Below are 57,671 nucleotides of genomic sequence, written 5' to 3'. Positions count from 1 at the left end.
ATGGGGAAGGAGCGGCCGCACTGACGCTCGGTGACCGTGCAACGATTTCCAATATGGCACCGGAGTATGGCGCGACCGCAGCGATGTTTTCCATTGACCAGCAAACCATCGATTATCTGAAATTGACTGGTCGTGAAGATGAGCAAGTCAAGTTGGTAGAGACGTATGCTAAGCACACGGGCTTGTGGGCAGACAGTTTAAAGACCGCTGAGTATGAGCGTGTACTGAAATTTGATTTGTCTTCCGTAGTGCGTAATATGGCTGGCCCCTCCAATCCGCATGCACGCGTTGCTACGACGGATTTAGCCAGCAAAGGTATCGCAGGCAAATGGGATGATGTGCCGGGTCAGATGCCGGACGGCGCAGTCATCATCGCCGCGATTACCAGTTGCACCAACACCAGCAATCCGCGCAACGTGATCGCGGCTGCTTTGTTGGCACGCAATGCCAACAAACTTGGATTGACGCGTAAGCCGTGGGTCAAATCCTCGCTTGCGCCTGGGTCTAAAGCAGTGACTTTGTATCTGGAAGAAGCAGGCTTGATGGGTGATTTAGAGAAGCTCGGTTTTGGCGTTGTTGCCTATGCTTGTACCTCCTGCAACGGTATGTCCGGTGCACTTGATCCTGTCATTCAGCAAGAGATTATTGACCGCGATTTGTATGCGACTGCAGTGTTGTCGGGTAACCGCAACTTCGATGGACGTATTCATCCTTATGCGAAGCAAGCTTTCCTTGCCTCACCACCTTTAGTCGTCGCTTACGCGATTGCCGGCACGGTGCGTTTTGATATTGAAAAAGATGTGTTGACTGTCGTCGATGGTAAAGAAATTCGCCTGAAAGATATCTGGCCAAGCGATGAAGAAATTGACGCTATCGTTAAATCCAGCGTTAAGCCTGAGCAATTCCGTAAGGTCTACGATCCAATGTTTGCGATCCAGCTCGATGACGGTGAGAAGGTCAGTCCGCTTTATGACTGGCGTCCACAAACCACTTATATCCGTCGTCCGCCTTATTGGGAGGGCGCACTTGCGGCACCGCGCACCATGACAGCGATGCGTGCATTAGCTGTGTTAGGCGACAACATTACGACCGATCACTTATCACCATCGAACGCCATTATGCTCGACAGCGCCGCCGGTGCTTATCTCGCAAAAATGGGTTTGCCAGAAGAGGACTTCAACTCTTACGCAACCCATCGCGGAGATCATCTGACGGCACAGCGAGCTACCTTTGCTAACCCGACATTGAAAAATGAAATGGTGCTAGAGGACGGCAAGGTCAAAGCCGGCTCACTGGCACGTATCGAACCAGAGGGCAAGGTCACCCGTATGTGGGAAGCGATAGAGACTTATATGGAGCGCAAACAGCCACTAATCATCGTCGCTGGAGCGGATTATGGACAAGGTTCTTCGCGTGACTGGGCAGCCAAAGGCGTACGTCTGGCCGGTGTAGAAGCAATTGCAGCAGAAGGTTTCGAGCGTATTCATCGCACCAATCTTGTCGGCATGGGTGTGTTACCAATGGAATTTAAACCGGGCGTCAATCGCTTGACTTTACAAATTGATGGTACAGAAACTTTCGATGTTATTGGACAGCGCACACCTCGTGCAACCTTGACGCTGGTGATCAACCGTAACAATGGCGAACGTATCGAAGTACCGATGACTTGTCGCCTGGATACAGCGGAAGAAGTGTCGATTTACGAAGCAGGCGGCGTGTTACAGCGTTTTGCTCAGGATTTTCTTGAATCAACAAAAGCCATATAAGAAGGGCAGGGTGTGCCATGCGCATCCTGCTGTATTAAATGCCGCAAAGATCAATAGGAATCAGCATGACCTACGTCCCACAAATCAAAATTCCCGCGACGTATATGCGTGGTGGCACCAGCAAGGGTGTATTTTTTCGCTTGCAGGATTTGCCCGCAGTAGCGCAAGTTCCTGGTACCGCGCGTGATGCTTTGCTCTTACGCGTGATCGGTAGTCCTGATCCTTACGGGAAACAGATTGACGGCATGGGTGCTGCGACCTCCAGTACCAGCAAGACAGTCATCCTTTCTAAAAGTAGCAAGGCCGATCACGATGTAGATTATTTGTTCGGTCAGGTTGCTATTGATAAAGCCTTTGTTGACTGGAGTGGCAACTGCGGCAATCTGTCTGCAGCCGTTGGCTCTTTTGCGATCAGTGCAGGATTGGTGGATACAAGTCGTGTTCCACAAAACGGTGTTGCCGTCATTCGCATCTGGCAAGCGAATATCGCCAAGACTATCATTGCGCATGTACCGATTACCAATGGTGAAGTACAAGAGACTGGTGATTTTGAACTTGACGGCGTGACCTTTCCGGCAGCGGAAGTGCAGCTAGAATTTATCGATCCGGCAGCCGATGAAGACGGCGCTGGTGGTTCTATGTTCCCAACCGGGAACCTGGTCGATGATCTGGAGGTGCCGGGGGTTGGCACACTCAAAGCGACGATGATCAACGCCGGTATTCCGACCATTTTTGTGAATGCAGACGCTATCGGCTACAAAGGAACCGAGTTACAAGATGCGATTAATAGCGATGCCGCCGCATTGACTAAATTTGAAACCATCCGTGCCTACGGCGCAGTTCGTATGGGGCTGATTAAACATATTGATGAGGCAGCGAATCGTCAGCACACACCGAAGGTCGCCTTCGTCGCTAAGCCGGCTGATTATGCGTCATCCAGCGGAAAACAAGTAGCCGCTGCCGATATCGATTTGTTAGTACGAGCGATGTCGATGGGCAAATTACATCATGCCATGATGGGTACCGCAGCAGTGGCGATCGGCACTGCCGCTGCGATACCTGGCACACTGGTCAACCTTGCCGCAGGCGGTGGCGACCGGACGGCAGTGCGTTTCGGCCATCCTTCCGGTACTTTGCGCGTTGGCGCAGAGGCTACGCAAGTCAATGGAGAATGGGCTGTGAAGAAGGCCATCATGAGCCGCAGTGCACGTATTTTGATGGAAGGTTGGGTGCGTGTGCCGGGCGACGTATTTTGATGTGACATGGCCGGTATGACGGTTTATAAAAACAGAACAAGTCTCTGAACTGTTGACCGTCTTATGGATGCTCTTGGCCAATAATGGCAATACGACATAACAGACGCCAGCTTTTTTAATTCGTTCTGAACGATGCAGAATTTGATACACCGCAATGTGAGTGCAATGTGGTGAGGGAACTGCTGTGCCTTGAATTTTGTTTACCCTACACTGCAGGTAGCTGATGGCAGCGATGATTGAAGATTTTCTTTGCTGAGATCGTTCATTTTTTTGAAATTAAAAAATAAAGCCTTAGCAGCCGAGGGGCGAAAAAAATAAGAAATAAAGTCGTTTCAATTTTTGGCATCAATTTGGATCTTAATTTGGCAATCCCAGTTTTGACGCACATTTGACGTACACATCCTCAGTTGGAGACACTATGAATTTCGCAGACTTCTATAAAAAATCGATCAACAATCCCCAGACCTTTTGGGATCAAGAAGCGCAATTGATTGACTGGGCGGAGCCGTACACGCAAGTCCTTGATTACACTCGTCCACCTTTCGCAAAATGGTTTGTCGGCGGCAAAACCAACCTCTGTCACAATGCAGTTGATCGCTGGGTTGTAACGCAAGCCGATAAGCCAGCATTGATTGCCATTTCCACAGAAACGAATTCCGAGAAAGTATTTAGCTTCGCTGAATTACAAGCAGAAGTACAGCGCATGGCCGCGATGATGTTGTCGTTAGGTGTCAAGCAGGGCGACCGTGTCTTGATCTATATGCCGATGATTGCGGAGGCCGCATTTGCCATGCTGGCCTGTGCCAGAATTGGCGCTGTACATTCCGTTGTGTTTGGCGGTTTTGCAGCGAAAAGCCTGGCAACTCGTATCGATGATGCGCAACCCGTTCTGATCGTGTCGGCAGATGCCGGTATGCGAGGCGGCAAGGCCGTGCCATATAAGCCTTTACTGGACGAGGCGATTGCGGCTGCAGCGCATCAGCCACAACATGTCTTGCTCGTGAACCGTGGTTTGGATCCGATGACTCTGGTGGCCGGGCGGGACGTTGATTACGCGAGTTTGCGCGAGCAGTATTTGCATGCGACGGTGCCGGTTACTTGGCTGGAATCAAATGCGATTTCGTATATCTTGTATACCTCGGGCACAACCGGCAAACAAAAAGGGGTGCAGCGAGATGTCGGAGGCTATGCGGTTGCTTTGGCATCGTCAATGAAGCATATTTATTGTGGTAATCCAGGAGAAACCTATTTCGCTACCTCTGATATCGGATGGGTTGTCGGCCACTCCTACATTGTGTACGGGCCTTTGATCGCTGGTATGGCGACGATCATGTATGAAGGAACACCGGTTCGTCCTGACGCAGGAATTTGGTGGAGCATCGTCGAGAAATATCAAGTCACACGGATGTTTTCTGCACCGACGGCGATTCGCGTTCTAAAAAAACACCCGCCAGAGTTGATGAAAAAATATGATTTATCTTCGCTGAAGGCCTTATATCTTGCGGGTGAGCCCTTGGATGAGACAACGTCCAGCTGGATTGCGACTGAGCTTGGCGTGCCGGTTATTGATAATTACTGGCAGACAGAAACAGGCTGGCCAATTTTATCCATCGCCCGTGGTATTGAGAATAGAGCTACCCGCTTAGGTAGCCCGGGGGTGGCGATGTACGGCTATGACGTCCAGATTATCAATGAATCGACAGGCGAAGAATGTGCTGCTAATGAAAAAGGTGTCGTCGCGATCAAAGGACCGCTACCGCCTGGATGCATGCAAACAGTCTATGGTGATGATCAGCGCTTTGTGCAAACCTACTGGAGCAATTTCTCGCATGCACAGTTGTATTCGACATTTGACTGGGGTATTAAAGATGCCGACGGTTACTATTTTATTCTTGGACGTACCGATGACGTGATTAATGTCGCTGGTCACCGACTTGGCACTCGCGAGATCGAAGAAAGCATCTCAAGTCATCCACACGTGTCTGAGGTGGCGGTGGTCGGTGTTGAGGATAAACTCAAGGGGCAGGTTGCGGTTGCTTTTGCGATTTTGAGGTATCCTGATATGGTGATTAATGAAGAGGCAAAACGCGCACTGGAAGCTGAAATCATGGCCGTCGTGGATAAACAATTAGGCGCAGTAGCGCGTCCGTCACGCGTTCACTTTGTGAGCACTTTGCCTAAAACCCGTTCTGGTAAATTGTTGCGCCGTTCGATTCAGGCGATTTGCGAAGGGCGTGATGCAGGTGACTTGACCACGATTGAAGATCCAGTTTCTTTACAGCAAATTAAGCTGGCATTGCAATGTTGACTAGCCGTACCCGGATATTTTGTGCGTTGCAAAAATATTGCTGAATATGAGGAAATATGTTTGCAAATTGACAGAATTTAACATTAGTTCTCTTGATTACTAGCAACTGAAAGTCAATACTTAAATACCATTCATATCCTAAGGGAGTAGACATGAAAATTTTGTCTAAAGTAGCCGCATGCATTGCACTTAATGTCTTGCTCGCCAGTTCGGTTATGGGAGCAGATCGCGGCTCTGAACCCGAAGCTGAGGCGATGGTAAAAAAGGCCGTGGCATTGATTAAGTCTGCGGGAGCAGAGAAAGCTTATGCGACTTTTACAGAACATCCGGGTGGTGCATTTAAAGACAGAGATCTGTATATTTTTGTCTATGATTTCAAAGGGAATTGTTTAGCTCAGGGAGCCAATCCCAAGATGGTTGGAAAAAATCTCGTTGGTTTGAAAGATGTTGACGGTAACGCCTTTATCCAAGGGATGATCAACGTGGTAAAGGACAAACAAAAGGGTTGGTATGGGCCTTACAAATTCACCAATCCCAATACCACTGAATACGAATTGAAAAAATCGTATTGTGAAAAAGGCGAAGGCGAGACTATGGTCTGTGTCGGAACTTATCTGGTTAAATAAGCTGATCGAGTAACCCGGTCAAACAACCTGATTAAATCGTCGTATAGGATAAAAAAACCTCCAGGCTCTGGAGGTTTTTTTTCGAGAAAGTGTAAACAATATCGGTCATTGCCAGTAAAAATGCTAGGCTAACAAGGCAGCAGTCAAGGATCTGACCTCTTCTTCCGATTCCTCGAGAATGCTGTTTAATGTGCCATCGCCGACGACGAAATCGATTTCTGACGCATATTGATTTGGCTCAGTTTCAAAGCGCATTTCGAGTGGTGAGCGGATGGAGGCGAGTTCGTTTGCCAGCAACAGGGTATCACCGAGTGTTTCTGGCGGCATAGCGCGTAAGCCGAACCAGAGCGCTTCTACGGCATCCAATACCGGTTGTGGCAACATCAGGTTCTTTAAAACGACTCGACCGATGATGGTCTCAGGCGTTTCTTCTGTCGACTCAATAATCGTATCTGAAAAGGCAGGCAGGTCGCTAGCCAAAGGGTCTGGTTTGTTATCGAGCAAGCAGGGGAATTCTTCGACTCTTGATAACAAATAAAAGCCACCAACCTCATGCACAATACCGGCGAACATGGCGGTATCCGGATCGAGTTTGGTAATACGGCGGGCGATTACTTGTGAGAGAGCAGCGACCTGAGCAGTATGCTCCCAAAGCTGATTGGCCTTGGCGCGGGTTTCAGGGTTCTTACTGGCACCGGCGAGCTGGCGTACAACCAGGGTAGCGACAATTGAGCGCAACGTGCGGAAACCAAGCCTGGCAATTGCCGATTTGACATTAGTGACGTCGTTGCCGCGGTTGTAGGCAACAGAATTGGCAATGGCGACAACACGGGCAGACAGCAAAGGCTCATTCATGACCAGCTTGGCTGCGGTATCTGCGCTGCAATCAGGCGCATCTAATGCTTGTTGAATTTTAAGGGATGCCGTCACATTGGTAGAGAACACCAACTCTCCCCGATTGGCCTCGGCAACGATACTATTGAGAGCTTCCGTTTTATCCATGGCAGAATTCATATTGGCATTGATAGACATATACACCGGCATGGCCGGACCTGTTATTTCACTGAGAATTCAAACACGCATTTATGACATCTTGCGTTGTTTCATCAATAAAATTACGCCATCACATTTCGAGCTAACTGACCAGCTACTAGGCTATCAGGCGCGTAGTTGATTGCTCAACTGATTGCACAACTGATTAATCACCATCTCATTCTGAGCGACTTGTAGTTGCAGGTCAATGAGTATGGTGATTATTGCTATTTGTTGTAACTTATTGCAAAACATTCTACAACTTCTGCTGTTCTGTGATCCATTTGTCGATTTTGGCTTCTAGTAAATCAAGTGGTAGCGTTCCATCACTTAAAATCGCGTCATGAAACTGGCGCAAATTGAATTTTGTTCCCAACTTGCTCATGGCACGTTGCCTGAGCTCCATTATTTTCAGTGAACCTATCTTATATCCCAATGCCTGGCCAGGCCAGGCCATATAACGTTCAGTCGCGTTGCGTGCAGTTGCTTCATCATACCCCAATGTTGCCTGAAGGTATTTAATGGTTTCCTCACGTGTCCAGCCTTTCCCATGGAGGCCTGTATCCACTACCAGTCTGGAGGCGCGTAGCAGCTCATCTGTCAAATGGCCGAGATACGCGTTCGGATCGTCAAATACCCCCATTTCTTTACCCAATGTTTCTGCGTAGAGAGCCCAGCCTTCGGTATAGGCGTTATTGCCACCAAATTTACGAAACTTGGGAATATCGAGCTCTTGTAAAAACGCCAGATGGAAATGATGTCCAGGTTGTCCTTCATGCAGGAATAATGTTGTCATCCCAGTCGTTGCGTATTGCGCAGGATCATTGATGACAGCCCAGAATACACCGGGACGCGAGCCATCAATCGCAGGTGCCGAGTAATGATCCGAGGCAGTCTGCCTGCTGATTTCGGGTTCGGGACGTATATCTAGTGGTGCCTTGGGAATTTTGCCGAAGAGCTCTGGTAATTTGCCGCGAATCACAGTGTCGATGCGACGGTATTCCGACAGTATTTCCGCCTCGGTTTTAAACGGGCGATATTGGGTTTGTGTATCGATCCATGCAGGTAAACCTTTCGGATCGCCGCTATAGCCTAATTTTGGTCCAAGCGAAACAAATTCATTTTGAATACGGGCGACTTCTTTAAGTCCTATTGCGTGAATGGTCTCGGGATCAAGCGAGGTTGTCGTCTGATCGCGTACCAGCGCCTGATACCATTTTGCACCATTTGGCAAAACTCCTAGTCCAGAGCTATTGCGGCTGGCGGCAAGGTAGTCTTTTTGCATAAAGGTATTGAGCTGGCGCAAAGCAGGCAAAGCTTTTTGTGTAATCGTGTCACGATATGCTGCTGTTAAACGAGTTTTATCTGCCTCACTAAAGTCAGCCGGGAAATTTTTGACAGGAGCGTAATATGCATGATCCTCAGCATGCGCGGTGACCAGCGCATTTAACTGAGGTAAGGTCGACAGGACTAGCGACCGCGGCAACACAATCCCTTGTCGTATTCCTTCGCGCATATTGATGATGGCCTGATTTATCCAGGCCGGTAATTGAGCGACTCGTTTCAGATAGATATCGTATTGCGCGGGTGTTCGTAATGCCTGAGAGCTTTGTCCACTCGCAAAATTAGCCAAGATGACTGGCACACTATCCATCTGATTCAGTGGCATCAACCGCTCATTAAAAGCGAACATCGCTAACGCCGACTGAACGTCGTAATTGAGGCAGTCGTACGTAACCTGATCTGCGGTGCTGAGTGCAGTGCGATCAATGTGACGGAGTTCTTTGGCGACTTTGTTGTACATCGCTATTTCACGCGCTCTGACGGCAGGTGCCAGCGTCATCGGCAACTGATCGTCAAAGCGGTTATCGCCATTCCCGGTTGCCATCAGCGGCTCAAAACGAGCGACTTGATTGTAATAATTTTCGGCCAGAATGCTGAGTCGTTTGCTTGCTACTTTAACGCTGACTGAACTACTGCCCACCTCTTTTACAGCAGCGAAAACAAGGGGTGTTATTGCAAATGAACTACTAAATAAACCCAGTGAAAAAACGAGTGTCGTCAGTGATACAGACTTGCGCATGAAATACATCCTGGTAAAAAATATGAGTAAAAATGGGAACAAAAATTGAAGAGCAATGATTGAGGAAATAGGCGAAGAGAGTAAGGTGAAAAAATGGATCTACTCGCAGTTAACCATCCATGGTGTACCGAACTGATCGACCACCATTCCAAACCGCTGAGCCCAGAAGGTTTTTTCAAGTGGCATGATGATCTTTATAGCCTGCTCTGATAATGCGGCAAACAGCCGTTCCGCTTCCGCTACATCCTTGGTATTCAGTGACAAAGAAAATCCTTTCATACCTTCATAAGGATGGCCTGGCATATTGTCGGAGCCCATCAGAGTCCGGCCATTGATCAACATGCTGACATGCATGATCAGTTGTGCTGCCTCAGGCGGACATTGGTCTGCCATAGGCGAGTCACCAAAACGATGGAATGCCTCGATTTTTCCCCCAAGACGTTGTTCATAAAAACGAAATGCAGCTTCACAATTGTTGTTAAAAGTCAGATAGGCATTGAGTTCCATCTTGGTCTCCTTAGTTTGTATGAGGGGAGTTGCCGTCACGCTTGAAAGGTTTCAGATGACAGCATTTCATCATATCATCAGCCCATGCAAAGGTGACCGCACGGCTTGTAATTTGGGAAGATTCCAACAAGTAGCTCATGCTCAGCGAGGCGCTGGAATTACTCGTCCTGCAAAGCAATAATGAGCCAGGAAGCTTATAAATAGTGCGTTTTAACAAGAGAGAACTACCGGGAGTTTCTAAAAACTAGATTAAGTTTTTTTAAAAATTGGTCGATATAGAGATGTTCTGTATTTCTTCTGGCATGGGAGTTCACCATGATCATTGCATCGTCCGATATCTTGCTGGCGTCCAGCTCTGCGAGTTCCTCTCAACTGGATATTCATGAGAGCACCCGTGCCTGGATTGGGCGCCAGCGCCCCAATTTTGACAATCCAAGAACTCCCTTAGACTTCAATGAGTCAGATAGCACCGTACAACTCTCTGATGCTGGCCGCACGGCGCTGGCGAGAGACCTGACGTCCTCTTCCGTTATCCATCGCGATGCTACCAGCGAGGCGCAAGCAATTGAACAAGCAAATGCCGCCGCAGAAAATGATCCAAAATTACGATTGATCATTAGTCTGATTGAGCGTTTAACGGGCCGAAAAATTAATTTCTTCCACAATTCGGATCTGACGTCTTCAGAGGCGACAGGTAAGCTTTCGTCGAATGCTTCTGATAACTCTACTGATAGCGACTCTGGCAGCGCTACGGTCCCGTCGGCGCCATCACCACGGAAAGCAGGCTGGGGGCTGGAGTACCAGCGTCAGAGTTCTTACACTGAGACAGAACAAACCTCGTTTCAAGCCACAGGTCTTATTCATACTACGGATAATCAGGATATTAAATTTAATCTCAGCATTCAATTGCAACGTAGTTATCACGAAGAAAGTAGTCTCAGCGTACAGGCTGGAGATGGTAAGAAGATTGATCCGCTTGTGATCAATTTTTCTGCTAATTCTGCACAACTGACTTCGCAGAAATTTTTGTTTGATTTAAATGCAGACGGCACCAAGGAGTCGGTCTCGTTTGTCCAGGGGGCTGGTTTTCTGGCGCTGGATAAAAACGGTGATGGCAAAATTAACGATGGCAGGGAGTTGTTTGGCCCTGCGACCGGGAATGGATTCAATGAGCTTAAGGCTTTAGATAGCGACGGCAATGGCTGGATTGATGAAGCAGATCCCGCATTTCAGCAACTACGTGTATGGACTAAAGACGCCATTGGCAAGGATAAGCTGAGCACGCTCAAGCAGGCGGATGTCGGGGCACTGTTTCTTGGTAATGCCAGCACACCGTTTTCGATTAAAAATGCACAAAATCAGTCTCAGGGACAATTGGTGTCATCTGGACTATGGCTCTCGGAAGAAGGTAAGGCCGGTAGTCTTCAGCAGATTGATCTGATCGCCTGAATTTCGCAATTTTCAATATTCCCAATTCTCTTAATATTCAGATATCTTCTGATAAGGACATCGGTGCGGGCGATTCATGTCGTGTATGGGGCGACGTGACATAGTTTGGCAGTGAGTCACGTGAAGGTGATTGTCTTGGTCTGTCCTGGCGCGCTCGTGCAGACGGGCGAGGCTTGCGCTCTATTGGTTGCAGTGGATTATTCACCATATGAGGTAATTGATTTACTGCCTGGAAAATTTCCAGTTCTGACGGCTTAGCCCGAGATTGCCAGCGCAAGGTAGATACTCCCGCGCTGCGCGTCAGTTGATCCCGCTCCTTATCTTTTTCCACATTATGCATACGATCATCCAGCTCAATAATGCAGATCAATTCCATCGTTTTGCTATAGATTGCATAATCCACCCGTTTTTCATTGATTTTCCAATACGCGTAGCGGTTTTCCTGAAAGCTGTCTACCGGTGCGATCAGTGCCGCCATGGCGACTTGAGGGAACACGTGCACACCAGGTAGCGAGCGGCAAAGACGGCCAAAAAATTCCACTTCGTTCGGCGTCATCAGTGCAACGGGTTTATAGTGCGAACGTCTTCTTTTCGGCTTGGATTTCGTCGCTTTGAATGCAATGCTGATAAGCAACAGAGCAACAACAAAAAGTACGAAAACCTTGCCTGGAACGTCGAAAAATTGGTTAATCATGTGAAGCACAAAAGTGTTTTTAGATAGATGCTTAAATGCTAACACGTCTTTGCATGAAAAACGCGGATAATGTTAGTAAATTCACAGCAATCATTTATTTTTCAATAATTATTCATTTATCAATTATCTGTAACAATCTGGAGCACTCTTGAAAACCGCACTCATTCCTGGCAAAGCCGTCGCGAAAATCGACAAGCAAATTATTGGCAACCTCTTACTCACGCAAGTCAGTGTCGATATTGTGAAAGAAGAGAAAATGATTATTGGTATCCGCAATGAAGCGGGTGATATCTATCGCTTGATAGGGGCGACTCGGGTCAATAGTTATATGAATGCGATCGAAGAATTGTTCGATCTTGAAATGAATGACGAACTCGATGGGATAGAGGAGACAAGAGAAGGTTGTGATGCGATTTTCAGTTTTGCCTGATGAGGTAAGTCATCCTCAGGCAAGAAAAAACCGGCTTGACCCTGTGTTCAAGCCGGTTTTTTTACGCATGCTGCATTAGTATTTAGCGCATGAATTTACCATCTTTACCGATGACAGTCAGATCGACAAAGTGAGAGCCATTGTGGCTTGACGGAGTAAACTTCACCTGGAAGCCACCCGCATCGTAATTCGACATTGATTCCAGGTTGCGTACAAAATTTTCACGTGTCAGATTACTCCCGGTACGTTTTAAGCCCTCTACAAACACTTTTGCAGCGATAAAGCCTTCGAGACTGACAAAACCGACTTCGCGCCCAGGTTTGCTGAGGTAAAGGCTTTTGTATTCTTTGATGATAGGGAGAATTTCATCCCAAGGTGCCGGTACCACTTGCGAGATCATGACACCCCGGCCATCTTTACCGAGTTCTTTGGATAAAGCTTGACTGCCAACGAAAGAAATATTCCAGAAAATCGGTGCACCGACCGCATCTTTCAGCATGTCTCTGATAAATGCTGCGCAGGATTTGTATGCTGAGATCATGATCACCGCTTGAGGTTTGGCGAGTTTGATCTGAGCGACTGCTTGCGCCACGTCGACGCTGTTACGCTCTACCGTGGCGATGCCGATGACGTCGATATTGCGCTTTTTCATGGCGCGAGTGACACCTTCTAAACCCGCTTTACCATAAGCGTCGTTTTGATAAAACACGGCGATGCGAGAGATCGACAGCGTAGTGATGTGTTGTACGATTTTTTCTGTTTCTTCAAAATAGCTGGCGCGTATGTTGAATACATTCCGGTTAAGTGGCTCACGCAATGATTGCGCGCCGGTAAAGGCAGCGAAAAATGGAATCTCCGCTTTGGTCACCAATGGTAAGGCTGCATTAGAAGTGGGCGTACCGACATAGCCAAATAAAGAAAACACGCCTTCAACATCAATTAATTGTCTGGTATTTGACGTTGCGCGGTCTGCTTCGTAACCGTCATCAAGTGTTTTTAAAACGATTTGACGGCCTGCCACACCACCTTGCGCATTGATGTGGTCAAAATAGGCTTGCGCACCATCACGCATTTCTGTTCCAAGTTGTTGCGCCGGGCCTGTTAGCGCTGCGGATTGTCCGATCAAAATGGACTTGCTGCTCACGCCTGTTTCGGCATGCACGATCGTGCTGAGAAGCAAACAGAAGCTGGTGAGCAATAGGGAGATAGATTTCATTGTGATGTTGTGTAATTGAAAATAAGGTAAAACATTGGCGCCGGCACTTCGACTGGCAAAGTAAAGATTAGTTGCAGGAAAATTCCGCAATGCAACAAATCGTGGGCTGATTCTAGGGCCGGTATATGACCTAAACGTGACCTAAACGTGACCTATAGGTGTCTTACCTATGGCATGAATATGAATTAAATGTGAAAGGCGATTGATAAATGTTAGGAGTGATAGAAGTATTGTAGTTCGTGTAATTATTTATGCTCGACGATATAGGTCAGGAATTTTATTTTTACTGAGTAGCATCATCCACAGGCTGCCTGCACTTAGTAGCAGCCAGTTAAGAGAAGGCATATGCAGTGTTTGCGCCAGATCAAATAAGACGCCGCCTGCCAGACTACCGATCATCGTTCCCATACTCTGATAAAAAATTTGCTGTGACATCAGCTTGCCTGTATCTTCCGACGACTGATTTGCATGGCGTGCAATCAGCACATCAAACGATGGACCGTAAAATACCTGACCAAATGAGAGCAGGATGGCGGAGGCAATGACCGCGACCCCATGATTGCCTGCGACGACCATCAATACAAAGCTAGCGAACAGACAGGCATAGCCGATTTGTAGAAAACGAAAATGTTCTAGTGTACGAACGGCTCGTTTTGATACCGGAATCTGGAAAAAAATGATGACCAGCGCGGCTAACCAGAACGGTGTCGATACCGGAATCTCAGGCGTGTATTTCGGAATGTGCAAGCTAAACCCGATCATCGGTTGTACGGCGAAGCACCAGAACACTGCATTCGACAGGAGAAACAGGATGGGCAAACTGGCAGTGGATGTTTGTCCTGCAAGCGAGCGCTCCTCACTTGCTGCCTTGTTCTCGATTAATTCCTGTACAGCCAGTGCGGCATTGCTGTCGGCTTCATGACGAGCGATTGCCCGCATTGCGTAGAGCATGAAGATCGCATAAGCGATAAAAGTGATCAGCACGATCAGGAATACAATTTTTAAACTGTGATTAGGCACCCAGCCCGCAATCAGATAACCCAATACCAACCCCATACGGATTGCGAAAGCCAGACGACTAAATAGAGAGGCCTGATCGAGTTCTTTTAGTTTGAGTAAATAATTTTTGAGACCGGGAAAAGACAGGCCACTTCCCAGCCCGGCCAGCAAGGCGAACAACGCCAGCGCCCATGCTTGTTGCAGGTAAGCCATGCAGTACAGGGCGATACCCTCAAGCAGAATATTACCTGTCACGGCGAAGGGATGATTTGCCAGACCAGGGTAGCGGCTGCCCAGATGTGAGCCAATGACGCGTCCCAGATTTAAACCAAACAATATCGATGCAGCCCAGGTTCCTGAAAAAGCTTTACCGGTTTCTGAGACGATCAATGGCGTATATAAAGCTACACCTGCCGACGCCAGTGCCACGCCGACATAGATCAGATAAGAATTAAAAACGGAATTGAACGGTCTGGCTTTGGTGTGCATGTAAGAACAACGAATGAGGTCTGAATATCGGCCTACGGCACGTCGACATTCAGGCGTATGAGGACCATCAAAAAGGTGCTTAACTACTTTGAGCTAAGCGGATTTGCTTCATCAGACACAAGGCGGTGTAAAGTAGCGGCACTGGCACCGATACGGTCAGACAGTTACATCAAAAATAGTAATAACAATAAACAAAGCAGCAGTACGAACTAGTACAACATCGCAATTGCCAGATCAGCATATAACCATATAACCAGAGGAGACAACGCCATGATTGCACGCTACATCAAAGCCATACTCATCACCGGTGGCATCATCATGCTACTGGTAGGCCTACAGTTTATCGCACCACAGCAACTATTGCATATACAAAACTTAGTTGTGAGCGACAGTGCAGGATTGTTATTCGCGCGGCACTGGGGTTTGCTGGTCGCCTGTCTCGGTGGACTGACGGTGTATTCCGCGTATCATCCGCCGCTTCGCGCCCCCGTCATCATCGCCGTGACGATAGAAAAAATTTGTCTGGTCGGTGTGCTGCTCGCCAGTATGGACGATCCTGCGCTCAAGCCAATGTTGCCGGTCATTGCGCTGGATGGTCTATTTATAGTTTTGTTTTTGCTGTACTTGTCAGGCAAGCGCAATGCGGCGGAGTGAGTCGCAATTAATCACTTAAGGTTTATTGTTGCGGTTTTTCTTTCGTAGTTTCAAGTGCGGCTACAAACACATCCAATGCGTGCAGTAGTTGCTCATCCGGGAGTTGTAATAACTGATCACCGACATACCACTCAAACATAGACTGATCGGGCAGAGCCGTATGCACTGCATTACCAAATAGCCAGATACCATGTTTTTTCGCAATGTCATTGCGTATCCCGGTTGCCTGTTCTTTCGTCACTGGCAAATAAAGGTGGAGCATATTCGCTTGAGGCTGCGCCGGATTGACATGCAGTTGCGGATAATTTTTCAGTAGCTGATACAGGCTTTGTGTGCGCTGAAATAAGGCGGGCATGTCGGCAATACGCTGATCGAATTGCATCGCCGCAGCGACGACATAAGGTGTGCGGCGAAATACGTTGCCGCCTTGCCGCCGCATCCACAAACTCGCTTTGGCGATCATCTTCTCACTGCCCAAGAGCATTGCGCCACCCAGCCCGCCTATACCTTTATAAAACGAGACATAAACCGTATCAAAACCGTCGGCGATTTCATGCAAGGGACGTCCGTAGTAGCTCTGTGCTTCCCACAAACGTGCTCCATCCATATGCAGATGAATATTCTCTTGTTTGCAGTAGACTTTGATCGCGTCAAGCTGTTCCCAGGTCGGCAGCTGGCCACCGATTTCGCGCATCGGTAATTCGTATTGCACTGCGCCGATTTTTTCCGGAAAGGCTTGTAAATCATCGACAGTCCATGGGCGATGTGCATTACCGAGCTGGCATGAATTGAAGTGCTGGAGAACCTGATGGTTACTATTTTCATGCACCAGAATATGAGAGGTCGCATGCAGTCCGACCAGATTGCTACCACGCTCGGTACAAGCAAGACGTAATGCGGTCACCTGTGTCATGGTGCCGGTGATGCAAAATAAGGCAGCTTCCTTGCCTAAAAGAGTCGCAATTTTTTTCTCAAAGTCCTGGACCAGTTCTCCCTCTCCATACGTGTCATGGGTCACATGATTTGCGTCGCACCACTGCGCCATGGCTGCAAACTGCTCAGCAGGTTGCAGCAGCTTATGCCCGGGCAAAATCGTATGACAACTCAGACGCAGCGCGGCGATTTCGGCATTCGTCAATTGATAACTCCTTCAGGCAGAATGGTGATGTAACAGATTCAACGGCTTATTGTAATGGATGTGAGCGTTGCGCCAATCTGAGCGGGTATGACGGCAGATAGTTCCCCGGCGATTTTAAATAGTCGCTAATCAAAGCGTAATTCAGGCAGAATTATGATAATACCGGTACGAGATTTTTATCAGGATCATCCTGTCTATTGAGTACAGACTGTTATTGCACTGTATTTTCGCTAGCTTGTTTTTTTGTCGCCCCTATTTCAGCAACCCAATTTACATAGAGCCATCATGTCAGCAGACCTGCAAACACCCTACGAATCAGGCAATCAAAATCAGACCACGACCTGGGAGCAGTGCATTGCTTTTTACCAGCGACTGGCAGAGCGTTTTCCGGCGATTTTGTATTTTAGTCAGATCGGTGTATCAGATGCCGGTGTGCCGATTCATGCCGGTGTGGTGAGTGCGGATGGCGTATTCGACCGTGAGCAGATTGCGCTGGAAAAGCGTCCGGTGTTTTTTAATAATAATGGTATTCATCCCGGCGAGCCTGAAGGAATTGATGCCTGTATGGCTCTGGTGCGTGATTTTTGTATTGAGCCTGACAGGTTGGCACGCTTGGGACGCACGGTATTTTTATTCATCCCGATATATAACGTGGATGGTTGTCATAACCGCCAGGATACCTCTCGTGTGAATCAGGATGGGCCAGAGATGTTTGGCTTTCGCGGGAACAGTTTGCATCTTGATCTGAATCGTGATTTCATCAAATGCGATAGTTTGAATGCGCAGGTATTCAATCAATTTTTTACGGCTTGGGATCCTGATGTGATGGTGGATACGCATACCTCGAATGGTGCAGATTATCCCTATACGATGACCTTGATCCACACACAATCGGATAAGCTGGGTGCTGGTCTCGGGCAGTTTTTGCGTCAGACGATGTTGCCAGCGGTCTATCAGGATATGGCACAACGCGGCTGGCCGACTTGTCCTTATGTGAATCCCATCCTGGAAAGTCCGGATCAGGGAATCGAAGAGTTTTTGGAAACAGCGCGTTTCTCGACAGGTTATGCCGCCTTGCATCACACTATCGGCTTTATGCCAGAGACCCACATGTTGAAGCCGTTTGCCGATCGCTATGCATCGATGCGCGCACTGGTCGAAGTTGTACTCGACTTTACGGTCAGCCATGGGGCGCAGATTCAGCAGTTACGTGATGCGGCGCGGCAGCTTGGCCAAACCCGCAGCCATTGGCCGGTCAACTGGCAACGTGATGATGAGCGTGTCTCTACGGTCAATTTTAAGGGCTATGCCGCCTGTCACCGTCCTAGTATCTTGGGTGACTACAGTCGCTTGTACTATGACAAGAATCAGACATGGGAAAAACCGATCCCTTACTACAATCATTTCAAAGAAGCGGTAGTAGTGCGCTCACCGGTCGCCTATGTGGTGCCGCAGCAATGGCGTGCGGCGATTGAGCGTCTGCAATGGAATGGTGTTGAATTTGAACGACTCAGCGCGAACAAAACAGTACAGGCACAGAGCTACCAGATCCGCTCTGTGCAATCGCGCGCTCATCCATATGAGGGGCACATGTTCCATGATGAGATAGTGCTGGATGCCGTCAACGGTCAGCATCAGTTGCGTGAAGGCGATGTCTGGATTCCACTGAATCAGGAGCAGGCGCGCTATGTCGTCGAAACGCTGGAGCCGCAGGCGCATGACAGCTTCTTTCGCTGGGGATTTTTTAATAGCGTACTGGAGAAAAAAGAAGCTTACTCCGACTATGTGTTTGAAGACCTGGCGGCAGAATTGTTGCAAACCGAGCCGGAACTCAACAAGCAATTTGACGCATGGAAACTCGCGCATCCTGAGTTGCTGACCGACCAGAGCGCCGTTCTGGATTTTATCTTCACGCATTGCCAGTGCTTTGCTGAACCTGAATGGCGGCGTTATCCCGTGCTGGCAATATTTGAGTAAAAACTTAAATAAAAACAAAGAGATAGCACGATGCAAAGATAAATTGTGAGCAAAAGGACAGTTTTATTCGGAAATCGTGCGTTTTTGGAAAAAAGTTGATCCACGGATACAAATTTAGACTTTGAATTTACTCTAAATTTAATTAGAATCAAATCAGCCTCGTCAGGCTATTCAATTCACTCAGGAGTCGCCATGAAGAAATTTGTCTCACAAGCAGTTATGGGTTTGGTGTTGGTTTCAGGCATTGCCTCAGTCGCACAAGCAGCGAACGTTGATACCTCCGTCGATGGCATTTTTACTGCGCTGACAAGCAGCAAAGATTTGCAAGCGACTGTTGATACATTGATCGCGAACGGTGCCGGTGCCGGTTCAGTCGTGTCTGTCGCAGCGGCAGCAGGTATTTCTCTCGATACAGTCAAAGATTTGTCTATCTGCACAAACGATATCTCCGCTGATTCACGCGTTCTGAGCGCTACTTGCCTCAAGCCACGCACTGTTGCAACTGCGTATGTTGCTGGTATGAATGATCCTTTGAAATATCTGCCAGCAACAGCGGCAGGTGTCCGCAAAGACAAAACAACGAAATAATCCTTGCTGTATGAGCGCGATTGTTTCAAACGCATTCGCGCTCATCGCAGTCTGGTTTCAAAGAGCGGCACAGATCTGATCTGTGCCGTTTTTTTGTTGAAGCAATTTTTATTCGTGAAACTGAATCATCAAACTTTCAGATGCCTCCCGCACTATCCATGCGCCTTCTGGCGCGAAAATGGTCTGCGAGGCGCATGAATAAAGCGGTTTCCATTTGTATGCTTAATTCAAGGCAAACAATTGTGCTTGCTGACGATCCCTTCGCACTACTCTCCAGTCCCTTACTTCTCTGTTGGCACCTGCATCGTGATATTTTCTTGCCATGCAGAAAATCTTCCACACATATGAAAATATTTCCTTGATGAAATTTTCAGGAATTGTTTCGTCATAACAAATTATTTCAATAAATTTAAATTTATTTACCACTCATCATGTATAAATTAACAACTTTACGTCTTATAATAAGTTAGTAATTAAAAATACGATGCTGGCTATATTCGATGTGGCACTCATATTTGCGCTAAGAGTCATGCAAAGTGGTCTCATCCATCATTCTGAAACGGATGAATGATTTGCATACAAATTTCTTATTGAATTTGAACTGATCAAACCCACGTAGTTACAACGACCGATCTGACGTGGTTAGTTACTCAGTGAATTACTTGGTCAATTATGTAGTCAATTAATTAGTCAGTAAGTCAGCAAATCAACAAGTTAGCGGTAGTACACAGCAGTGTAAATAAACTCAAAAAATGTCAACCTACAATTGGAGTCAACATGGCAAACCTATTAGAGCTGGACGGTATCTCAGATAACATCAATTATGATCCCAACAATCTGCTGGATATCATCATCAAACAATTGCATCTGAAAAATGATGCCGCTCTCTCCAGAGCACTCGAAGTTGCACCGCCAGTCATTAGTAAAATCCGTCATCGTCGCCTGCCAGTCGGTGCCTCGTTGCTGATACGGATGCACGAAATCAGCGACCTGAGCATCAAAGAGTTACGTGGTCTGATGGGCGATCGCCGTGATAAATTCAGAATCAGCGATGTCCAATTCAAGCCAAAATAAATGGTGATAAGCAGAGGACAAAAAAGCGATGCAGATTATTTCTGGATCGCTTTTTTATTGGTGTACATGGATATATTGCGGATTGAAAAATGGCTGGAGTTTTTAAGGTGCAAGCCGTTCTGTTTCAATGAGGCGGATAAATGTCATCTTCCAGTTGACTTCCCAGGACGCGCCTGCGTCCATAGAAAATGCTTGTTCCCAGCGTGGGTTTTCACCGGGTGTCGCGATCCAGGTAAAACGGATTTTGATCGCTTGTCCATTCAAAATATCATCGGCAAAAAATAATCCGACGTGATCGCTAAACCGCCCGACTACGGGAGTATCGAGCTGTGTCGGGTTGCGGCCGTCGAGCCACCAGATAGACCAGTTGCCAGAATCGATGCAGTAAGAACGCATCGCTACTGCGCGAAATGAGCCTTCAGGAAATTCAAGCAAATTATCTTCAAGATTGCCGAAGCCACCGAGAATTTGACTGGTAGATGATAATCCGTTGAATGCAGTCCACTCGTCGCATTGCGCAAAACGGGCATTCAGTCTTTGATGTTCAACACGCCAGTTACCAATCATAAAATCAAAGTCTTTTGGTGCAGCGGTATCTGGTGGCAGTGGCATGGAATAAATAGGCTAATAGCGGGCTAATGATTTTTACTGATTCGATTCGGACAATTTCTTTGTACCCGGCAGCGCCGACGCTTCTTTTTTTTCAACTTCCTCATCGCTATTGACGGAAGAATCGTCGAGGTAGCGCTCGACTAGCTCAAAAAACTTTCCGTAAAAATCGCCGGTAGGAATGGTTTCGCTGGCGACTTTTACCAGCGAGTCGTCGCTCGCACCAAATGGCAAGGACACGGATCCTAAGGCGCCTACGCCGATGCTGGCGGAATTGCTACTTTTTTTCAATGAGTAACGGTCACGTACGGCATTGGCAAAGACGGTTGTGCTATTACTTCCTTTACTATCTGCAGCGCACACTACGGTGAATTCAATCTCGGCGTGAATATCGCTGTCGTGCTGGAATTTTCTGCGACCTTTGACAAAGGACAATCGGGAGTCGCTGATGACATACCCCTGACTGAGCAAGGCACGACGCGCGGCCTCGCAAGAGTTTCTTTCTGTGCCGGGGAAACTATGGGTGAAGACATCGGTGGAGCCGAATTCTTCATCTTTTAAATGGACTTTTGTGCTGCCCAGGCCGCCACCAAAGCTGCCGCAGCCAGTCAGCATGACTACGTAAGCAAATGTGCCGGACAAGTACAATGAGCGACGTGATGTTGACGAGGCTAAGCGTGTAAATAAAAGTGAAAATGAGCGTGAAAATGGCGAGTGCATTGGATCCGTATTTCTAAAGAGATAAAGCGGTGTCGTTTTGTGGGTCTGTGCGCCTGAGAGCCTGAGAGTGATTAAAAACTACCGGCAAACTGATAGCGCAGGCCAGGGTGCCACATGGTGACAATCGTAGCGATTTTACCTTTGGACAGCGTTTGACGGTGTAACAGTAAGCAAGGTTCTTTGTGAGTAATCTGTAACATCGCGGCGATATGTTTGGAGGGTAACAGGGCTTCAATCCGGTAGCTCACGCTTTGCAGCGGCGCGACGACCATCAGGTATTCATTAGGTGTCATGGTAGAGAAATCTTGCTTCAGATACTCTGGCGCAATATCGGAGTTGACCCAGCGGTCTTCCACCTGAATCGCCACGTCATTTTCAAAATGCACAATTACGGAATGAAACAGGGTATGGCCTATTTTCACTTTGAATTGTTGCGCCAGTATGTCAGTCGCTTTGACCGTGTCGAGCTGATGAAGTTCGCTGCGATGTATATGACCACGTGCACGGACTTCTTCAGCAATACTTTTGATCTCGACCAGCGTCGCCTGATATTTATGCTGGGCGACATAGGTGCCGGAACCCTGAATACGCGTCAGGATCTGCTCGCTGGTCAGCTCGCGCACAGCACGATTGACCGTCATGCGTGAGACGCTGAATTGCTCCGCTAACGCTGCCTCGGAGGGAATGGCATCGCCTTCTTTCCAGGTGCCGGACTGGATTTCTTTGAGTAAATAATCTTTGATACGCTGGAAGACCGGGGCGTTTTCTGCTGGTGTGGACACGTCGTTCCTGAATAAATAAGTTGCCGTATTGTCTCATACAAAAATCCGCTTGCAAAAGTTGTATATACAACTTAAACTAATTCCATCGATCTGGCATCGTCTGGATCGTCGTCTGAACCGGCGCTGTATGAATGGTGCTTTGCGTGCATGACGATCGGACCACACCTTAAAAACGAGATGGGAGCAATGATGAATAATGATCCACGCTGGGACGCAAGCCGCGTCATCCACGCACCGCGCGGTGCAGAAAAAACCTGCAAGACCTGGGTAGCCGAAGCAGCCTACCGGATGATTCAGAATAATCTCGATCCTGCTGTGGCTGAAAATCCTAAACATCTTGTGGTGTATGGCGGGATCGGACGCGCTGCCCGTAACTGGGCATGCTATGACCAGATCCTGGCGTCTTTAAAAGAGTTAGGTGAAGACGAAACCTTGTTGATTCAGTCTGGTAAGCCGGTCGGTGTATTTAAGACGCATGAGGATGCGCCGCGTGTCCTGATCGCGAACTCCAATCTGGTGCCGAAGTGGGCAAACTGGGAACATTTTAATGAGCTCGACCGCAAAGGTCTGTTCATGTACGGCCAGATGACGGCAGGTAGCTGGATCTATATCGGTACTCAAGGCATTGTGCAGGGTACTTACGAAACCTTTGCTGAAGCCGGACGCCAGCATTTTGGTGGTGACTGGGGCGGGCGCTGGATTCTGACAGCAGGGCTTGGCGGCATGGGCGGCGCACAGCCACTTGCTGCGAGTTTTGCCGGTGCTGTTTCCCTGAATATCGAATGTCAGCAATCGAGTATCGATTTCCGCCTGCGCACTCGCTATGTCGATAAACAGGCAAAAGATCTCGATGATGCGCTGGCACTGATCAAACATCACTGTGATCGTAAAGAAGCCGTCTCCATTGCTTTGCTCGGTAACGCCGCAGAGATATTGCCTGAGCTGGTGAAGCGCGCCAAAGCCGGTGGTATGAAACCGGATCTGGTCACAGATCAAACCTCAGCACATGACCTGATTAACGGATATTTGCCGGTAGGCTGGACCGTCGAGCAATGGAAGGCTGCACAGCATGATGCGGGTCAACACGCCAGACTGACCGCCGACGCTGCTCAGGCATGTGCCGTGCATGTGCAGGCCATGCTGGATTTTCATGCGATGGGCATACCGACGGTGGATTATGGCAATAACATCCGCCAGGTCGCGTTTGATACCGGCGTCAAGAATGCCTTCGACTTTCCTGGCTTTGTTCCTGCGTATATCCGCCCGCTATTCTGTGATGGCAAAGGTCCGTTCCGCTGGGTTGCTTTGTCGGGTGATCCGGAAGATATCCGTAAAACCGATGCCAAAATCAAAGAGCTTTTCCCGGACAATAAGGGCGTGCATAAATGGCTGGACATGGCGGGTGAGCGTATCGCCTTCCAGGGTTTGCCAGCACGTATTTGCTGGTTAGGTCTGGGTGAGCGTCACATCGCTGGCCTGGCATTTAATGAGATGGTAAAAAACGGCGAATTAAAAGCACCGATCGTGATCGGTCGTGATCACCTCGACACAGGTTCTGTCGCCAGTCCAAATCGCGAAACAGAATCAATGATGGACGGCACCGATGCGGTCTCCGATTGGCCTTTGCTGAATGCCTTGCTGAACACGGCAGGCGGTGCGAGCTGGGTGTCCTTGCATCATGGCGGCGGTGTTGGTATGGGCTATTCGCAGCATTCTGGCATGGTGATTGTGGCTGACGGCACAGATGCCGCAGCGAAACGCCTGGCGCGCGTGTTGGTCAACGATTGCGGTTCGGGTGTGATGCGTCATGCTGATGCAGGCTATCCGCAAGCGGTTGCCTGTGCTGAACGCAATGGCTTGAATTTGCCGATGATTAATCATTCGAAGTAAATGAGTTGAAGCAGTAAATTTAGACCGTAAATTGATCAGGATAGGCAGATCAACACTCCCTCTCCCGCAAACGGGAAAGGGAGTGGCAGCAATATAGTGTGCGAGTATTGTGCGAGAAGATAATCAGATAAAACGACTTGTCGCAGCAGCTAGTTAGAGTTAATTTGAGATAAATTAAAAATGCAATCCGCAGTATTCATGAGCCTCTTGGAGCATAAATGGCTCAGAAGCGGCATGGATATTGCGGTATCTGTTGTAGTAATCCTATTCAGAACAAACAAAGACCATCAAGGATCAGTATGAACACGAATACTTTCATCATTCGCCCGGGCCAAATGAGTTTGTCCGATTTGCGCGCAATCTGGCGTACGGCGTTGCCGCTGGCGCTGGATGCCAGTGCTTATGAAGCGATCAACGCCTCGTCGGCGACGATACAGAGCATCGTCAAAAAAGGCGATGCGGCATATGGTATCAATACCGGTTTTGGCAAACTCGCCAAGACCCGCATCCCAGATGAGCAGCTAGAGTTATTGCAAAAAAATCTGATCCTGTCGCACTCGGTCGGTTCCGGTGAACTGATCGCTGACGATGTTGTGCGCCTGATCCTCCTGATGAAGATCGCTAGCCTGGCACGCGGTTACTCAGGTATCCGCGCCAGCGTGATCGATAGCATGATCGCTTTGTACAACGCGGGCATCATGCCAGCGATTCCGGTCAAAGGTTCGGTCGGCGCGTCCGGCGATCTGGCTCCCTTATCTCATATGACGCTGGCTTTAATGGGCGAAGGCGACGTGCGCGTCAACGGTCAATTGGTGTCAGCAAAACAGGCACTGGAAAAAGCGGGCATTACGCCAGTCGTGCTGGCGGCAAAAGAAGGTCTGGCGCTGATCAATGGTACGCAAGTATCTACGGCGCTGGCCTTGAATGGTTTGTTTCTGGCTGAACGCTTGCTGGAGGCAGCGACGATTACTGGCGCTTTGTCTGTTGATGCCGCGAAAGGCAGCGATGCGCCATTTGATGCACGTATTCATGCCGTACGTGGTCAACCCGGCCAGATAGCGACGGCCAGCATTTATCGCGAATTATTGAGCGGCAGCGAGATTCGCCGCTCCCATCTGGTCAACGACGAGCGCGTGCAAGACCCTTACTGCCTGCGCTGTCAGCCACAGGTCATGGGCGCCTGCCTGGATATCATCAATAACGCCGCCCGTACTTTGTTGATTGAGGCGAATGCAGTGACCGATAATCCGCTGGTATTTCTGGATACCGGTGAAGTTATTTCCGGTGGCAATTTTCATGCAGAACCTGTGGCATTTGCTGCGGACACATTGGCACTGGCTATCGCAGAAATCGGTTCTATTTCCGAGCGTCGCATTGCCTTGCTGATTGATGCGAGTCTATCTGGTTTGCCACCTTTTCTGGTGCCAAATTCTGGTTTGAATTCCGGCTTCATGATTGCGCATGTGACAGCAGCAGCCTTAGCCTCAGAAAACAAATCTCACGCGCATCCGGCAAGTGTCGATACCATCCCGACTTCAGCGAATCAGGAAGATCACGTCAGCATGGCGACTTACGCCGGACGCCGTTTGCATGAGATGGCGCACAACACGGCGACCATTGTCGGAATTGAATTACTGGCGGCAGCGCAGGGTGTCGATTTTCATCAGCCTCTGGAAACCTCGGCAAGCCTGGCAACGGTGCATCATGCATTGCGTCGTAAAGTCGCGTTCTATGACAAAGACCGCTTCTTTGCACCGGATATTGCCGCCGCAAAACAGATGGTGCTGGACGGTGAATTGAGCGCACAATGTCAGCATTTATATACACATCTTTATCTGTCTTAAAGATAAAGAAAAATACAAAATTTGCATAAACTACGTGCTCAAATATTTTCATTAAATCAGCCATCATGCGTAAATGGAGTAAACAAGACTATAAAATCATGCCTTGGAAAAACGGCGGCGGCAGCACTACCGAGCTGGCAGTTTTTCCTGAGGGTGCAAGCCTTGATCATTTCGTCTGGCGCATCAGTACCGCGCTGGTCAGTAGCGATGGCGCTTTCTCTCACTTCGCCAGGATCGACAGAACTTTAGCGATCTTGTCAGGTGAAGGTATGACTTTGCATGCCGATAACGATGGCATTGATTTCGCTGCTGCTGCGCCTCTTAGTGTGACCCTCACACGCGACAGTGCGCCGCATCAATTTTCTGGTGAGCTGCCGATCCGTGCAGAGCTACTGGACGGCTCGGTCTGGGATCTGAATCTGATGACCCGGCGTGATGTCTGTACCCATTATATGCAGCGTCTGGAAGCCGGTGAGCATCATGTCGTTGCCCAGGATGCACAGCAGGTTTTACTGTACTGCACGCAGGGTTCCGCAGTGCTGAATCATGATATGCCATTGCAGGAGGCCGACCTGGTTTTGCTCGAGGAGGATCATGAGCGCACCGGCGTGCGTCTGGTGGTGCAGGCGAGTGAAGATTGCCTACTTTATCTGATGCGTATCAGCTTTCTCAATCATGCAGGAACCTAAGTCATGACACAGCTTTGGATCAATATTCATCTTGCTACCATGGTGGATGGCTATGGCGAAATCCGTGATGCGGCGATTGCCGTAGAAGACGGAAAAATCATCTGGCTAGGTAAGCATAGCGATCTGCCTGATGCTTATCAAACAGTGCAGACCTATGATGGGCAAGGCTGCTGGCTTACCCCGGGTCTGATCGATTGTCACACCCATATCGTGTATGCAGGCAACCGCAGTGACGAGTTTGAAGCCCGTCTTAATGGCGTCGCTTACGAAGATATTGCGCGACAAGGTGGCGGTATTCTCTCGACGGTACGTGCAACCCGGCAAGCGACTGCCGAGCAGTTAATGCAGGCAAGTCTGCCGCGCGTCCGTACTCTTTTGAAAGAGGGCGTGACGACACTGGAGATCAAATCCGGCTATGGCCTGGATCTGGAAAACGAGGCCAAAATGCTGCGGGTTGCACGCCAGTTTGCCGTTGACCTAGCGGTGCGGGTGCAGACCACTTTTCTTGGCGCACATGCCTTGCCTCCTGAGTATGCAGGGCGGGCTGATGATTATCTCGACGTAGTGTGTGAGCAGATGTTGCCGGCACTGGTTGCAGACGGACTGGTCGATGCGGTTGACGCATTTTGCGAAAAAATCGGCTTCTCTACCACGCAAACTGAAAAAGTATTTCAGGCAGCGCAGCGACACGGACTGCCGGTCAAACTTCATGCAGAACAACTCTCAGATCAAGGCGGAGCGGCACTTACGGCACGCTATCAGGGATTGTCTGCCGACCATCTTGAGTATCTGTCACAAGCAGGTATCGATGCCATGGCGCAGCACGGTACAGTCGCCGTCCTGTTGCCTGGGGCGTTTTATTTTTTACGTGAAACGACATTGCCGCCGCTTGCCGCTTTGCGCGAGGCGCAGGTTCCTATAGCGATCTCTACCGACTGCAATCCCGGCACGTCACCCATGACTTCGCTGTTATTGGCGATGAATATGGCGTGTACCTTATTTCGTATGACACCGCTAGAAGCGCTGGCAGGTGTGACAAAGCACGCAGCACGTGCGCTGGGCTTGCATCGCCAGATCGGTACATTAGAAATCGGTAAGGCCGCAGACTTCGCTTTGTGGGCAATTGACCGGCCCGGGGATCTTGCTTATGCGATCGGCGGCAATCCTTGCACGGGGATTGTATTTGCGGGAGTGCCGCGCCTTGGTTAAACTAGAGCCTTAGCTTACCGAGGACCTACCGTGACGACATCTGCCAAAGCGACGCTGCAAACCAGCCTGCAAACGCAATTGAAAAAAATCTGGCAAGGTCGCACAGGGAAAATTCTGATCAGCCTGCTGAGTGCTTTGCTATTACTTGCAGCATTTAGCTGGTTACTCCTGCCGGCCTATGTGGAGCGTGTCGCGACAGAACAAGTGCAACAACAATTAGGTCGCAAACTAGAGATCGGTGCCATCCGTTTTTCTCCGTTCGCGCTGGCACTGACGGCCGATCAGGTCACTTTGTTTGAGGCAGATCAGAAAACTGCCGCGGTGTCAATCAAAAGCCTGTTACTCAATCTCTCTCTAAGTTCTGCCTGGCGTCAGGCTCTGGTGATTGATGAAGTCAGATTAAGTGAGCCGCATATCCATCTGGTCCGCACCAGTGGCAAGGATTACGGGCGCTACAACTTTTCTGACATCATCGATAAACTCGCGGCACAGCCAAAGAGTCAAGGTGCTCCTCTGCGTTTTTCGCTGGCAAACGTGCAAGTGCAGAACGGTCATATCGTATTTGACGATCAGGTCGTGACTAAGCAAACCAATATTGACGCATTGCAAATTGCCGTACCGTTTTTGTCAAACTTTCCCACCGAGGTAAATAGTTTTGTACAACCGATGCTGTCTGCCAAAATCAATGGCACGCCTTTTGAGCTAAAGGCGCGCAGCAAACCATTTGCGGACAGTCTTGATACGACCTTGGCGATTGACATTGATCGCCTGGATGTGCCGACCTATATTGCCTATGTCCCTGTGCCTTTGCCTTTGAAAATACAAAGTGCCAAATTATCCAGCAAGCTGGACCTGGTCTTTAGTCGCCAGCAACATCAGTCGCAAATGCTCTTATCCGGCGAATTGCAATTACACGATATCCGCCTGAACGACCAGACTGATGCAGCTTTGCTGCGTAGTGAGTCGGTGACGGCGCAGCTCAAACAAGTCAATGTATTGACCGGGATGGTCAATATCGAACAACTACAAATCGATGCCCCCGAAGTCTGGATAGATCTGGATAACAAAGGACAAATGAATTGGGCGAAGCCAGGTCCGTCTGATCAGGATAAACAACCAACAGCGACTAAGGCAGCTGTCGCCATTGCATCCACTCATCGATCTGTACCTGCATCGACACCAGCGTCAGCGCCGGTAACCGAGAAAAAATCCGCCTCCATATTTGCTTTGCATCACTTGCAGATCAACAAAGGGCAAATTCATTTTAGCGATGCCTTGCACTCGTCGCCTGTCAGTGCCATCAATGCAAATGCGATCACGTTAACCGTCAAAGAGTTTAGTACCGACGCTGCATCTAAACCTGCCACTGTGTCGCTCAGTCTGCAAACAGAGCAAGAGGCCAAGGCAACATTTGAAGGCGAATTTAGTACAGCGAATCAGTTGGTCGACGTCCAGTTTGCCCTGACGGCGTTGCCGCTTGAGGCATATCAGGCGTATCTGAATCCCGTGCTGGCGGCAACACTCGGCGGCAAATTTTCTATGCAATCGCATTTGCATGGTCAGGATGGTCAATGGAAAATCAGCGATCTGAGTGCACAACTTGCTGATTTTTCGATGCAGGCAAAAGCGAAAGGTGAGGGTGGCATTGCACTGAAGTCACTGGCACTGAATAAGCTCACTCTCGATACGGCGACAAAGCGCATGACGGTAGCGAGTGTTGATATCGATGGGGTCAAAGCTGATATACAACGCGATCAGACTGCGCAATTCAACCTGCAAAAATTTCTGATCACTCACAAGGCACCGCTTGCGGATAAGATCGCAACTCCGGTGGCAGTCACGGTAGCATCCTCGACACTTAGCGCTCCCGACAGTATCGCTGCCTCGTCCGCAGACGCTACAGCGACAAACACGCTCAAATCTTCGCATGCTAATTCGGCGGCATTGGATAATAAAACCTGGCAAGTGACTGTACAGAATTTCGCGTTGACTGACAGTAATGTGAAGTTTGATGATTACTCGCTATATCCAAGCGTGCATCTGAATGTAGATGGCATTCAGGCCCAGGCAAGCAATCTCAGCAGCGATTTATCGCAAGCGGCTAGTTTGAAATGGAAGAGTGTCCTTAACCGTAAGGGTAAGCTGAATTTGAGTGCCGATGCGAGCAGTGGACTGAAAAATATAACGGTCGCACTCGACGCGCAGACTCTGCCAGTCGCTGCGTTTTATCCCTATTTTGCGCAACAAGTGAATGTCACGCTGAATCGCGGAGACGCGAGTGCTAAAGGTAAATTAAGCATACAGAATGACAAAGGACAAACACCGGCAATTAGCTATGAGGGTAATCTCAGGCTCAGTGATTTTCATATGCTGGAAGGTAGTGATAACGAAGATTTTCTGACATGGAAAACCATCGATATGGATGGTATCAGTGCCAGACTGGGGAATGCAAAGCCAAGTGTGCTGCTTAAAAAACTGAGCCTGGTCGATTTTTATGCACGTGCCGTGTTATCTGATAAAGGCCAGCTGAATTTACAGAATATTGTGGTCAGAAAAACAGCGGCTCCTTCTGCGGTACCAGCGGAGAACATCGCAACTGGTGTGAATAATTCGCTGGTAACGCCACTTGCAGCACCGCTCGCAAATACGACGACGGTGATGGATTCCGCCAGTGCTTCTGTCGCTGCGCCGGTATCAAATTCTGTCTCCGGTGCGACATCGTTGCCAGCGACGAGCCCGCTGATCATTCGCATTGCCCAAACTTCACTGCGCGGTGGCAATATCAATTTTACCGATAACTTTATTCGCCCGAATTACACTGCGAACCTGACAGGTGTAAGCGGCACCATCGGCGCTATTGCTTCCGATAATCCGCAAGCAGCGACGCTGGAACTGACGGGGAAAATTGACAATGATGCGCCCCTCGTAATTTCTGGTGCACTGAATCCTTTATCGTCGCCGATTTTTCTCGATATCAAAGGCAGTGCCAGCGGAATGGAGCTGACGCGACTCACTCCTTATGCGGCGAAATATGCAGGCTATGCGATAGAAAAAGGCAAGTTATCGGTACAGGTTTCTTATCGTATCGAGAACCAGCAATTAAAAGCAGAAAATGAGGTTCGCCTTGATCAATTGACCTTCGGTGAAAAAATCGATAGTCCGACGGCGACACATCTCCCGGTGCAACTGGCGCTTGCGCTATTGCGCGATAACGATGGCAAGATCAATATCAATTTACCGATTTCAGGATCATTGTCTGATCCGCAGTTCTCGGTCGGCGGCATCATCTGGAAAGTCTTTGTTAATCTCATCAGCAAGGCAGTAACTGCGCCATTTTCTTTGCTGAGTTCAGCATTTGGCGGCGGCGAGGAGCTTGCTTATGTCGAGTTTGTCCCGGGAGTGGTGGCGCTCACGCCAGATGCTATTACTAAACTCGATAGTCTGGCCAAGGCGCTGAATAATCGCAGTAGTCTGCGTATGGATATTCTGGGCAGAGTTGATGCGGTGACGGATGCAGAGGGTGTGCGCCGTGCCAGCCTGGATAAAAAAATCCGGCAAATTAAATTGCTTCATTTGCAAAAGAAAAATCCGCAATTGACTCTGGAGCAGATCAATCTTGAGGACGGCGATCAAAAAACCTATCTGAGTGACGTGTATCAATCCGAGAAATTCAGTAAGCCGCGCAATATCATCGGATTGGCTAAAGCATTACCGCCGGAAGAGATGGAGCGGTTGTTACTTGCCAATATCAGCGTAACGCCTGAGATTCTTCGTGAGCTAGCACAACGCCGGGCAGATAATGTCAGGGATTATCTGGAACAGAAAGCTGGCGTTAGCAAAGACCGCTTGTTTTTGATCGCACCGAAATTAAGTGCAGATGGCATTAAAGATAAAGGTTTGCCAAACCGGGTAGATTTTTCGGTCAAATAGAGCGCCGTTACCCGATAGAAGATATTCTGCCGGTCCGTATTTGTGTCTCTACGGCTACTTTTCTTTTTTGCCTCCGTTTTTGCTACTTTATTTTGTGACGAGTTCTGGTAAGCTTCTCTTGTGTCTATGTTAAGCATCTTTAAGCACCTGTCGCTTGAACTAATTGGCGTCAGTTGCCGGATGCACTACAAAGAATGTTGCTAAAAACACTCAATATTCCCGAGCGCTGCTGTTGATTCGTCTTTGCGTCAAATTTGGGCGCAATATGACACGATGTTGTAATGTTAACGGGCTCTAAAACAAGTCCAAACTGATCCTAAACAGGTTCTGAATCAGGCCCTAAGCAAGTGTGTGTAAGGATAGTCATGAGTGAGAACCCTCTGAATAAAATACTGTACGTAGAAGACGATGCTGACATCCAGACTGTGGCGCAGATAGCGCTGGAAGTCGTCGGTGGCTTCGAGTTAATTAAATGCAGTTCCGGCAGCGAGGCGCTGGCAGCGATTCATGCTGGTGCCGTTCCTGATTTACTGTTGCTCGACGTCATGATGCCGAATATGGATGGCCCGACGACCTTGGCAGAGTTGCGTAAGCTGCCTGCTACCGAAGCAACGCCCGTCATCTTTATGACTGCAAAAGTGCAGTCTGTTGAACTCGATTATTATAAATCTCTGGGAGCGATTGGTGTCATTGCTAAGCCATTCGATCCTATGGAGTTATCTGGACAAGTGCTGAATCTCTGGCACAAAGGAAGTTAAATGGTAGCGGTGAATTCTAGCTTGCAGGCAAAATTGCAGGCATTAGAAAATTTATTTCGTGAAAAGCTGCCCTCAAAAATCGCTGAGATGGACGCAGCTTTATCTCGTTTTTTACTGAATCCACAAGATCATGATGCTTTGACTCTGTTGCATCGCTTATTACATACGATGGCAGGGTCTGCAGGAACCTTCGGTTTTCCAGAGCTAGGCGTAGACGCTCGCGAGTTTGAAAAAAAACTGAAGCCATTATTTGATGGTGAGATCTGGACCAAGAAAACCTTGAGTGCGTATGCCAAAGAACTAAGGATGTATTTTGATGGCGTTTTACTCTCCGCCAAGAATAAATCCTGCAATATACTGATCGAAGAAACTACAGAAAATCTGAAAGATAACGAAAGCTCCCGTCTGGTGTATCTGGTCGATGAAGATAATGAAGCGACCCAGTCAATCAAAGTCCAGTTAGAACACTTCGGCTATGAAGTCGTTTTGATCAATCAGCTTAAATCACTGGCTATTGCTATCGCCACCCGCCGGCCTGACATCGTTGTGATTGAATACGGTTCGGTTGACGGAAGAATGGCCGGAGCGGAAGAAATCGCCAAGATTAAACAGCACGGACGTTTCCATATTCCGACCATCTTTGTATCGAATTCCAGTAGTTTTGAATATCGTCTGCAGGCTGTGCGTTCTGGCGGCGATGGCTATTTCACCAAACCGATTGATATCGTGGCGCTGACAGAGCGTATTGATGCAATAGTCGGACGCGAGGAACCCAGAGGCTATCGCGTACTGATCATTGACGATGATGTAGTGACGTCAGAATACTACAGCGTGGTATTGCGTAACGCCGGGATGAGTGTCAAGACCTTGCATGATCCAGCTCAGGTGCTGAATGCATTGACTGATTTTCGCCCTGAGTTAATTTTGCTGGATGTCTATATGCCCTTGTGTAGCGGCGTAGAGCTGTCAAAGATGATACGGCAAGATAATTCTTATCTGGATATTCCTATTGTTTTCCTGTCGAGTGAAAATGATATGGGCAAGCAGTTAGATGCGGTCAAAGCAGGTGCAGATGACTTTATTACCAAGCCGATAGAGTCGCAGTTTCTGGTTGCATCATTAACCACCAGAGCTGAGCGCTATCGCTTGTTACGCGCACTGATTATGCGTGACGGTTTGACAGGTTTGTACAATCATACGGCGATCAAAGAAGAATTGTCGGCAGAGATTTCTATTGCTGGTCGCAATCAGACCCCGCTGGCGCTGGCGATTCTGGATCTGGATTTCTTCAAGAACGTGAATGATACTTACGGTCATCCAGTTGGTGATCAGGTGCTGCGGACCTTGTCGCGCTTGCTCAAGCAACGTTTGCGCCGGAGTGATATTGTGGGACGCTATGGCGGTGAAGAGTTCGTCATTATTTTCCCGAGTACAACGGCGATTGTTGCCCGTCGCGTGCTGGAACAGGTTCGCATAGCGTTTAATAAAATTGAACAACATGCGGAGCAGGGCGGTTTTTCAGTTAGTTTTTCGGCGGGTGTCGCGGATCTTGAGCAGTCGATCGATGCGGACGAGTTATTTGATATTGCCGATACAGCCTTGTATAGCGCGAAGCAGACTGGGCGTAACAGGATTGTTCTGGCAGGGAGTTGATTGCCGCATCTTGCTCTGTCAGAGATGATGGTGAGAATTTGAAAAGTGTATAAAAAAGCGGGCGTCGATTTTTTTGACACCCGCTTTTTTCTTGTTACTAAGACAGATATGCATCTGATATTACGAGTTCTACAGTATGGATTACCAGTGGAGACACCAGGGTTCCGGGTAAAACAAACATTATCGGAAAAGCGAAGGCCGCGATCAGGTCATTGACATTAGTCACAAACCAACCGTTTACGCCATTCAGCGTGCAAAGAGAGCAATAAATTAATAAGGGAACGAGTAAAAACAAAATGCTCCGGCGAGCAGCCCACCTTGCTCGATTGACAGACCATCCATTTTTTGCAACATACACGTCAATCACAGGCTGGATACCGCCAGTGAATGATTTATTACGTATGAATCGACGAGCCAAGGTGTGCAGATTATAAATAACGACCCCCCAAACATTAATACCTATTTGTACGACATAAAATGAATCGGGTTCTGTACCAGAAATGCAAGGCTTGGTAACTTCAAGTGCAAAGAATTTAAGAAGTCCAACTATTGGCAACAACGCTGCATCAAACTTAGCTAAAAAATCTGGTGCCGATGCGGCAAAAATTGTATGTAATAACGTCAAAAAAACGACAGGGATAAATACTAATTTAATTGGAACCGTCTGTTCTTCATGTTTTGAAACGTTGATTACTTGCTTATTATTCTCCAATATTTTTTCCCTTCAATTACGCTTTTGCACAAGTCTTTACTTACGTCTGAGGAAATAAAATATTCACAATTTCCCTCGCTATAAATTCTCCTGTTGGAGTAACCATGACGGAAATAGATGGGGCGGAGCCTGCCATTTTGAATATCCTGTTAAAGAGATATTGTGGTTACGCAGCACGACATCATTTGCTTCACTTTTTTGCTAACTCCGTTTGCAACATAAGACCTAAAAGTGAGTTGAAATATCAAATCGGAAATCCAAGAATGATCAAGAGTGAATCCGCTCCCTTATCAGATGCTAGAGAATTAACTGCATTATTTAGATAGTTTTTTAACTGACTCGTGTAATAGTGGCAGGCTTGATTTTGGATTCCAGCGGCTTGCCTTTGCGCGCACGTTTGCCGATATGGATACCCAGCGCATTGGCGCTCAGTATAACTTCTTGAGGTTTGGCTGCGCGACCTGTGCCTGAAACTTTGACCCCTTTTTGACTAATCGCCTGTGCCGCCAGCAGCTTCTCTTTTGCTTCAAGCTCCATCAGGATGACGCCGCGACCACCGCTTGCGAGTTGTTTGATTTCAGCAAGGCCAAATACCAGCAGGCGCCCTTTTTCTGATAAACAGGCAATCGCACTGGTGTCATCTGCCACTAAAGTTGGCAGTAATGGCTCGTCACCCTCATCCAGCGTCATAAAGGCCTTGCCAGCCTTCATGCGGCCAACCATGTCACCGGCTTTCGCGGTAAAGCCATAGCCGGCGCTGGAGGCCAATAACAGCGTGGATTCCGCCGTGCCAGCGAAGTAGTGCAGAATTTTTGTACCGCTCGCAAGATCGATCAGGGTGGTGATTGGCACACCATCGCCGCGTGCGCCGGGTAACGCGGCGACCGGAACAGAATATACGCGACCGTTAGAGCCGAACATCAGCAACTGATCGATGGTGCGACATTCAAAAGTGTTATGCAAACTGTCACCGGCTTTGAAGGCAAATTGTGCTGCATCATGGCCATGTCCGGTTCTGGCACGGACCCAGCCTTTATCCGAGATGACGACGGTGACTGGCTCGTCAATTACTTTTTGTTCTATCGACGCACGTGCCGCTTCTTCGATCAGGGTACGGCGCGCGTCGCCATATTGCTTGGTATCGGCTTCGATTTCTTTGATGATCCATTTTTTCATCGACGCCGGGTTGTCTAACAGATCTTGCAAGCCGGTTTTTTCCAGACGCAATTCTTCCAGTTGTTGCTGAATCTTGATGGCTTCTAAACGAGCCAGCTGGCGCAGACGAATTTCCAGAATATCCTCTGCCTGAATATCGGACAATCTGAAGGCATCCATCAATGCCGGTTTTGGCTCATCCGATTCACGGATGATCTTGATCACCTTGTCGATATTCAGCAAGACGGCTTCGCGGCCTTCCAGAATATTAATACGGTCATCCACTTTTTTCAGCTTGAATTGTGTGCGGCGGGTTACCGTTGTAAAGCGGAACGCGATCCACTCTTGGAGAATGTCGAGCAGGCCTTTTTGACGCGGACGGCCATCGCCACCAATCATCACGAGATTGATAGAGGTTGAGGTTTCCAGCGAGGTATGCGCCAGCAGCATCTGCATGAATTCTGCCTGATCCTGATTTTTGGATTTTGGTTCTAATACCAGCCGCACGGCGGCTTCGCGACCGGACTCGTCGCGTACTGCGTCGAGTACGGACAGCACGACTTGTTTCAGCGAAGCCTGTTCCGGCGTCAATGTTTTTTTACCCAATTTGATTTTGGGATTGGTGATTTCTTCGATTTCTTCGAGAATCTTTTGTGAGGACACGCCGTGCGGCAATTCTGTAATAACGGCTTGCCATTGACCACGGGCGAGTTCTTCGATCTTCCAGCGGGCACGTACCTTCATGCTGCCACGGCCAGCGGCATAAATATCCGTAATCGCAGCAGCGGGCGTAATGATTTGTCCACCACCAGGGAAGTCTGGTCCCGGAATCATGCTCATCAATTCTGCATGTTGCATGTGTGGATTGCGGATCAGCGCGACGGCGGCTTTGGCGACCTCGCTCAGGTTGTGCGAGGGTATTTCTGTCGCCATACCGACGGCAATCCCTGATGCGCCATTCAGTAAGACGAAGGGCAGACGACCGGGCAGTAAACTCGGCTCTTCAAAAGAACCATCGTAGTTAGGCTGAAAATCGACGGTACCGAGATCAATCTCGTCAAGCAGCAAGCGTGAGATCGGCGTCAGACGTGCCTCGGTATATCGCATCGCCGCTGCACCATCGCCATCGCGTGAGCCGAAGTTACCCTGGCCGTCGATGAGTGGGTAGCGTAATGAAAAGTCCTGCGCCATCCTGACCATCGCATCGTAGACGGATTGGTCGCCATGCGGATGTAATTTACCCAGAACGTCACCAACAACCGTCGCTGATTTACGCGGTTTGGCGGTGGAACTCAGGCCGAGTTCGTTCATGGAAAACAGAATGCGGCGTTGTACCGGTTTTTGGCCATCGCAGACATCCGGCAAGGCACGACCCTTGACGACAGAAATCGCGTAATCCAGATAGGCACGCTCGGCAAAACTTGCCAGCGTCAGGGTTTCGCCAGCATCGCCACCGTTGCCACCGTTATCATCATCAGGTGCCTGATCAAATAAATTTGCTTGTTCGCTCATAGTGCTTTGTTGTATTCATTATTTTAATTTCTGAAACAGATCCCGCAATATTCATGCGGGTTTTCAGCCATTTTTGCCTTGAGAGGCGCTAAATCGTTGGACGCTCTATTTATTTTTTTACGTGAACATCAAATATCTGCTTCGACCTCATTACCATGCTCTTCCAGCCAAGCGCGGCGGGCAGCTGCTTCGCCTTTTCCCATCAGCATATTGAAGCGTGCTTCAGAAAAAGCTTGGTCGAATTCGCCTAATGCAACGGGTAACAGGCGACGGGTATCCGGGTTCATGGTGGTTTCCCATAATTGTTCAGCGTTCATTTCGCCGAGACCTTTAAAGCGGGAAATCGACCAAGCACCGTCTTTCACGCCATCTTTACGTAGCTTGTCTTCAATCGAGATCAATTCGCCCGCGTCGAGTGCATACATTTTCTGAATAGGTTTTTTGCCACGCGCCGGTGCATCGACACGGAACAAAGGAGGGCGGGCAATGCAGACGTGACCGCGCGCAATCAATTTCGGGAAGTGTTTGAAGAACAGTGTCAGCAGCAATACCTGAATATGCGAGCCATCAACGTCCGCATCGGACAGAATGCAGATCTTGCCGTAACGCAGATTCGACAGATCAGGATTGTCATTGGGACCGTGCGGATCGACGCCGACGGCGACTGCAATATCATGAATCTCATTGTTGGCAAACAGACGGTCGCGCTCGGATTCCCAGGAGTTCAGCACCTTGCCGCGCAGGGGTAAAATTGCCTGAAATTCTTTGTCGCGCCCCATTTTTGCAGAGCCGCCAGCAGAGTCACCCTCGACCAGAAATAACTCGTTGCGGGTGATGTCGTTTGATTCACAATCAGTCAGCTTGCCCGGTAATACGGCAACGCCGGAAGATTTTTTCTTTTCAACTTTTTGCGCTGAACGCAGCCGTGATTGCGCTTGCTTGATGACGAGTTCGGCGAGTTTTTTACCGAGATCGACATGTGAATTCAGCCACAGTTCTAGCGGTGGTTTGGTAAATGACGACACCAGACGCACGGCGTCACGTGAGTTCAAGCGTTCTTTGATCTGACCTTGAAATTGCGGATCGAGCACCTTCGCAGACAGCACGAACGAGACGCGGGCAAACACGTCTTCAGGCAATAATTTCACGCCTTTCGGTAACAGAGAATGCATTTCGGCGAAGCTTTTCACCGCACCGAATAAGCCTTCTCGCAAGCCGGATTCGTGGGTACCGCCAGCCGGTGTCGGGATCAGATTTACGTAGGATTCGCGTACCGGCGCGCCTTCTTCTGTCCATGCGACGACCCAGGATGCGCCTTCGCCTTCGGCAAATCCGTCAGCATCTTTGCCCGCGAATTGTTCACCTTCAAATAAAGGAATTAAAGGTTCTGCGTGTGAGGATTGCGTTAAGGCTTCGGTCAGGTAGCCGCGCAGGCCCTGATCATATTGCCAGGTCTGAGTGTCACCGGTCTTGACATTGATCAGGGTGACTTTGACGCCTGGCAGCAATACCGCCTTGGAGCGTAGCAAACGCTGCAATTCTGTTTGCGAGATATTCGGTGAGTCAAAATATTTGGCATCAGGCCAGATCGATACACGGGTACCGCTTTTTTTGTCGCCGCGACCAATAGGCTCGGATGTCAGTGGTTCTATCACGTCGCCATGGGCAAAAGTCAGTTTGTGCAAGCCTGCTTCGCGCCAGACCGTGATCTCCAGCCGGGTGGAGAGCGCATTGGTGACAGAAACACCGACACCATGCAGACCGCCTGAGAACGCATATGCGCCGCCACTGCCTTTATCGAACTTGCCGCCGGCATGCAGACGGGTAAAAACGATTTCTACCGTCGGTACCTGTTCTTCGGGGTGCAAACCGACAGGAATGCCGCGACCATCGTCTTCGACCGTCACACTGTTGTCAGCGTTGAGTGTTACAACGATGTTTTTACAATGGCCACCCAGTGCTTCATCCGACGCATTGTCGATCACCTCCTGAATGATGTGCAAAGGGTTTTCAGTACGGGTGTACATGCCGGGTCTTTGTTTGACCGGTTCCAGTCCTTTAAGGACGCGGATGGATGATTCGCTGTAGTCGGAAGGTGTGGTGTTTTTCTTAGTGGCCATGCAATAAATACGTTTGAGTTGTGGCTTGTGTTGAAAATTAGGTACGATTTCGCAAAATTTACATGTGTTTGTAAGATTTCACTGTATTCTGGCAATCATTTTTTTGAACAACAGATGCAAGATATTGCTGTAAAGCTGCTTCCCCCTGATTGTTCATTTGCGGCTATTGTAGCTGTAATGTGTTGATGGATAAACGATGTCACAAAAATCTCCTACGATCGCTATTCGACTGATTGGATTTTTACCCAAAGAAGAAGATACTTTTTCCAGTGTTCTTGCGGTTCTGCGCGAGAAGGGGTATCGCTACCTGTGTCTCAAGGATGGCAGCCTGCAAGATCCCGACCTGTTTATCGTGAATGCGGAAGATATTAAGGCACTGGCGACCTTGTCGGATATTAATCCGGGTAATGCCCAGCCAGTCTTGCTGATTGGCAAGACCAAGGTGAGCTTGCCGTATGCCGTCATGCCTCGCCCTATCCGCTGGCGCAAATTGTTTGATGTCCTTGATGAACTGGTCGATGAGCGTCAGTTGTTGCTGACAACCTTGAGCGCCTACGGTGAAGTCGCGGTGCCTGAGCGCCGTCGTCGCGAGCGTCTCGATTTCGACCTGACCGATCCCGAGGTCTACAAAAAAATGCGCAGTACCGCCCCTCCTAAGGGCGGAATCCTGATTATCGACAAGGATATGCGTTTCCGCGATTATGTTGCCGGGATCATGGATCGTTACCGTATCCCTGTCGGCATGACCAATGATGCGGAGAATGCGCTGGCGCTGGATGCCGAGTATAAATATGCGATGACGATGATTAATACCTCAACACCGGATATTGATCCTTATGGTTTGTGCCGCTCGCTCAAGGAGCAGAATCATGACCGTAGGACCAGTGTGATTTTCCTGATCGATAAGACTTATGTGTACAACCAGGATTTTGCGCTCAGCGTGAACTGCGATGGGTTTTTAAATAAGCCCTTGTCTCGCACACTGGTATTGTCAACGATCAAGAAATTTCTGCGCCTGATGTAGGATTTCATAGCACTCAGACGGAGTTATTTGTTGTCAGCCTGTATGCGTTTATTTACTTAATAAACGCATACCTCTTTCCAAACCCTCTATCGTGACCGGGAACATGCGGTTGTTCATTAATTGCTTGATAATCGACACGGATTGACGGTATTGCCATAAGCCCTCCGGTTCTGGATTCAGCCAGATAAATTTAGGGAAGGTCGAGGTAAAACGTTGTAGCCACTGGGCACCAGCTTCGTCGTTATTGTATTCAACCGAGCCGCCAGCCTGCAAAATCTCATACGGACTCATGGTCGCATCGCCGACGAAAATGACTTTGGTATCGGGCGTGTATTTGCGTAGCACATCCCAGGTCGGGAATTTTTCTGCGTTGCGACGACGGTTGTTTTTCCATAGATAATCATATACGCAGTTATGGAAATAAAAGAATTCCATATTCTTGAATTCAGTTTTCGCTGCGGAAAATAATTCTTCAGTACGTGCAATGTGGTCGTCCATCGTGCCGCCGACATCCAGTAACATCAGGACCTTGATATTATTTTTACGTTCGGGCTGCATTTTGATGTCGAGATAGCCGGCATTATTGGCCGTCGCTTTAATAGTGGCGTCCAGTGCCAGTTCATCTTCGGCACCGTGGCGGGCAAACTTACGCAGACGACGTAAAGCTACTTTGATATTGCGGGTGCCAAGTTCCCGTTCATCGTCATAATCACGGAAAGTACGGGCCTCCCAGACCTTGACTGCAGTGCGGTTGCCACCTTTGCCGCCGATGCGTATGCCCTCTGGATTTTGACCGCCGTTGCCGAATGGGGATGTACCGCCAGTGCCTATCCATTTGCTGCCGCCTTCGTGGCGCTCTTTTTGCTCCTTGAGCAATTCCTGCAACCGGTCCATCAGTTTGTCGTAGCCAAATTTTTCCAGCGCGGCTTTTTGCTCATCACTGAGTTCGCGTTCCATGCGCTTAGTCAGCCATTTCAGCGGAATTTCCGGATGCTTTTCAAAGATCGTATCGATACCTTTGAAGTAGAGGCCAAAGGCCCTGTCGAACTTGTCATAATGCGCTTCGTCTTTGACCATAATAGTGCGTGAGAGGAAGTAGAAGTCATCCATAGACATGCTGATCAAGCCTTTGTCCAGCGCTTCTAGCAGCATGAGAAATTCCTTGATGGAGACAGGAATTTTTGCATCCTTCAGCGTATAAAAAAAATCGATCAGCACGGCTTGCTCCTGCAAATAAGTTTGTTGTCAGCGTTTACTTCGCTTGGTATTTGTCGCGCATGTACTGCAAATTCTGTTTTACACCTGGCCACTCGTTTTCAATGATGCTGTACACCACTGTGTCTCTGACCCGCCCGTCTGGCAAGATCATGTGATTACGTAAAACAGCATCGCGCTTTGCCCCGAGGCGCTCAATTGCCGCTTGTGAGCGGTGATTGAACCAGTCAGTACGGAATTCTACGGCGATACAGCCAAACTGTTCGAAGGCATGCGTTAGTAATAGTAGTTTGCACTCGGTATTAATTGCGCTGCGCTGTACCCGTTGTGCGTACCAGGTATAGCCGATTTCCAAGCGTTTATTATTATGATCGATATTGCAGTAGCGTGTGGAGCCGACGATCTGACCCGTTGCTTTTTCCCGGATCGCAAACGGAATGGCTTTAGTTTGTTCCTGCATTTCCAAAGCGATATTCAACCAATTCTGTGCATTGTCAGGATGAGGAACTGAGGTGAAAAAGAGCTTCCATAATTCGCCATCGGCGGCAGCCATCTGAATTTCCGGCAGATGCTGTTGAGTCAAGGGTTCCAGGCTAACGTAATGGCCTTGCAGAGTGAACGAGCTGGGTTGCATATAGTAAGTCCTTGATGGTGTAAGCGGTCTTTAATAACAGCTTCTAGTGTTCCGGCATTTTTTGCATGGGAACAGATACAATTCCTGATTATGATGACGAATACAGCAAATTCGCTATGTTTTTGCTACCTGGAAATGATTTTGGTAAATTGACATAATCGTTTTGTACAATACTTGCTAACTAAAAAAAAAGCAGTTATACTGCAAAGCTGTACAGAATTATGCGGCGTGGCAATCTTGTGAGTTCACTTTGAACCCGTCGCTCTTGACCACGTTTAGGAAATCTCATGGCAAATACCGCACAAGCACGCAAGCGTGCTCGTCAAGCAGTAAAACAAAATGCACACAACTCCAGCCAGCGTTCAACGCTGCGTACAGCAATCAAAGCTGTTCGCAAAGCGATTGAAGCAGGTGATAAAGCTGCTGCTGCAACAATCTTTCAATCATCTGTTTCAACGATTGACCGCATTGCTGACAAAAACATCATTCACAAAAACAAAGCAGCACGTCATAAAAGCCGTCTGGCTTCCGCTTTGAAAGCTTTGGCTTAATTAGTTAAGTTTTTTGCGGCCTCATGAAGGCCGCAATTAAAAAAGCAGTGAATAAAAAACCGCAATCATGTATTGCGGTTTTTGTTTTTTCTATTCCAAATTATTAAAATTTAGTACAAAGAATGCTCAACACGTGGCAGTTGGCGGCCGGATGAGTGGCTCGCCGCCACGTCGGGTCTTATTGCAAGGGTAATCCGTCTATTTTGGTGCCTGGCTTCACGTTTTTCTGTTTAAACCATCCCTGATTCATTTCAAGTGCGTAGCGCACAGTCTTTTTTGCACAATGCGAATCAGTTGTTTCTGGTTGCATGTCTTCGATATTCACTATTTTGCCTTCGCTATCAATGAAGGCAACGGAAAGCGGTATCAAGGTGTTTTTCATCCACATACAGACGCCTGCCGGGGCGCCGAAATCAAATACCATCCCTTCGCTCGCACCCATCCGGGTTCTGTTCATCAAGCCTTGCTGGCGATCCGCGTCAGTTGCAGCAACTTCTGCCTGAATCACATTAATGCCAATCGATAATTGTTTGATCGGGAGTCTGGTTTGTGCGCTAGCGTAAGCGCAAGTCAGGGAGAGTAAAGTAAGGGCAGTAAATTTGCGCAGGCTGGAGATTGTCATAAAAGTGTCAAAGCACGAATAAAGTATGAAAAATAGTGAGTCGAACTTCTGGTGTTTTGCAGAACGAGTAAGTAAGTGGCTGCATTTTTGAAAGTGTTAGTGTACTACGCAGACAGATATTCTTTTTTTGCAGATACACTTTAGAAACAAAAAAAGGCAGGAAATCCTGCCTTTTTTGAGAGTCGTAAATATTATTTAGAAGTAGAGGCTTCACCGGAGGCCATTGCACTACCGCTAGCTTTTTTATGTTTCTTATGTTTTTTTGCTGGTTTGGCAGAGGCTTCACCCGTTGCGGCCGCAGATGCAGCTGGCGCAGACGCTTTAGCAGAAGGAGCTGGTGCTTGAGCAAAAGCAGCAGAAGCAAACAGACCAGCAACGAGAGCGGCGATCAATTTTTTCATTTTTTACATCCTTCAATGTTTTAGTTTGGGGTAGCGATTCAATCGAATCATGGTGAACAACGCAGTGTTCCAAGGCAAGGTTGACAGATATTTTTAATTTGTCCAGAAATACTCAAAATTATTTACCGTATTTGTCTTGTTTTAGTGCATCTGGATCTACTTTGATCCACGAACCAGGCATTAGCGGGTGATTTTCCAGAGAAAATCCGCCTATGGCACTGCGTATTAATCTCAGTGTAGGCAAACCTACCGCAGCAGTCATGCGCCTGACCTGACGGTTTTTGCCTTCAGTTAAGCTGATACATAACCAGCTGGTTGGAATATCTTCCCTATGGCGTATTGGCGGGTTTCTGTCCCAGATCCATTCCGGTGGATAAATATGCTTTACCTCACATGGCTTAGTAATAAAGTCGCCCAGATCTAGCGGGTTGCGTAATCTCTCCAATGTGGCGGTATCCGGTTTGCCCTCGACCTGAACCAAATAGGTTTTAGCCTGTTTCAGATCCGGATGGCTGATCGTATGCTGCAACTTGCCGTCATCCGTCAATAATACAAGTCCTTCGCTGTCCGCATCCAGGCGACCAGCGGGGTAAACGTCTGGCACGTCCACATAATCGGCCAGTGTCTGACGGGAGGGATGTGCAGAAAACTGGCACATCACGTTATAAGGTTTGTTGAGTAATATCAAATTCATGGCGCTATGATAATCTGCGTTGTCCGGAAGGTGTAGATCCCGGTACTGTAAAGTTATGGCATCTAGTAAAATACTAGTGCATAATACGAAATGGTAGTCTTGTGTCTTATATAAGAGTAAATTTACCTGCATTTATATAGAGACAGACAAGACTTGTTATGAGCGAAGCGCGACCCGCTAAATCGCCCAAATCTACGGAGAAAAAGATGTATCAACATATTAAAGTTCCCGCTGAAGGTAAACAAATTACCGTCAATGCTGATTTCTCATTGAACGTTCCAGACAATCCAATCATCCCTTTTATCGAAGGCGATGGTACCGGCGTTGATATCAGCCCAGTTATGATTAAAGTGGTGGATGCAGCCGTAGCTAAAGCATACGGCGGCAAGCGCAAAATCAGCTGGATGGAAATCTATGCTGGCGAAAAATCGACCAAAGTATATGGCCCAGACGTCTGGTTGCCGGAAGAAACGCTGAAAGTCTTGAAAGACTACGTCGTTTCCATCAAAGGCCCATTGACGACACCAGTCGGTGGCGGTATCCGCTCCCTGAACGTCGCCTTGCGTCAAGAGCTGGATCTGTATGTCTGCTTGCGCCCGGTACGTTATTTCAAAGGCGTCCCTTCGCCAGTGCGTGAGCCGGAAAAAACTGACATGGTCATCTTCCGTGAAAATTCAGAAGACATCTATGCCGGTATCGAATTCGCAGAAGGCTCTGATCAAGTCAAAAAACTGATCAAGTTCCTGCAAGACGAAATGGGCGTGAAAAAAATCCGTTTCCCGGATACTTCCGGTATCGGTGTGAAACCGGTATCCCGTCAAGGTACAGAGCGTCTGGTGCGTAAAGCAATCCAGTACGCAATCGACAATGACAAGCCGTCCGTGACCATCGTTCACAAAGGTAACATCATGAAGTACACCGAAGGTGGCTTCCGTGACTGGGCTTATGCATTGGCCCAAAAAGAATTCGGCGCAGAATTGATCGATGGTGGTCCATGGTGCAAATTCAAGAATCCGAAAACAGGTAAAGAAATCACTGTTAAGGATTCCATCGCCGATGCTTTCTTGCAGCAAATCCTGTTGCGTCCAAATGAGTACAGCGTCATTGCGACACTGAATCTGAACGGCGATTACATCTCCGACGCGCTGGCAGCACAAGTTGGTGGTATCGGCATTGCCCCAGGTGCTAACTTGTCCGATTCTATCGCTATGTTCGAAGCAACTCACGGTACAGCACCGAAGTACGCTGGTAAAGATTATGTGAACCCGGGTTCATTGATCTTGTCCGCTGAAATGATGTTGCGTCATATGGGCTGGTTAGAGGCCGCTGATCTGCTGATCAGCGCGACAGAAAAAGCCATCACAGTCAAGAAAGTGACTTACGATTTCGCCCGTCTGATGGAAGGTGCTACACAAGTATCTTGCTCAGGTTTTGGCGATGTCATGATCGAAAACATGTAATAGCAGCGTCTTTGCTTGCTTAGCAAAAAAGCCGGTTCGCATACGCTGAACCGGCTTTTTTATTTATGCAATGACGTAATTTGGCGTAATTGACGTAGTTGGTGTAATTAACGTAGTTGGTGTAATTAACGTAGTTGGTGTAATTAACGTAGTTGGTGTAATTAACGTAGTTGGTGTAATTAACGTAGTTGGTGTAATTAGCGTGATTGCTGCCGACAGAATGATTGCAGTTGATTTGCTAAGTTAGTTCACACGATTCAGACGATTCACACGACGTCCGTAACTGAAAAATTTTCGAAGTGACATCATCAATTTAAAGTTTATATGGTTTTTGCAAGCTTTCAGGTCACAAATTACCCATCACAACACGGTCTGATTCAGTGCGAAGCGTATTAAATCTGCCTGTCCCTCAATATGCAATTTACGTTTGATATTCAGCCGATGCGTTTCTACTGTGCGGACGCTCAGGCCGAGCTCGCGTGCAATATGCTTATTCGACTTACCGGTCGCAATACTCTTTAAAATACATTGTTCTCTTTGCGTCAGAGTTTGCAAGGGACTCGCCGCTGTTGCCTGATTTTGCAGTCCTGAGCTGAAATAGTTGTTACCGGACATGACGCTTTCAATCGCGGTAATAATTTCTTCAGCGGGTGCTCCTTTCAGTACATAGCCTTTTGCTCCCGCCTGGATGGACTGAGATACGTATTCCGCCTTTTCGTGCATCGATAACATAATGACCGCTATGCCCGGATATTCCTTGGCAAAGCGCGATGTCAGTGTGATACCGTTCACATTCCCCAAGTTAATATCCATCAGGATCAAATCAATTTTTAGTGTTGCTGCAAGACTAAGCGCATCTTCTGCATTGCCTGCTTCGCCTACGATATGAAAATGCGAAATGGTTTCTAAACGTGCTTTGAGTCCATCTCGGACCAGAGGATGATCGTCGACCAGTAATAAATTAATGACGCGAGACGTCGTTGTTTGCTGCATATTCATTACACACTCCTTGGAATCAGGGCGCTAACCCGGGTACCGCTGGCATCCGAATACAGGGCCAGTTGACCATTCACGGTGGCGAGACGTTCGCGCATATTGCTCAGGCCAATACCATGTTTTGGGTGGCTGGCGATACTGGGCACGTCAAATCCGCCACCGTTATCGCTAATGATGAGATTCACCATACGCTGATCACCCGATAAGTCGATATCGACTTGGGAGGCATGACGCGCATGTTTGTGAATATTGGTTAAGGCTTCCTGGGCGATACGGAACAGTACCGTGTTGCTGACATCATGGAGGCCGCTAATGTCTCCTGTGATTTGCAGGCGTACTGGTAGGCCGGTGTCTTCCATGAATTCTTCCGCAAGGTGCTCGAATGCGACCGCCAGCCCCAGATCGTCTAGCATGGCAGGGCGTAAATCATGGGAAATCCGTCGTACCTCTCCCAAGGTTTCATTTAATTGTGAGGTGGCACGAGTGAAGGATAAACGGGCTGATTCTGTCTCTGTTTTAGGCAAGCCTAACTTGGCGATACCTGATTCGATTTGTAGTTTGATCGACACCAGCAACTGACTGATTCCGTCATGCAGATCGCGTGACAGGCGCGCGCGCTCATCTTCTTGTGAGCGCACAACGCTTTGTGCCAGGGCTTTTAGCTTGGCCTCCGCGACGCGTGATTCACTGATGTTTAATACCAGGCCAGAGACCGCAATCAATAAGGCGCTGATCACCGCGATACTGGTAATCCAGAACATCGTACTCTGGCTATTTTTGGTATTCTGGGCATCGATTTTATTCAACGCATTATCGACGTCGTCGAGATAAATGCCAGTGCCCAGCATCCAGCCCCAGCGATCCAGCGCAACGACATATCCTAGCTTAGGTGCCACCTTATGCGTCGATGGTTTTTCCCATAAATAACGCACGGCACCGCCGCCTTCTTTTGCCTTCGCAATGAGTCTGCGAATGGTGAAATTGCCTTCGGGATCGGTCAAATTCCAGAGATCTTTACCGACCAGATCGCTTTGCCGCGGATGCATCAGATTTTTGCCCTGCATGTCATACAGATAGAAATAACCGTCATCGCCAAAATCGAGTTTGGCTAAAATAGCTTTCGCTTCTTCTTGTGTCGCTGCATTTTGCACGGGGCCGTTATAGAGCTGAGAAATTGCCGCCACACCCAGATTCACATAATGCTTCAGCTCAGTTTCCTTGCTTGCCAGATAGGCTTGTTCGACCGTGTTACGCTGCTGTTGCGCAAGCAGGCTGGTCTGATAAAAAACCGCAAGCGCAATCGCCGCAAACGATAACAGCAGCGGAATGATCGCAAACATGATGATTTTATAGCGCAGCTTCATGTGGCTAATGTATGTGTTTCTGTATGAGTAGAATGAAAGTCAGAGCGGTTATTAACAAATGAAAAAGCCTCGTGACGGACGAGGCTTTCTTTTCTTGCTTGTGTCACTTTACGTCAGGTATTCCATTATTCCGTCGGTGGCACATAGCCGGAGGCTGCATCTGCGCCATCGCCAAAGAAATGTTTTTCCATTTGGGTTGCCAGATATTTACGGGCACGTGTATCCGCCAGATTCAGGCGATTTTCGTTAACCAGCATCGTCTGGTGTTTCAGCCAGCCTGCCCAAGCTTCTTTGGATACGCTCTCATAAATTCTCTTGCCGAGCTCACCCGGATACGGAGGGAAATCTAAACCTTCAGCTTCTTTATCTAACTTAATGCAGTGGACCGTACGGGCCATGGTAAAACTCCTATCAATCTTTGAAATAACGTCCCAGATTATAACTGCTTAATCAAGACCAGCGATTTACGCTGCCAGTTGTACATTTTTTGCCGATCTTTCGGCAGATCATCGACGGATGCTTTGACGAAGCCGCGTTTCAGGAACCAGTGCTCAGTGCGGGTCGTCAACACAAACAGCGAATGATAGCCCGCGCGCCGTGCACGTTTTTCCATATGCTTGAGAATACGCTCGCCATCTCCCTGGCTTTGTACATCAGGATTGACGGTCAGGCAGGCCATCTCAGCCATTTTTTCAAACGGGAAAGGGTAGAGCGCTGCACAACCAAAGATCACCCCATCATGCTCAATGACGGAGAAATAGTTGATTTCGCGCTCAATCAATTCACGGCCGCGCTTGACCAGCGTACCATCGGCTTCCAGTGGTTCGATCAGTTTAATAATACCGCCGACGTCCTCAATCGTTGCTTCGCGCAGGCTTTCGAGGTTTTCGTGGCTGACCATGGTGCCGACGCCATCATGGGTAAATAATTCCAGCAGCGCTGAGCCATCCATTTGGTACGGCACGATATGCACACGAGGCACACCAGCGCGTGAGGCCTTGATCGCGTGTTCGAGATAAAATGCCGAATCCGGCGGCAGGTAATTTGCCTTAATCTCTTGCTCTGCCTGAACCGAAGACAACTCGCGTATTTCATCATTATCCTGATCCACCATCATCGGCGTCTCACTGATGAAAATCAATTTATCGGCGCGTAATGAGGTTGCTGTAGCGACCGCCACGTCCTCCATCGTCAGATTGAACGCTTCACCCGTTGGCGAGAAACCCAGCGGTCCCAGCAAGACCAGACTGCCAGCGCTCAGGATCGCATGAATCGTTTCATAGGCGACCTTGCGCGCAATGCCCGTCAGGCCAAAATCGACACCATTCACAATGCCGATCGGCTTTGCGGTCACAAAATTGCCTGAAATAATCCTGATCGCCGAATGCGCCATCGGCGTGTTCGGCAAGCCCTGGCTAAATGCGGCCTCAATATCCAGTCGTAATTCACCGGCGGCTTCCTTTGAGCATTCGAGCGCCGCTGTATCCGTAATCCTGATGCCATTGTGAAAACTGCCCTCAACATTGCGCAAAGCCAGTTGTTCTGCGACCTGCGGCCGTGAGCCGTGCACGATCACAATCTTGATGCCCAGAGCATGCAATAGCGACAGATCTTGCGCCAGCACAGGCAAGGCGCCAGCCATGACCAGTTCGCCGGGGAAGGCTACCACGAAGGTTTTACCGCGGAAGGCGTGAATGTACGGCGCGACCGAGCGCAGCCATTGAACGAATTGAACAGGATTTTCCATGGGCAGATTATAATGCGCTCCGCTATGTCTGCTAATAATTCATCCAAAAATTCTCCCAAAAAAGCCACGACTGATTTACGTCAATTGCGTGATAGCCTGCGTCAGGCGCAACAAGTCAAGGCACAGGAGGCGAAAAAGCCCGCTACGGCCGCACCAGATGGCCCGCCCGACAAGGCGCGTCAGCCTGTCAGCTCAACGAGACCAGTGCCAAAAGCGGTCGAAAAAGTTGTGCAGAATGGGACAAATGCCCCGTCCGAACGTGCGCTGCCGTTCCGCAATCCGCCGCCTGTCATTACTTATCCCGAAGAATTGCCGGTATCGGGCAAACGTGCCGAAATCGCCGAGGCCTTGCAAAAGCACCAGGTCATCATCGTCTGCGGTGAGACCGGATCTGGCAAGACGACCCAGTTACCAAAGATTTGTCTGGAGCTGGGGCGCGGTCAGAAGGGCCTGATCGGACACACGCAGCCACGCCGGATTGCCGCCTCTTCAACCGCCAAACGGATTGCACAAGAGTTGAATTCGCCGCTCGGTGAACATGTTGGCTTCAAGGTGCGTTTTACCGATACCTTGACCAAAGGAGCGTCGGTTAAGCTCATGACGGACGGTATTTTGCTGGCAGAGACGCAGACCGATCCGCTGCTCAGACAATATGACACCATCATCATCGACGAAGCGCATGAGCGTAGTTTGAACATTGATTTCCTGCTCGGTTATCTCAAGCAGCTATTGCCCAAGCGCCGTGATCTGAAAATTATCATCACATCGGCGACGATTGATGCGCAACGTTTTGCTAATCATTTTGCTGACGATTCTGGCAGTCTGCGCGGAGCGGAGCCTAAGCCAGCACCGGTGATTGAAGTATCCGGTCGTCTGTATCCGGTTGAGGTACGTTATCGGCCTGTGCAAGAGGATGATAAGGATAAAGAGCGTGACCTGATGACGGCGATCACGGATGCGGTCGATGAATTGTGTCGGGTTGGTTCTGGCGACGTGCTGGTATTTTTGCCAGGTGAGCGCGAGATCCGTGACGCTGCCGAGGCTTTGCGCAAGCATCATCCCGATCATGTCGAGATTTTGCCGCTATTCGCCCGCCTGTCGGCACAAGAGCAAGAGCGTGTATTCAAGGTCAGCAATGCCCGCCGCATCGTGCTCGCGACAAACGTCGCAGAGACATCGCTGACGGTGCCAGGTATTCGTTATGTGGTCGATACTGGCCTGGCACGCGTCAAGCGCTACAGCTATCGCAACAAGGTAGAACAATTACAGATCGAACCAGTTGCCCAGTCTGCCGCGAATCAGCGTGCTGGTCGTTGCGGTCGTGTCGCTGCGGGTGTGTGCATACGCTTGTACGAAGAAACTGATTACATCCAGCGACCAAAATTTACCGAGCCAGAAATTCTGCGCTCGTCCTTAGCTGCCGTGATTCTGCGCATGAAGTCCCTGCATCTGACGGATGTAGAAAGCTTCCCATTTATCGAGCCACCACCCGGTCGTGCCATTGCGGATGGCTATCAGTTGCTGCAAGAATTAGGCGCGATGGATGAGGGTAATCAACTCACACCGACCGGTAAGCAGCTTGCTAAACTGCCGCTTGATCCGCGTGTCGGACGGATGATTCTGGCGGCGCGTGACAATCAGGCCCTGAGCGAAGTGCTGATCATCGCAGCCGCCTTGTCGGTGCAAGATCCGCGTGATCGCCCGATGGAGGCGCAAGCCGCCGCCGATCTCGCGCACAAAAAATTCGCTGATGAAAAATCCGAGTTCACTTCGTATCTCAAAATCTGGAAATGGTTTGAAGACGCGATAGAGCACAAAAAAACCAATCGCCAGTTACAAGACAACTGCCGCGCGAACTTCCTCTCGCAAATGCGTCTGCGCGAGTGGCGCGATGTGCATAGCCAGTTGCTGACGATCGTCAAGGAGCAGGGCTGGCGCATGAATGAAGCACCAGCCACCTATGAGCAATTACACACGGCATTGCTCACAGGTTTGCTCGGTAATATCGGTTACAAGTCGGACGAAGAAGCCCATTATCTGGGCGCTCGCGCGATCAAGTTTTATATCTGGCCTGGCTCCACTTTAGCCAAAAAAGCAGGACGTTGGGTGATGGCCGCAGAGCTGGTCGATACCACACGGTTGTATGGTCGTTGCATCGCTCAGTTGCAACCAGAATGGCTGGAAAAAATCGGTGCTCATCTACTCAAAAAATCCTATGGCGAACCGCGTTGGGAAAAACGTACCGGACAAGTATCCGCGTTCGAGCGGGCAAGCTTATATGGCTTAGTGGTGTATAGCCAGCGGCGGATTCAATATGGGTTAACGCATCCGGCCGAAGCACGTGAAATTTTTATCCGTGATGCGCTGGTCGGCGGCGAGCTGGATACCCGCTTAGCGTTTTTTGCCCATAACCAAAAATTGGTGCGTGAGATTGAAAATCTGGAGCACAAGTCACGTCGTCTGGATGTGCTGGTTGATGATGAATTGATTGCCGCTTTTTACGATAAGCATATTCCCGCTGACGTCTATAACGCAGTCTTGCTAGAGCAATGGCATAAGGACGCCGTCAAGGAAAATCCTAAACTGCTGTACCTGAATAAAGACGAATTGATGCGCCACGAGGCGGCTGGCATCACCACGGATCTGTTCCCGAAAACCATGCAAGTGAGCGGCGTCGCACTGCAACTTAGCTATCACTTCGAACCCGGCAGTTCGCGTGATGGTGTCACGCTCAGCGTCCCGCTTTTTTCATTGAATCAGGTATCGGCAGAGCGCAGCGAATGGCTGGTGCCAGGTATGTTGAAAGAAAAAGTGCATTTGCTGATCAAGTCTTTGCCACAAAAAATTCGCCGTCACTGCGTACCGTTACCGGAGTATGCCGCAGGTTTTTGTGAGCGCAATGAGTTCAGTACAGGGAATTTGCTGGATGTCGTGATTGCCGATATCCGCGAACAAACGGGTTTGTTGTGCAAGACGACGGACTTTAAGTTTGAAACACTGCCTGTGCATCTGACGATGAATTTTAAAGTCGTTGATGAGCACGGTCGTCAGCTTGATATGGGACGCAATCTGTCAAGCTTGCGTGCCGAATTTGGTGGACAGGCCAGAGAGAGTTTTCAACGAATCGCCTCCGCCGAAAAACTGGCGTTGCTTGACTCCGGTGCCCAGCTTGCTAATCAAACTACGAAGCAAACAGCAAAGCAAACTGCGGAGCAAACCAGTAAGCACACAAATGAGCAAGCAAATCAGCAGACCAGTGCCAGATCAAATTCGCCTTCAGATACGTCCCGCAATCCGGCATCAAATCGCGCTGCTGTCACGCAATCCGCGCCACAACAGGCGAAGCTGCAAGAGAATCTGACTGCCTGGACCTTTGATGAATTGCCAGAACTACTGGAAGTGCAGCAGGGCAAACAAACGCTGATCGGTTATCCGGCACTGGTCGATAAGCTTACGCATTGTCATATCGAGGTCTTCGATGACCCCGATGAAGCCGCTCGTGTACATCGCATCGGGATGCGCCGCCTGTTTGCTTTGCAGTTAAAAGAGCAGGTCAAGTTTCTGGAAAAAAATATCCCCGGCTTGCAGCAAATGGGTATGCAATTTATGGCACTCGGCTCGCAGGAAGAACTGCGTGATCAGATCATTCAGACTGCGCTGGAGCGCGCTTGTTTGCAGCATCCGCTGCCAACTAATTCCGGTGAATTTAATAAGCGACGCGAAGAAGGTAAGGGCAGGTTAAATCTACTGGCGAACGAAATCGCCCGTCTCGCCGCGCAGATTCTGGGCGAATATTATGGCCTGCCGAAAAAACTTCAAGGCATTAAAGTGCATGCCGCAGCAGAGCGCGATATACAAACCCAGTTGCAACAACTGATCGGCAAACGCTTTATCGCGGAGAATGACTTCACGCAGTTGTCGCATTTCCCCCGTTACCTGAAAGCGATTACCGTGCGTCTGGAAAAATTACGTGCCGATCCGGCGCGTGACGCGAAATCACTGACGGAATGGAATAGCGTCGCACAGCCATGGCAACGCACACCGCGTAAAACCGGTAATGACGCCGATCCTAAGTTGATGGAATTCCGCTGGCTGCTGGAAGAGTTGCGTGTGTCCTTATTCGCGCAGGAATTACGCACGCCAATGCCGGTATCCGTAAAGCGCTTGCAAAAGGTGTGGGAAAGCATGCAGCGCTGATCGCTGAGCATATATACAGCGCTGCACTTGCGCATCCTTACATGTCAATATTCAAGCATTGCAATCAGACTGATAGCCTAAAAATAGACATAACAGATAAGGGAGACGATGGATAATTCAGCCAATAAACTGACGGCTATCGACATCAACAAAAGTGCCGAAAGCCGGATAGAAGATGCGAAGCGCCAATTGATGGCAGAACTCAATGCATCCATCGACTGGTACAAAAAAGAAAGCGAATCTCGTGGCTGGCGCGCTCGCTGGCTGCGTGTAGCGATGATCGGTTGTGGTGGGCTGGCGACAATTACACCGTCATTCTCGCAGATGGCAATATCGGACCGATGGACGATTTCTCCTTTGTGGACGTCGGTATTCATCGCTTTGACCGCAAGTTTGTACGCCTATGAAAAACTCTATGGTCATGCCGAAGCCTGGATGCGTTTTGTGCTCGCACAGCAAGAGCTGGAGCGCTTGCGCGAAGAGTTCAGCTTGCACTGGCTGCAGCTGTCCCTGAATCAGTTCACCACGCCTGACGCCACGATCTGCATAACCGAACTCCTGCGCGTCTCGGCGCATCGTCACGACATCGTCAAAAAAGAAACAGAAAAATGGACCAAGGCGTTTAAAGACGGATTGAAATCAACAACGCCCAAAACCAGTTCTAGTCCGATAACTGACTAAGAGTCATGCCAGCACCAAGTCCGCTTGATGTCCTTAAAGTCAAAGTATTCTCGCCGGAGATCTTGTGGCTGATTTGATGAATATTAAGAATGTAAGGCATATACTCCCCCTATTTATAAGATCAATATGCCTTTACCCGCTTTATTTCATTGCGAGTTAAAAATATACTGGACGGGAGTATGATATATGTGTACTCCTGGCGTGAAGGATAGAATTGTCCTCGCACAGATTCTTCAAGCACCAGGTGTGGCACCACACGGGGTTTTTCACCCCATCTCAGGCCGACGGTCACAAGGTGTTTATCTAGATCAATCTTGCTCATCCGCACCAAGCGCACTATTTGTGGCGTGTTTGGTAAAAGAATCACGGTCAAGTCAAAAAATAACATTAGAATAAGATTTCTTCGTTACTTTGCTGAATTGTCACCTCTATGCTGACGCCTCTTTTTAAAATGAAATCCGCATGAGTACCACTCTCTCGCCCTTAGTCAACCTGAGCGCGCAGGTGTATCACATCTTGAGCGACTATTTTTTGCCTCTTGGTATTGCCATCGCATTAGTGCTATTCGTCGTGCTGATCGTATTTGGCCGTGGCAAAAACCAAGAGCCCGCTTTGCCAGCAGCACTACCAGAGCCTGAGACGCCGCCCCAGGACATCCGTACCCGCATCCTTATTGTCGATGACTCCGCAGTCGCCCGAGCCAAACTCGGCAAACTATTTGATAACGCAGGGTACAAAGTCGAACTCGCGGTTGATGGTGTCGAGGCGATGCATAAAATGTCGCAAGAATTTTTCGCGGTACTGATCACGGATTTAGAGATGCCCAACATGAACGGTCTGGAACTCATCGCCGCAGTGTTAGGCAGCATCGAGACCGAAGACATGCCTATTATTGCGATCACAGGGCATGACGAATTGCAGGCGAGAGTGCATGAGTATCAGGGCCTGTATGGCATCTTCAAAAAGCCCTGGAACGACAGAGAATTATTAAAACGTGTCGAAGCGCTGGCGACTTTGCGTAAGCAACAGTATCTCGCCGCTAACTAATCGCACGTGGTTATTACTTCCTGAAAAGTCAATTACTCGGGGCGCTCGCATACTTCTTTTTGGTAAGAATCTAAGTCTTGCTGGAAACCCTTTTCTTCTCGGTATACATTAACTTTTTCTTTATCTAGTAATAAATATACGCTGCAGGAGTTTTTGTTACGTATGATTTGCGTGCCATATTTTTGCGGTTCACCGTCTAATAATTTCAATCTGTCGTACATCATCGCAAAATATTTTCCTGACTGCTCCCCTGAATTAAAACTGCGCTCCAAGTTCATTAAAGCTAGTTCCATTAATGGACGGTTATTGATGGCATGCTGAGCAATGAAAAAAGCAGCTTTGCTTGCGTCTGCTCCGACTTTATTTGCTGAAGGCCAGCCAATCATTTGAATAATCTCATTCAGTCGTTCAGCATTGTAATGATCTGTAGAGAGCATTTTTTCTATCGTACTTGGATTGTCAGTGATGAGATTTTTGCGAACAGCTTGATCTTGTTGGAACATTGAGATCAGCTCTGTCGCTATTTCAGCTTTTTGTTCTGTTGCGTATGCGTGCTCTATTTCAGTTAAATTCAGACAAAGAATAAAAAGTAGAAGTAGTGCACTGGCTGAATATTTTCGCGTTAAAAAGTGAATCATTTTTATCTTGGTAAAATTATGTGTGGTTCATTTTATACCGACAGTTTATTCGCGAACATAAGATGATGTGTATTTTTTGTCATCACCCCGTCATACACAACTTATATCTTCTCAGTTCCATCAAACTGAGAGATTCCCATGTTGCCTTCACGTTTCCTGTCTACCTATTTGCCTCTGTCATTAGCTTGTTCGGCCTCGGTCTTGCTTGCTGCATGTGGTGGCTCTGGTCCTGCGCCTTTACTCACGCTCAACGGTGACAAGCCGATTGTGGTGGCGCATCGTGGTGCTTCGGGCTATCTGCCCGAAGAGACTTATGAAGCTTATGTCAAAGCGATTGACCTCGGCGCTGATGCGATTGAGCCGGATCTGGTATCGACCAAAGACGGCGTGCTGATCGCCCGGCATGATCCCAATCTGGCGTACAGCACGGACGTCGACAAACATCCGGAATTCGCTGCACGTAAAAAAACCATGAGCGTCGATGGTGAAGTGCAGACAGGCTGGTTCGCCAGTGATTTTACGTTTGCAGAG

The 57,671-nt window shown here is 48.7% G+C and carries 48 protein-coding genes (2 of these 48 running past the window's edge); 25 read left to right on the top strand and 23 right to left on the bottom strand.

Features of this window, described 5'->3' with window-relative positions; genetic code table 11:
• The 4 genes from acnD to ACO0K4_RS08565 form a co-directional block, all read left to right on the top strand.
• Positions 1-1,766, top strand: the 3' portion of a protein-coding gene (gene acnD, locus ACO0K4_RS08580; RefSeq protein WP_422956199.1) for a Fe/S-dependent 2-methylisocitrate dehydratase AcnD. It extends 826 nt beyond the left edge of the window; only the last 1,766 of its 2,592 coding nucleotides appear in the window; the start codon falls outside the window, past its left edge; it ends in the stop codon at positions 1,764-1,766.
• A gap of 65 nt (positions 1,767-1,831) precedes the next feature.
• The gene (gene prpF, locus ACO0K4_RS08575; protein ID WP_422956198.1) at positions 1,832-3,022 is read left to right on the top strand and encodes a 2-methylaconitate cis-trans isomerase PrpF; all 1,191 of its coding nucleotides are present in this window, start codon (positions 1,832-1,834) and stop codon (positions 3,020-3,022) included.
• 418 nt (positions 3,023-3,440) lie between these two features.
• The gene (locus ACO0K4_RS08570; RefSeq protein ID WP_422956197.1) at positions 3,441-5,330 is read left to right on the top strand and encodes a propionate--CoA ligase; all 1,890 of its coding nucleotides are present in this window, start codon (positions 3,441-3,443) and stop codon (positions 5,328-5,330) included.
• 152 nt (positions 5,331-5,482) lie between these two features.
• On the top strand, positions 5,483-5,956 hold the full coding sequence (locus ACO0K4_RS08565) for a cache domain-containing protein (RefSeq protein WP_422956196.1): 474 nt from the start codon (positions 5,483-5,485) through the stop codon (positions 5,954-5,956).
• A 123-nt stretch (positions 5,957-6,079) separates the two neighbouring features.
• Here ACO0K4_RS08565 and ACO0K4_RS08560 read toward each other — a convergent pair whose 3' ends face one another.
• The 3 genes from ACO0K4_RS08560 to ACO0K4_RS08550 all read right to left on the bottom strand — a co-directional run bounded on the left by ACO0K4_RS08560 (position 6,080) and on the right by ACO0K4_RS08550 (position 9,578).
• Entirely contained in the window at positions 6,080-6,958 is an 879-nt protein-coding gene (locus ACO0K4_RS08560; protein WP_422956287.1) for an HDOD domain-containing protein, read from the bottom strand.
• 286 nt (positions 6,959-7,244) lie between these two features.
• Complete coding sequence (locus ACO0K4_RS08555) at positions 7,245-9,071, bottom strand: DUF885 domain-containing protein (RefSeq protein ID WP_422956195.1); 1,827 nt, start codon at positions 9,069-9,071, stop codon at positions 7,245-7,247.
• 99 nt (positions 9,072-9,170) lie between these two features.
• Positions 9,171-9,578: a VOC family protein gene (locus ACO0K4_RS08550; RefSeq protein ID WP_422956194.1), complete on the bottom strand. Its 408-nt coding sequence runs from the start codon at positions 9,576-9,578 to the stop codon at positions 9,171-9,173.
• Between the two features lie 315 nt (positions 9,579-9,893).
• Between ACO0K4_RS08550 and ACO0K4_RS08545 the strand changes: the two genes are divergently transcribed.
• Positions 9,894-11,027, top strand: a complete 1,134-nt coding sequence (locus ACO0K4_RS08545; RefSeq protein ID WP_422956193.1) for a hypothetical protein — start codon at positions 9,894-9,896, stop codon at positions 11,025-11,027.
• Between the two features lie 37 nt (positions 11,028-11,064).
• Here the strand turns inward: ACO0K4_RS08545 and ACO0K4_RS08540 are convergent, their stop codons facing one another.
• Positions 11,065-11,721 (bottom strand): DUF2726 domain-containing protein, encoded by a 657-nt coding sequence (locus tag ACO0K4_RS08540; protein WP_422956192.1) that lies wholly within the window; start codon positions 11,719-11,721, stop codon positions 11,065-11,067.
• Positions 11,722-11,869: 148 nt separating this feature from the next.
• Between ACO0K4_RS08540 and ACO0K4_RS08535 the strand changes: the two genes are divergently transcribed.
• Positions 11,870-12,151: a hypothetical protein gene (locus ACO0K4_RS08535; protein ID WP_422956191.1), complete on the top strand. Its 282-nt coding sequence runs from the start codon at positions 11,870-11,872 to the stop codon at positions 12,149-12,151.
• 82 nt (positions 12,152-12,233) lie between these two features.
• On the opposite strand, the gene ACO0K4_RS08530 is transcribed toward ACO0K4_RS08535, so the two are convergent.
• On the bottom strand, positions 12,234-13,367 hold the full coding sequence (locus ACO0K4_RS08530) for an ABC transporter substrate-binding protein (RefSeq protein WP_422956190.1): 1,134 nt from the start codon (positions 13,365-13,367) through the stop codon (positions 12,234-12,236).
• A gap of 249 nt (positions 13,368-13,616) precedes the next feature.
• On the bottom strand, positions 13,617-14,855 hold the full coding sequence (locus tag ACO0K4_RS08525) for an MFS transporter (protein ID WP_422956189.1): 1,239 nt from the start codon (positions 14,853-14,855) through the stop codon (positions 13,617-13,619).
• Positions 14,856-15,125: 270 nt separating this feature from the next.
• Between ACO0K4_RS08525 and ACO0K4_RS08520 the strand changes: the two genes are divergently transcribed.
• A complete protein-coding gene (locus tag ACO0K4_RS08520) occupies positions 15,126-15,509 on the top strand; it encodes a hypothetical protein (RefSeq protein WP_422956188.1) in 384 nt (127 codons plus the stop codon).
• A gap of 22 nt (positions 15,510-15,531) precedes the next feature.
• Here the strand turns inward: ACO0K4_RS08520 and ACO0K4_RS08515 are convergent, their stop codons facing one another.
• Positions 15,532-16,647, bottom strand: a complete 1,116-nt coding sequence (locus ACO0K4_RS08515; RefSeq protein WP_422956187.1) for a threonine aldolase family protein — start codon at positions 16,645-16,647, stop codon at positions 15,532-15,534.
• Positions 16,648-16,932: 285 nt separating this feature from the next.
• Here ACO0K4_RS08515 and ACO0K4_RS08510 point away from each other — a divergent pair, with 285 nt between their 5' ends.
• The 3 genes from ACO0K4_RS08510 (at position 16,933) to ACO0K4_RS08500 (ending at position 20,286) form a co-directional block, all read left to right on the top strand.
• Positions 16,933-18,624 carry a M14 family zinc carboxypeptidase gene (locus tag ACO0K4_RS08510; RefSeq protein ID WP_422956186.1) on the top strand — a complete coding sequence of 564 codons (1,692 nt, stop codon included), beginning with the start codon at positions 16,933-16,935 and terminating at the stop codon, positions 18,622-18,624.
• A gap of 192 nt (positions 18,625-18,816) precedes the next feature.
• The gene (locus ACO0K4_RS08505; RefSeq protein ID WP_422956185.1) at positions 18,817-19,212 is read left to right on the top strand and encodes a hypothetical protein; all 396 of its coding nucleotides are present in this window, start codon (positions 18,817-18,819) and stop codon (positions 19,210-19,212) included.
• Positions 19,213-19,989: 777 nt separating this feature from the next.
• On the top strand, positions 19,990-20,286 hold the full coding sequence (locus ACO0K4_RS08500) for a hypothetical protein (protein WP_422956184.1): 297 nt from the start codon (positions 19,990-19,992) through the stop codon (positions 20,284-20,286).
• Between the two features lie 102 nt (positions 20,287-20,388).
• Here the strand turns inward: ACO0K4_RS08500 and ACO0K4_RS08495 are convergent, their stop codons facing one another.
• The 3 genes from ACO0K4_RS08495 to hutC all read right to left on the bottom strand — a co-directional run bounded on the left by ACO0K4_RS08495 (position 20,389) and on the right by hutC (position 22,397).
• The gene (locus tag ACO0K4_RS08495; RefSeq protein WP_422956183.1) at positions 20,389-20,898 is read right to left on the bottom strand and encodes a DUF1579 domain-containing protein; all 510 of its coding nucleotides are present in this window, start codon (positions 20,896-20,898) and stop codon (positions 20,389-20,391) included.
• 33 nt (positions 20,899-20,931) lie between these two features.
• The gene (locus ACO0K4_RS08490; protein ID WP_422956182.1) at positions 20,932-21,615 is read right to left on the bottom strand and encodes a DUF2242 domain-containing protein; all 684 of its coding nucleotides are present in this window, start codon (positions 21,613-21,615) and stop codon (positions 20,932-20,934) included.
• 71 nt (positions 21,616-21,686) lie between these two features.
• Positions 21,687-22,397 (bottom strand): histidine utilization repressor, encoded by a 711-nt coding sequence (gene hutC, locus ACO0K4_RS08485; protein WP_422956181.1) that lies wholly within the window; start codon positions 22,395-22,397, stop codon positions 21,687-21,689.
• Between the two features lie 147 nt (positions 22,398-22,544).
• Between hutC and hutU the strand changes: the two genes are divergently transcribed.
• From hutU to ACO0K4_RS08450, 7 genes are all read left to right on the top strand, one after another.
• On the top strand, positions 22,545-24,287 hold the full coding sequence (gene hutU / locus ACO0K4_RS08480; RefSeq protein ID WP_422956180.1) for a urocanate hydratase: 1,743 nt from the start codon (positions 22,545-22,547) through the stop codon (positions 24,285-24,287).
• Between the two features lie 299 nt (positions 24,288-24,586).
• Complete coding sequence (hutH, locus tag ACO0K4_RS08475; protein WP_422956179.1) at positions 24,587-26,131, top strand: histidine ammonia-lyase; 1,545 nt, start codon at positions 24,587-24,589, stop codon at positions 26,129-26,131.
• A gap of 65 nt (positions 26,132-26,196) precedes the next feature.
• Positions 26,197-26,820: a HutD family protein gene (locus ACO0K4_RS08470; RefSeq protein ID WP_422956178.1), complete on the top strand. Its 624-nt coding sequence runs from the start codon at positions 26,197-26,199 to the stop codon at positions 26,818-26,820.
• 3 nt (positions 26,821-26,823) lie between these two features.
• Positions 26,824-28,029 carry an imidazolonepropionase gene (hutI, locus tag ACO0K4_RS08465; protein ID WP_422956177.1) on the top strand — a complete coding sequence of 402 codons (1,206 nt, stop codon included), beginning with the start codon at positions 26,824-26,826 and terminating at the stop codon, positions 28,027-28,029.
• Between the two features lie 30 nt (positions 28,030-28,059).
• Positions 28,060-31,959, top strand: coding sequence for a DUF748 domain-containing protein (locus ACO0K4_RS08460; protein WP_422956176.1), 3,900 nt, complete (start codon positions 28,060-28,062; stop codon positions 31,957-31,959).
• Positions 31,960-32,324: 365 nt separating this feature from the next.
• Complete coding sequence (locus tag ACO0K4_RS08455; RefSeq protein ID WP_422956175.1) at positions 32,325-32,717, top strand: response regulator; 393 nt, start codon at positions 32,325-32,327, stop codon at positions 32,715-32,717.
• Positions 32,718-34,370 (top strand): diguanylate cyclase, encoded by a 1,653-nt coding sequence (locus tag ACO0K4_RS08450; protein WP_422956174.1) that lies wholly within the window; start codon positions 32,718-32,720, stop codon positions 34,368-34,370. It abuts the gene before it with no gap.
• A gap of 97 nt (positions 34,371-34,467) precedes the next feature.
• Here ACO0K4_RS08450 and ACO0K4_RS08445 read toward each other — a convergent pair whose 3' ends face one another.
• Positions 34,468-35,082, bottom strand: coding sequence for a hypothetical protein (locus ACO0K4_RS08445; RefSeq protein ID WP_422956173.1), 615 nt, complete (start codon positions 35,080-35,082; stop codon positions 34,468-34,470).
• A 104-nt stretch (positions 35,083-35,186) separates the two neighbouring features.
• On the opposite strand from ACO0K4_RS08445, the gene ACO0K4_RS08440 reads away from it, so the two are divergent.
• The gene (locus ACO0K4_RS08440) at positions 35,187-35,408 is read left to right on the top strand and encodes a hypothetical protein (RefSeq protein WP_422956172.1); all 222 of its coding nucleotides are present in this window, start codon (positions 35,187-35,189) and stop codon (positions 35,406-35,408) included.
• Positions 35,409-35,412: 4 nt separating this feature from the next.
• Here the strand turns inward: ACO0K4_RS08440 and parC are convergent, their stop codons facing one another.
• On the bottom strand, positions 35,413-37,749 hold the full coding sequence (gene parC, locus ACO0K4_RS08435; protein WP_422956171.1) for a DNA topoisomerase IV subunit A: 2,337 nt from the start codon (positions 37,747-37,749) through the stop codon (positions 35,413-35,415).
• Between the two features lie 128 nt (positions 37,750-37,877).
• Positions 37,878-39,869: a DNA topoisomerase IV subunit B gene (locus tag ACO0K4_RS08430; protein ID WP_422956170.1), complete on the bottom strand. Its 1,992-nt coding sequence runs from the start codon at positions 39,867-39,869 to the stop codon at positions 37,878-37,880.
• A gap of 196 nt (positions 39,870-40,065) precedes the next feature.
• Between ACO0K4_RS08430 and ACO0K4_RS08425 the strand changes: the two genes are divergently transcribed.
• Positions 40,066-40,893: a response regulator gene (locus ACO0K4_RS08425; protein WP_422956169.1), complete on the top strand. Its 828-nt coding sequence runs from the start codon at positions 40,066-40,068 to the stop codon at positions 40,891-40,893.
• Positions 40,894-40,941: 48 nt separating this feature from the next.
• Here the strand turns inward: ACO0K4_RS08425 and ACO0K4_RS08420 are convergent, their stop codons facing one another.
• Positions 40,942-42,111 carry a vWA domain-containing protein gene (locus tag ACO0K4_RS08420; RefSeq protein ID WP_422956168.1) on the bottom strand — a complete coding sequence of 390 codons (1,170 nt, stop codon included), beginning with the start codon at positions 42,109-42,111 and terminating at the stop codon, positions 40,942-40,944.
• 34 nt (positions 42,112-42,145) lie between these two features.
• Complete coding sequence (locus ACO0K4_RS08415; RefSeq protein ID WP_422956167.1) at positions 42,146-42,742, bottom strand: GNAT family N-acetyltransferase; 597 nt, start codon at positions 42,740-42,742, stop codon at positions 42,146-42,148.
• 287 nt (positions 42,743-43,029) lie between these two features.
• Between ACO0K4_RS08415 and rpsT the strand changes: the two genes are divergently transcribed.
• Positions 43,030-43,293 (top strand): 30S ribosomal protein S20, encoded by a 264-nt coding sequence (rpsT, locus tag ACO0K4_RS08410; protein WP_262835777.1) that lies wholly within the window; start codon positions 43,030-43,032, stop codon positions 43,291-43,293.
• Between the two features lie 178 nt (positions 43,294-43,471).
• Here the strand turns inward: rpsT and ACO0K4_RS08405 are convergent, their stop codons facing one another.
• From ACO0K4_RS08405 to ACO0K4_RS08395, 3 genes are all read right to left on the bottom strand, one after another.
• Positions 43,472-43,915, bottom strand: coding sequence for a DUF192 domain-containing protein (locus ACO0K4_RS08405; RefSeq protein WP_422956166.1), 444 nt, complete (start codon positions 43,913-43,915; stop codon positions 43,472-43,474).
• Positions 43,916-44,106: 191 nt separating this feature from the next.
• Positions 44,107-44,316: a hypothetical protein gene (locus ACO0K4_RS08400; protein ID WP_422956165.1), complete on the bottom strand. Its 210-nt coding sequence runs from the start codon at positions 44,314-44,316 to the stop codon at positions 44,107-44,109.
• Between the two features lie 118 nt (positions 44,317-44,434).
• Positions 44,435-45,010, bottom strand: a complete 576-nt coding sequence (locus ACO0K4_RS08395; RefSeq protein ID WP_422956164.1) for a pseudouridine synthase — start codon at positions 45,008-45,010, stop codon at positions 44,435-44,437.
• A 206-nt stretch (positions 45,011-45,216) separates the two neighbouring features.
• Here ACO0K4_RS08395 and icd point away from each other — a divergent pair, with 206 nt between their 5' ends.
• A complete protein-coding gene (icd, locus tag ACO0K4_RS08390; protein WP_262835780.1) occupies positions 45,217-46,470 on the top strand; it encodes an NADP-dependent isocitrate dehydrogenase in 1,254 nt (417 codons plus the stop codon).
• A gap of 360 nt (positions 46,471-46,830) precedes the next feature.
• On the opposite strand, the gene ACO0K4_RS08385 is transcribed toward icd, so the two are convergent.
• The 4 genes from ACO0K4_RS08385 to argA all read right to left on the bottom strand — a co-directional run bounded on the left by ACO0K4_RS08385 (position 46,831) and on the right by argA (position 50,577).
• Positions 46,831-47,469, bottom strand: a complete 639-nt coding sequence (locus ACO0K4_RS08385) for a response regulator transcription factor (RefSeq protein ID WP_422956163.1) — start codon at positions 47,467-47,469, stop codon at positions 46,831-46,833.
• Positions 47,469-48,830, bottom strand: coding sequence for a cache domain-containing protein (locus tag ACO0K4_RS08380; RefSeq protein ID WP_422956162.1), 1,362 nt, complete (start codon positions 48,828-48,830; stop codon positions 47,469-47,471). Before ACO0K4_RS08380 ends, ACO0K4_RS08385 begins: the two co-directional genes overlap by 1 nt.
• Before the next feature lie 125 nt (positions 48,831-48,955).
• Positions 48,956-49,228, bottom strand: coding sequence for an oxidative damage protection protein (locus ACO0K4_RS08375; RefSeq protein ID WP_422956161.1), 273 nt, complete (start codon positions 49,226-49,228; stop codon positions 48,956-48,958).
• Positions 49,229-49,266: 38 nt separating this feature from the next.
• Complete coding sequence (gene argA / locus ACO0K4_RS08370; protein ID WP_422956160.1) at positions 49,267-50,577, bottom strand: amino-acid N-acetyltransferase; 1,311 nt, start codon at positions 50,575-50,577, stop codon at positions 49,267-49,269.
• 24 nt (positions 50,578-50,601) lie between these two features.
• Between argA and hrpA the strand changes: the two genes are divergently transcribed.
• From hrpA to ACO0K4_RS08355, 3 genes are all read left to right on the top strand, one after another.
• The gene (hrpA, locus tag ACO0K4_RS08365) at positions 50,602-54,774 is read left to right on the top strand and encodes an ATP-dependent RNA helicase HrpA (protein WP_422956159.1); all 4,173 of its coding nucleotides are present in this window, start codon (positions 50,602-50,604) and stop codon (positions 54,772-54,774) included.
• Positions 54,775-54,882: 108 nt separating this feature from the next.
• Complete coding sequence (locus ACO0K4_RS08360) at positions 54,883-55,455, top strand: SLATT domain-containing protein (protein ID WP_422956158.1); 573 nt, start codon at positions 54,883-54,885, stop codon at positions 55,453-55,455.
• A gap of 462 nt (positions 55,456-55,917) precedes the next feature.
• Positions 55,918-56,502, top strand: coding sequence for a response regulator (locus tag ACO0K4_RS08355; protein ID WP_422956157.1), 585 nt, complete (start codon positions 55,918-55,920; stop codon positions 56,500-56,502).
• Positions 56,503-56,534: 32 nt separating this feature from the next.
• Here the strand turns inward: ACO0K4_RS08355 and ACO0K4_RS08350 are convergent, their stop codons facing one another.
• On the bottom strand, positions 56,535-57,140 hold the full coding sequence (locus ACO0K4_RS08350; RefSeq protein WP_422956156.1) for a DUF6624 domain-containing protein: 606 nt from the start codon (positions 57,138-57,140) through the stop codon (positions 56,535-56,537).
• Positions 57,141-57,278: 138 nt separating this feature from the next.
• Here ACO0K4_RS08350 and ACO0K4_RS08345 point away from each other — a divergent pair, with 138 nt between their 5' ends.
• Positions 57,279-57,671: the beginning of a glycerophosphodiester phosphodiesterase gene (locus ACO0K4_RS08345; RefSeq protein ID WP_422956155.1), read on the top strand. It continues 813 nt past the right edge of the window; only the first 393 of its 1,206 coding nucleotides appear in the window; its start codon is at positions 57,279-57,281; its stop codon lies off the right edge, out of view.

The sequence above is a fragment of the Undibacterium sp. RuTC16W genome (assembly GCF_049339445.1).
Classification (GTDB): Bacteria; Pseudomonadota; Gammaproteobacteria; order Burkholderiales; family Burkholderiaceae_D; genus Undibacterium.
Note: the sequence above shows the minus strand (reverse complement) of the source record. Positions and strands in the feature narration are given on the sequence as shown.

What these genes read in the sequence shown, in the direction of transcription:
- prpF (WP_422956198.1), top strand. Translation starts at nt 1,832, where the DNA reads ATGACCTACGTCCCACAAATCAAAATTCCCGCGACGTATATGCGTGGT.
- ACO0K4_RS08570 (WP_422956197.1), top strand. Translation starts at nt 3,441, where the DNA reads ATGAATTTCGCAGACTTCTATAAAAAATCGATCAACAATCCCCAGACC.
- ACO0K4_RS08565 (WP_422956196.1), top strand. Translation starts at nt 5,483, where the DNA reads ATGAAAATTTTGTCTAAAGTAGCCGCATGCATTGCACTTAATGTCTTG.
- ACO0K4_RS08560 (WP_422956287.1), bottom strand. Translation starts at nt 6,958, where the DNA reads ATGGATAAAACGGAAGCTCTCAATAGTATCGTTGCCGAGGCCAATCGG.
- ACO0K4_RS08555 (WP_422956195.1), bottom strand. Translation starts at nt 9,071, where the DNA reads ATGCGCAAGTCTGTATCACTGACGACACTCGTTTTTTCACTGGGTTTA.
- ACO0K4_RS08550 (WP_422956194.1), bottom strand. Translation starts at nt 9,578, where the DNA reads ATGGAACTCAATGCCTATCTGACTTTTAACAACAATTGTGAAGCTGCA.
- ACO0K4_RS08545 (WP_422956193.1), top strand. Translation starts at nt 9,894, where the DNA reads ATGATCATTGCATCGTCCGATATCTTGCTGGCGTCCAGCTCTGCGAGT.
- ACO0K4_RS08540 (WP_422956192.1), bottom strand. Translation starts at nt 11,721, where the DNA reads ATGATTAACCAATTTTTCGACGTTCCAGGCAAGGTTTTCGTACTTTTT.
- ACO0K4_RS08530 (WP_422956190.1), bottom strand. Translation starts at nt 13,367, where the DNA reads ATGAAATCTATCTCCCTATTGCTCACCAGCTTCTGTTTGCTTCTCAGC.
- ACO0K4_RS08525 (WP_422956189.1), bottom strand. Translation starts at nt 14,855, where the DNA reads ATGCACACCAAAGCCAGACCGTTCAATTCCGTTTTTAATTCTTATCTG.
- ACO0K4_RS08520 (WP_422956188.1), top strand. Translation starts at nt 15,126, where the DNA reads ATGATTGCACGCTACATCAAAGCCATACTCATCACCGGTGGCATCATC.
- ACO0K4_RS08510 (WP_422956186.1), top strand. Translation starts at nt 16,933, where the DNA reads ATGTCAGCAGACCTGCAAACACCCTACGAATCAGGCAATCAAAATCAG.
- ACO0K4_RS08505 (WP_422956185.1), top strand. Translation starts at nt 18,817, where the DNA reads ATGAAGAAATTTGTCTCACAAGCAGTTATGGGTTTGGTGTTGGTTTCA.
- ACO0K4_RS08500 (WP_422956184.1), top strand. Translation starts at nt 19,990, where the DNA reads ATGGCAAACCTATTAGAGCTGGACGGTATCTCAGATAACATCAATTAT.
- ACO0K4_RS08495 (WP_422956183.1), bottom strand. Translation starts at nt 20,898, where the DNA reads ATGCCACTGCCACCAGATACCGCTGCACCAAAAGACTTTGATTTTATG.
- ACO0K4_RS08490 (WP_422956182.1), bottom strand. Translation starts at nt 21,615, where the DNA reads ATGCACTCGCCATTTTCACGCTCATTTTCACTTTTATTTACACGCTTA.
- hutU (WP_422956180.1), top strand. Translation starts at nt 22,545, where the DNA reads ATGACGATCGGACCACACCTTAAAAACGAGATGGGAGCAATGATGAAT.
- hutH (WP_422956179.1), top strand. Translation starts at nt 24,587, where the DNA reads ATGAACACGAATACTTTCATCATTCGCCCGGGCCAAATGAGTTTGTCC.
- ACO0K4_RS08470 (WP_422956178.1), top strand. Translation starts at nt 26,197, where the DNA reads ATGCGTAAATGGAGTAAACAAGACTATAAAATCATGCCTTGGAAAAAC.
- hutI (WP_422956177.1), top strand. Translation starts at nt 26,824, where the DNA reads ATGACACAGCTTTGGATCAATATTCATCTTGCTACCATGGTGGATGGC.
- ACO0K4_RS08455 (WP_422956175.1), top strand. Translation starts at nt 32,325, where the DNA reads ATGAGTGAGAACCCTCTGAATAAAATACTGTACGTAGAAGACGATGCT.
- ACO0K4_RS08450 (WP_422956174.1), top strand. Translation starts at nt 32,718, where the DNA reads ATGGTAGCGGTGAATTCTAGCTTGCAGGCAAAATTGCAGGCATTAGAA.
- ACO0K4_RS08440 (WP_422956172.1), top strand. Translation starts at nt 35,187, where the DNA reads ATGACGGAAATAGATGGGGCGGAGCCTGCCATTTTGAATATCCTGTTA.
- parC (WP_422956171.1), bottom strand. Translation starts at nt 37,749, where the DNA reads ATGAGCGAACAAGCAAATTTATTTGATCAGGCACCTGATGATGATAAC.
- ACO0K4_RS08430 (WP_422956170.1), bottom strand. Translation starts at nt 39,869, where the DNA reads ATGGCCACTAAGAAAAACACCACACCTTCCGACTACAGCGAATCATCC.
- ACO0K4_RS08425 (WP_422956169.1), top strand. Translation starts at nt 40,066, where the DNA reads ATGTCACAAAAATCTCCTACGATCGCTATTCGACTGATTGGATTTTTA.
- ACO0K4_RS08415 (WP_422956167.1), bottom strand. Translation starts at nt 42,742, where the DNA reads ATGCAACCCAGCTCGTTCACTCTGCAAGGCCATTACGTTAGCCTGGAA.
- rpsT (WP_262835777.1), top strand. Translation starts at nt 43,030, where the DNA reads ATGGCAAATACCGCACAAGCACGCAAGCGTGCTCGTCAAGCAGTAAAA.
- ACO0K4_RS08405 (WP_422956166.1), bottom strand. Translation starts at nt 43,915, where the DNA reads ATGACAATCTCCAGCCTGCGCAAATTTACTGCCCTTACTTTACTCTCC.
- ACO0K4_RS08400 (WP_422956165.1), bottom strand. Translation starts at nt 44,316, where the DNA reads ATGAAAAAATTGATCGCCGCTCTCGTTGCTGGTCTGTTTGCTTCTGCT.
- ACO0K4_RS08395 (WP_422956164.1), bottom strand. Translation starts at nt 45,010, where the DNA reads ATGAATTTGATATTACTCAACAAACCTTATAACGTGATGTGCCAGTTT.
- icd (WP_262835780.1), top strand. Translation starts at nt 45,217, where the DNA reads ATGTATCAACATATTAAAGTTCCCGCTGAAGGTAAACAAATTACCGTC.
- ACO0K4_RS08385 (WP_422956163.1), bottom strand. Translation starts at nt 47,469, where the DNA reads ATGAATATGCAGCAAACAACGACGTCTCGCGTCATTAATTTATTACTG.
- ACO0K4_RS08380 (WP_422956162.1), bottom strand. Translation starts at nt 48,830, where the DNA reads ATGAAGCTGCGCTATAAAATCATCATGTTTGCGATCATTCCGCTGCTG.
- ACO0K4_RS08375 (WP_422956161.1), bottom strand. Translation starts at nt 49,228, where the DNA reads ATGGCCCGTACGGTCCACTGCATTAAGTTAGATAAAGAAGCTGAAGGT.
- argA (WP_422956160.1), bottom strand. Translation starts at nt 50,577, where the DNA reads ATGGAAAATCCTGTTCAATTCGTTCAATGGCTGCGCTCGGTCGCGCCG.
- hrpA (WP_422956159.1), top strand. Translation starts at nt 50,602, where the DNA reads ATGTCTGCTAATAATTCATCCAAAAATTCTCCCAAAAAAGCCACGACT.
- ACO0K4_RS08360 (WP_422956158.1), top strand. Translation starts at nt 54,883, where the DNA reads ATGGATAATTCAGCCAATAAACTGACGGCTATCGACATCAACAAAAGT.
- ACO0K4_RS08355 (WP_422956157.1), top strand. Translation starts at nt 55,918, where the DNA reads ATGAGTACCACTCTCTCGCCCTTAGTCAACCTGAGCGCGCAGGTGTAT.
- ACO0K4_RS08350 (WP_422956156.1), bottom strand. Translation starts at nt 57,140, where the DNA reads ATGATTCACTTTTTAACGCGAAAATATTCAGCCAGTGCACTACTTCTA.